Raw genomic sequence first — 57,671 nt, 5'->3', positions numbered from 1 at the left:
TTTCCGCCGCGGCGGCTTCACGCTCCCGCGTGTCGACGCCCACCGCGCTTTCTCGGCCGATGATCGCCAGTTCGGTTTCGAGCGCGACGATCCGCTTGCGCGAATCGTCGACCGCTGCGGGCGTCGCATGCTGGCTGACCGCCACGCGCGCGCAGGCGGTGTCGAGCAGGCTGACCGCCTTGTCGGGCAACTGCCGCGCCGGAATGTAGCGATGCGACAGCCGTACCGCGGCTTCGAGCGCTTCGTCGAGCACCTGCACCTTGTGGTGCTGCTCCATCGTCGAGGTGACGCCCCGCATCATCAGGATCGCGCGGGTCTCGTCCGGCTCGCTGACCTGCACGACCTGGAAGCGCCGCGTCAGTGCGGGGTCCTTCTCGATGTGCTTCTTGTATTCGGCCCACGTGGTCGCGGCCACCGTGCGCAGCGTGCCGCGCGCGAGCGCCGGCTTCAGCAGATTCGCCGCGTCGCCGGTGCCGGCCGCCCCGCCCGCGCCGACCAGCGTGTGAGCTTCGTCGATGAACAGGATGATCGGCTTTTCCGAGGCCTGCACTTCCTCGATCACCTGCCGCAAGCGGTTCTCGAACTCGCCCTTCATGCTCGCGCCCGCCTGCAACAGACCGACGTCGAGCGTGCGCAACTGCACGTCGTGCAGCGACGGCGGCACGTCGCCCGCCGCGATGCGTTGCGCGAAGCCTTCGACCACCGCGGTTTTGCCGACGCCCGCTTCGCCCGTCAGGATCGGATTGTTCTGGCGGCGGCGCATCAGGATGTCGATCAGCTGGCGAATTTCCTCGTCGCGCCCGACGATCGGGTCGAGCTTGCCATTGCGCGCCTGTTCAGTCAGATCGGTGGTAAAGCGCCGCAGCGCTTCCTGCTTGCCCAGCGCGGCGGCCGGCACCGGGCCGCCCGTGGTGTCCGCGTCGCCGCCTTCGCGCTGCGCGCCGCCCGCCCGAAAACCATCGCTCGCGCTCAGCGCCGCTTCCGGCGACTCGCGCAGCAGGCTGTGAAATTCGTCGACGAGCGAATCGAGCTTGATGCGCTCGAACTGACGCGAGATGCCGTAGAGCCCGTTGCGCAGCGACGGCGTCTTCAAGAGGCCGACCACCAGATGGCCGGTGCGCACCTGCGACTCGCCGAACATCAGCGAGCCGAACACCCAACCACGTTCGACCGCCTCCTCGACTTGCGACGAGATGTCGGTCACCGAAGCCGAACCGCGCGGCAGACGGTCGAGCGCTTCGGTCAGATCGCGCGCCAACGCGGAAGGCTCGAGCCCGTAGTGTTTGATGATGCGGTGCAGGTCGGAGTCCTGCAGTTGCAGGATCTGGTGGAACCAGTGCGACAGCTCGATATAAGGATTGCCGCGCAACTTGCAAAACACGTTCGCGCTCTCGATTGCGCGGAATCCGAGCTTGTTCAGCTTGCCGAACAACGCTGCCCGTTTGATCTCGGCCATTTTTCTATTCCCTCGATGATGTCGATGGCGGCGCCGCCGCGGCAATCCGTGGACGGCCGTCCGGACCAGTCGGCCGCAACACCAGCTGACGCTGATCGCCGCGCGCCGGGTGGCCGAGCGTCCAGGTGGTGTAACCGAGCCGCGTGTGGCGCCCGAGCTTCAGGCGTGGCACGTCCTCCTGTTTCAGCACCAGCCGGAGATCCCAATCGAGCCCGTCGCGCGCGTAATTGCGCACCCAGTCGACGAGGCGCTTCAGACTCTCGCCGCCCGGCAGGAAGCGCTCGTAATCAGCGCGGCTCAACGGTCCGATGACGATGCGGAATTTATGCTGGCAATCCCAGACGCGCGCGCCGAGCAGCGTCGACACGCCGAGCGCGGCCGAACCGTCCGCTGCGCCCAGGCGCAACAACGAATTCGCGGGCAGCGTCATCCAATGGCCGACCCACTGTTCGATGTCGACCGGCAGGTTGAAAAAACGCGCCAGCACGAGTTTCAAACCGGCGGCCGGACGGGTCGGCCCGCCCAGCAATCCGGCGAAGTGCAGTTTGGCGAAATCGGGCACCGCGTCGCGCTCGCGCAGCGTCGGCTCGCCCAGCCCGAACACGCTGCCGACATAAAAGGAAAAGCGATCGCGCCCCGGACGGTCGAGACTCACGGCCGGTTGCGCATTGGCCCACGCGCGATAGAACAGCGACACCATCCGGTGGTGAAAGACATCGAGAAAGCGCGCGAAGGTCGGATCGTTCGCGTTGCGGGCGCGGTCGCGAGCGTACTCGGTCAGATGGGTGGGCAACGGACCATGCGGCCCGAGCAGGCCGAAGAACTTGACCGCGAGGCGCGCGGCGTGATGCTCGCCGGCCGGCGTGAAGTCACCGAGCGTCGTCGGATGGAAAACCAGTTCGGGTTCCTGCACGAAACGGATCGCATCGTCGCGCGGCTGCATCGACTCGCCGACGCGCGGCTTGTCCGCATACGCGTTCTCCAGCAGCCGCACGACCTGGAAGAAGTCGAAGCGGCGCGCATCGTCTTCGAGCCGGCGCAACAGTGTCAGAGCGTCCGGCATTGTCCGACCCTCGCTGGCCAGCGCATGATCTCGCCGCGCGACAGCGTCTTCACGACGGTCTCGGTGAACGAATTGATCGATACGTATTGCGCGAAATATTGCGCGAGCACGGCACCGAGCAGAAACGCGCCGGCGCCTTCGAACGCGGCTTCGTCGAGCGTCAGCGTCACTTCGAGACCGCGGCCGAATACGATCGGCCCCGCGCCCGGCAAGCGTCGCGTCACCGAGCGCGAATCGATCGAGCGCACGCCCTCGATCAGCCGCTGACTCGCGATCTCGTCGGCGGGACAGTAGAGACTCAGCAGATCGCGCAGCGCGCGGGCGCCCTCCTGTGCATCGTTATCGAGCAGCGACGAGTAGTTCAACGACAGGTGACTCAACAGCCGCCACGCCACGGCCCCGTGCGCATACGACGGCAGCGGCCGGCTCGGGCCGCTCACGCAGCGCACGCTCTGCACCGGCGCTTCGACATCGAGCGTGAAATCGGCGGGGCCGACGCCGACCGGCATCGTCAGTGGCAGGTCGCGATTCGTGCACAGCACCTGCAAGCCGAGTTGCCGCAGGTCAGCGCGAAACGGCGCGTTGCTTGCGTCCACCAGCGCGATGAACATCTCGCTGCCGAGGTAGCTCGTGCGCGGGCCGCGCTCATGCTGACGCGCCGACGGCAGACGTTTTTCGCGGCGCACCTGGTAGTACGCGCCGGCGCGATACGTCGCGCCGAGATCGCGCGCGTGATAGAACGGCTCGAAGCGCTGCTCGCCGCCGGCGCCCGCGCTATAGCCGGTCGCACTCTCGATCTGATAGATCTCGAGGTCCATCGGCCGGGTTCGATCGGCCACCACGTGATATTCGAACTGTTCGTCCGACAGCGCGATGCGATCGGTACGCCGCGAAAAGAGATTGATCGCGGGCGTGCAATGCAGCGCGAAATTATTGGCATCGAGCGATTGTTCGAGCAGCGGATCACCGCGTTTGAGCAACACGACGACTTCGATTTCGGTGTCCGCGCAACGCCGCAACGCCGCGTGCAAACCGTCGATGGCGAGAAACATGAAGCGCTGCGGAAACGCGAAATACTCCTGCAACAGCCGGTAGCCCTGGAACGACTGCCGGCTGACCGGCAGCAATGCTTCATCGTCGGCAAACCCGAGCGGCCGCAGCGCGCTCGCCGGCAACTGCACATGCCAGGACGCCGGACGTTTGGCCGGCATCACGACGACGCCGCTCACCGAACCGAGCAGACGCTCGTGGATACGCGTGGCCATCCCGTCCGCGCCACGCAGATACAGCGTCAGCCGGTCGAGTTTCAACTGGTTGATTCTCAGACCAGCGGTGGCGCGTAGGCGCAGCCTGAGACCGGCCTTGATAGCGGCGCCCGCCGCCATGCTCGCCGGCAGCGCGCTGTCGATGCCACCGAGCGAGCCCGCGTGCGTAAAAAACCGCGCTTCCGTGATTTCGAGCGGCCAAAGCGTCAGTTCGTGCGCGCTGCGGTATTCGCAGCGCGTCGAGCCGTTCTTGTCGAGCACGCTGCGCAGCGTACTGCCGCGTGGAACCCGCACGCCGTCCGCGAGATTGGAGCTGGTCAGGTCCGGCTGGATCTGCACCACGGCCATCGACGGCGTGGGCGCGAGGTAATGCGGGTACACCAGCTCGGCGAGATGCTGGGTGAAGCGCGGAAACTCGTCGTCGATCTTCAGTTGCACGCGCGCCGCGAGGAAACTGAAGCCTTCGAGCAGACGCTCCACGTAGGGGTCCGCGCATTCGAGGTTTTCCAGTCCGAGGCGCCCGGCGATCTTCGGAAATTCGCGCGCGAACTCGCCGCCCATCTCCCGGAGATGCTGCAGTTCCTGGCTGTAGTATTTGATCAGGTCTGGATTCATGGCTTCAGCGCGGCCCGCCCTGGTCGATCACGCGGATTTCGCCGACTTCCAGGTCGAGTTCGGTCCTGAAGTAGAGCCGCTCCGGATACGGCTGCGCCCACAGATCGCCCTCCACCAGAAACGACACGGTGTTGTGGCGCCCGGTCGTCTCTTCGAGTTGCATCGAACTGACCCGCACGGTGTCGCGCAGAATACGCGGCTCGAACGCCCAGATCGCATCGCGCACGAGCCGCTCGAGCCGCGACGGATCGATGCCTGAGGCGGTCTTGCCGGCAATGTCCGGCAGGCCGAAATTGATCACGGATGTCGCGACATACGGATAGCCGCTCAGATCCTGCACCGACGCGAGGCCATTCGCGTTCAGCAGCCAACCGAGGTCGCGCTGCACACTTTCGCGCAGCGCGCGCATCGACAGAACGCGCCGCTCGCGCGCTTCCTGCTTCGCCTCCGGTTCGAGATCGGTCAGCCGGTCGAGCAGCGACGGTTGCAGGCGATCACGCGCGGTCAGTTCAGCCATGATCCGGAGCGGCCGCGCCGTCCTGTTCGGCAGGCGCGTCGCCGCTCGTCAGTTCGATGGTGCGCACGTCGAAGAGCGCGTAGTCGTTCGCATCGGAGGCGAACATACGCTGTCCCACCGGCCGCGCGAGCACGGGATCGTCACCGATCCATTCGGTCAGGCGCGCGAGCCACAACGCTCGATTCGGCTCGGCGAGCGTGCCCGGATAGCGGGCGGGAATCAGACCGGCGGCCTGGCCGTCGTTGGCCCACGTGAAAACGGCCGGCATCCAGACGCGGTCGCGCAGGTCGGACGGCGGCTCGATTTCGATCCGTTTGATGCGCGAAAAAGGAATCCAGTAATAGCGGCCGTTCAGCACGGCTTCGAGTGTCGGGCCGAGCCGGTTGTCGGCGTCGGCGAGCCACCTGAACGGTTCGCCGTTCAATGCGCCGGCGGTGGCGGGCGCCTCGTCGAGCGCCCGCGCGCGCGCGGCGGCCGCCGCGCCGCTATCGCCCGCGGTGTCGAGCCGCAATGCCTCGAGGAGCAACGCAAGCCAGCCGGTCGGCTCGCCGAAGATCAGCGGCGCGCGCTCACCTTTGAAAACCGCTTCGCGCAGCGCCTCGCATTGCAACGCTTCACGATAGGTTTGCACCATCGGCAACGCGGCCGCGTCGAGTTCGCCGACGACGTTCAGTTGCGTCAATGCGCGATCCCAGGCGCCCGTCACCGCGAGCAACTGGAAGAGAAAGACGCGATTGGCGGCTTTCGACGGATCCTTGCGAACCTGCTTTTGCAATTCGCGCAGACATCCGTCGAGATCGCCTTCGCGCAAGCATTCTTCTGCGTTCATGCCGGTTCGCTCCGGTCTGGCTCGAGTCGTCCCACCCGCCGCCGCACTGCGACGGCAGGACCGCCGCAGTGCAGTCGCCCTTTGCGGTCAGCCGATCAGGTAGTCGCGTTGGCGGGGATGTTCCATTTCACTTCGACCACCCCGCCTTCCTTCTCGCCCTTCGCGTTTTGCGGCTGGTACTCGACATGGAATTTTTCGAAGTTGAGCGTGACGTTCTCGGTGAAGCGTTCTTCGCCGCCCGAGCCGCCGGTCGAATACGAGCTGACCAGCACGCCGTTCAACGTGATCTTGTAGTACTCGAGCGGATTGTCGCCACCTGCCTTGCGCACCGTCAGCAACGCCGTGTCGATGTGCGTGCCTTTGGTGCAGGCTGCCATGATCGGCGGACTCGCCTTGTCGCTGTATTTGGTAAATGACAGGTCCTGCACCGACACCTTGCCGGCGCCGCCGCCCGTGCCCATGTGCATCGTGCCGCTCTGGCTCAAGCCCCAGCTCCACGCGAGCACTTCGATTTCTTCCTTGTGGGTCTTGTCCTGCGACTCGCCCTTGATATCGCCCAGCTTCATGAACATGTCGATGGCCATCTTCTTCTCCGCTCAAAGCAATTCGTCACTCAATGGGGATTTCCGTCATGCCGCCTTGGCGGACGGAAGCTTCGAAACCAACCGTAGCGATACGGTCAGGCCTTCCAACTGGTAGTGCGGACGCAGGAAAAACTTCGACGTGTAATAACCGGGATTGCCTTCGACTTCCTCGACGACCACCTCGGCGGCCGCGAGCGGGCGTCGTGCCTTGGATTCTTCCGTCGAGTGCGCCGGATCGCCGTCGACGTACTGAAGGATCCAGTTCTGCAGCCAGCGCTGCATGTCGTCCCTCTCCTTGAAACTGCCGACCTTGTCGCGCACGATGCACTTCAGGTAGTGAGCGAAGCGGCTGCAGGCGAACAGGTAAGGCAGACGCGCGGCCAGGTTCGCGTTCGCGGTGGCATCGGGGTCTTCGAACTCGGCGGGCTTGTGCAGCGACTGCGCGCCGATGAAGGCGGCGAAATCGGAGTTCTTCTTGTGCACGAGCGGCATGAAGCCGTTCTTCGCGAGTTCGGCTTCGCGGCGATCGCTAATGGCGATTTCGGTGGGGCACTTCATGTCGATGCCGCCGTCGTCGGTGGGGAACGCGTGCACCGGCAGGTTCTCGACGGCGCCCCCCGACTCGATGCCGCGAATCCGCGAACACCAGCCGTACATCTTGAACGAGCGGTTGATATTGCTCGCCATCGCATAGGCGGCATTGGCCCATGCGTATTTGCCGCTGTCCGCGCCGGCCGTGTCTTCCTCGAAATCGAATTCCTCGACCGGATTGGTCTTGGCGCCATACGGCGCGCGCGCGAGAAAACGCGGCATCGCGAGACCGACGTAACGCGCATCCTCGGATTCGCGCAGCGAGCGCCACGCGGCATGCTCAGGCGTCTGAAAGATTTTCGTCAGGTCGCGCGGATTGGCCAGCTCCTGCCATGAATCCATCAGCATGACAGCGGGATCGGCGCCGGCGATAAACGGCGCATGCGCGGCGGCCGAGATCCTGGATATCTGCGTCAGCAGATCGACGTCGGGCCCGCCGTTGTCGAAGTAATAATCGGCCACCAACGCGCCATACGGCTCGCCGCCGAACTGGCCGTATTCCTCTTCGTAGAGCTTCTTGAAGATCGGGCTTTGATCCCACGCGGTGCCCTTGTACTTCTTGAGCGTCTTGTACAGATCGCCCTTCGATACGTTCATCACGCGGATCTTCAACGTCTCGTCCGTCTCGGTGTTGTTGACCAGATAGTGCAAGCCGCGCCACGCGCTCTCGACTTTCTGGAACTCTTCCGAGTGGATGATCTGATTGATCTGGGCGGTCAGCTTCTCGTCGATCTGCGCGATCAGCGATTCGATCGTCGCGAGCACATCGCCCGAAATCACGTTCGTATCGCGCAGCGCCTGTTCGGCGAGCGTGCGCACCGCCGTCTCGACGGCTTCCTTCGCCTTCTCGCTCTTCGGCTTGAATTCCTTTTGCAGCAGATTCGCGAAATCGCTCGTTTCAAGCGACGCCTCGCCGGGTTGCGCTTGCCCTTGGGTGCTAGGTTCAGCCATGGTCAGACTCCCCTGTAGATCACGCTCATTGCTGCGGCTTCGGTGCGGACGCCAACGACTGCAGCAACGCAGGATCGTTGAGCAGTTTCGCGATCAGCTCCTCGGCGCCGGTCTTGCCGTCCATATAGGTCAGCAGGTTTTGCAACTGGCCGCGCGCCTCCAGCAGCTTCGACAACGCGTCCACCTTGCGCGCGACCGCCGCGGGCGAAAAGTCGTCCATGCTCTCGAAGGTCATGTCGACCGCGAGGTTGCCCTGACCGGTCAGCACGTTCGGCACCTGCACGGCGACGCGCGGTTTCATCGACTTCAGACGCTCGTCGAAGTTGTCGACGTCGATCTCGAGAAACTTTCGATCCGCCACCGGCGCGAGCGGATCCGCCGGCTGACCGGAGAGATCGGCCAGCACGCCCATGACGAAGGGCAGATTGACCTTTTTCTCCGACCCGTAGACTTCGACGTCGTACTCGATCTGAACTCGCGGCGCTCGATTGCGCGCGATGAATTTCTGGCTGCTTTCCTTGGCCACGACCATTCCCCTGGTTGACGCCTCACGGCCGCGAGCAGCGCGGCGCATGACTGGCGTTGCTAGAAGCGAAAAAGCCTATCCCCGCCTGACTGCTTACTCGTTTTCGATACCGCCGGCCTGCCTGGCCTGGCGCACGCCTTCGGGCGCGAGGTCCTGCAGAATTTCCATGAAGTTCCTGTCGACCAGCCGGCGCGCGCGCAGCAGCAGCAGCGGCACCGGGCTGGAGGGTTCGTGACGCTCGTAGTACGCGCAGATCTTGTCGATCATGCGAATCACGTCCTGACGGTCGGTGATGTCGCCGGACAGCGGCACGGGTGCCGGCGCCGCGCCGGCGCTTTCGCCCGGGGTCACGTCGCCGTTCGGCGATGCCTGCGGCGCTCCGTCCGGGACATCGAGACGCTCGCCGAGAAAGTCGGCCGCACGCCGCAGCAGCCTCGATAGCGGCGACAGATCGATGGAGCGCGCCGCGCCGACACGCTCGGTCAATACCGTCTCGATGCGCATCGCGCTATGCGTGGCCGCGAGCAAGGCCGTGTGCGCTTCGGCGGCGTCTTCGTGGGCGTCGGCGATCACCGCGTCGATCGAGCTCAGCGACGCCGCCTCGACGCCCTTGGGCAGCGGCACTTCGCCGGTCGCATATTCGATGTCGCGCAAGCTGACGTCACCATGCGCGCGCGACGACGCGAGCGGTGCGTCGCGCACGTCCACCAGCATGCCGGACGGTTCAACGAGGGCGGCGAGCGCGTTGACGCGGGCGGTCGGATCGTTGTCGTCGTCGGGATCGAGCTGTGGATAGACATGGTCCCAGCGCTGTTCGAGCAGGCCTTCGACGAGCGCGAGGCCCTCGGCGAAGCCGGAGAAACCTCGGCGATTGAGCAGCGCGCGCGTCAGGTGTACCGCGACGCGCAAGTCGCGGCCTTTTGCGAGCAGATCGAGCGATAGCGCTTCGGCCACTTTCCAGTCAGGCGGCGTGGCGGCGACCATGGTCTCGCCGAACTGCACCTCCGGCTTGCCGTGGACGACCTGCTCGAGCGCAAGGAAGTCAGGGTCGTACTCGAGGTCGTCCCCGCATGGACTGGCAGCTGATATGTCGGCAAGCATTTCGCCCGCGAGAAGCGTGGCCATGTCTGGTATCGGTCTCGGATGAGTAGTCTCGACGCACCGTAAGTGACCGGTACGGGTTGCCCTTGCCCGCCGGGAATCAACGTTCCCGGAAATACGTGTTAACTCTAATTAGATTGCCTTCGCCAGCTATTGCGATGTTTTTAGCGAGCGTTGTCCTTTCTCGGCGGCAATCCGATATGAGAATAGCACGCAGCCCGGAAAATCAAAGCCGGATAGCAATAGAAACGATTTTGTTTAATTAAGCGAAGTAGTATATGTAATACCATTCAACTCCATAAACACTTAAGACGTTTTAACATTTCGTTCCGGCACCATTACCCGTCACAAGCTCGGCCGGTCGTCTTACGACCTCAGCAGCGCGCCCTTTCAGGACGGTCGATTGGCGAGATATCCCGACGTCTAGGTAAACGAATCAGCTGCTCGGATTTTTTAAAAATTTTGACCTCCCCGGATTGCCGGTAGGCGCTTACATGGCGTTTAGGGTTAGTCCTGATAGCGATAGAACCCGTCGTCAAGGCGGTGAATAACATATTAAGTTTTAACTTGTAATAAATAAAACGTGCCAATAGACTAAGTCTGTTTTCCAATCACGCGCCGCTTGCAGGGCGGAATTGCCGGTATTGCAAGCGTTTGGCATACGCATCTGCCCGATATGGCGGCAAAGCGAGTGCCGGATTCATTGGGGACAGGAAGCCGGCGCACCACAAACGCGGCGAAATGGGTAGTGTCAGCAGCCGGGCTCCGCCCTGAAGAAGCGGGGCTCACCACCTCGGGGTGAAAAGTGGCAGATATCCAAAGCGCTGCAATTGCCGACCACGCTGGAGAAAGCGCACTGCCCGACCTGTGGCAACGCCGCACCTGCCTCAGCCACGACGAAATGGCGTCGATCTATACGATCGTGCGCCGCGCGCTGACCGGCTACCATCCGTCGGAATTGCAGGCGCTGGGCGAGGACAAGGAGGAACTGATCTCGCAGTTCCTCTATCTCAAGGTGTTCCGCCTCGATACCGCGCCGACGGCATTGCCCACCTTCCCGCTGCACAGCGCGCCTTCGACCAGCCATGCCGTGTGCGCCTATTTCCGCCGCTATCTGATCGACTGTCTGCGCAGCGCGAGCCATCAGCGCAACGTGTCGCTCGACGAAGGCGACGTGATGCTCGAAATCGACCGGCAAACGGCTTTTCATCCCGATCCGATCGGCTCGGTCCTGTTGCAATACGGTATGCACGAAGCCGAGGTACGCGAATCCGCGTCGCATTTCATCGCTTCGCTCGACGACGCCGACCGCATGCTGCTCGCCGGCAGTCTCGGCTGGCTGTCGAACGAGAAAGGCGGTCTGTCGCAGGTGGCCGCGCGTTACGGCATCGCGTCGTATCACTACCGGGCGCGCAAGCTTGGCGTCACGCTGAAAAAAGGCTCGATACCCGCCGACTTCGCCCGCACGCAAATCGGCCGATGGATCGAGCACAACCTCGGCATCGACATCTCGCCGGGCAATCGCATCGTCATCCTGCTGGTTCTGGGCATTCTGTCCGCGCAGTCGCACGCACAGGAATGAGCTCGACAGACCACGAGCATATGAGAGGTCAACGGTGCAACTTGCCACCGCGAGCCTGACCGACCGGGGCGACCGCCCGCGCAACGAAGATTCGTTCGGCGACTGGTCGAGCGAACGGCTCTACTATTGCGTCGTCGCCGACGGCGCCGGCGGACACGGCGGCGGCGACACCGCCTCGCACCTCGTGGTCGCTTCGGTGCTGGCGGATTTGCGCTACCTGACCGTTGCCGAGTTGCCGCCGACGGGCGACCGGCTGATCAGCGCGCTCACGCATGCCAATGAGAACATCGTCGAAGAACAGTTGCGCGGCACAGGCAATGAAAAAGACATGCGCTCGACGGCCGTGGTGCTCGCCATCGACCGCGAATGCGCGACGGCCGCGTGGGCCCATTGCGGCGACACCCGCCTCTACTGTTTCCGCCACGGCGAGCTCTGCGCGCGCACGCGCGACCACAGCATGGTTCAGCAGATGGTCGACGCGCGGCTGCTCGCCGAGGAGGAGATGCGTCATCATCCGCGCCGCAACGTGCTGTATGCGGCGCTGGGCACGCGCGACGCACTATCCATCGTGGGCGTCGACGGTACCTTCGCGCTGCATGACGGCGACGCTTTCCTGATCTGCACGGACGGCCTGTGGGAGTATGCCGACGACGCCGGCATCGCCGACGCGCTGGCCCATGCGGCGACACCCGGCGCCTGGCTCGACGCGCTCGCGCAACAGGTGCGCGCGAGCGCCAGCACGAACCACGACAACTTCACGGCGTTCGCGGTGTGGGTCGGCGACGACGCTGAGGCGACGCAATTGATGCCCGGCCCGGCACAGGCGTAACGCAGCGGATCAGCATCGGAACGGGGCTCGCATCATGCCAATCTCGGTCATCATTCCCTGCCTGCAGATGGCGGCAACGCTTGGCCGCGCACTGGAAAGCTGCCTGATCCAGCCGGAGGCGGCACAAATCATCGTCGTCGACGATGGCTCGACCGATGCTTCGATCGAAGTCGCGCAACATTACGGCCGCCTCGACGCGCGCGTGCAGGTGCTGCGCATGCACGTGAATGGCGGCGTCGCCGCCGCGCGCAACTGGGCCGCGATGCACGCGACCGAGGATCTGCTCGGATTCATCGATGCCGACGACGAATATCTGCCCGGCGCGCTGGCCGCGGCGAGTGGCTATCTGCAGCGTTGTCCGGGCGAGGCATCGGTGCGGCTCGATGTCGACTATGCGGGCTTTCCGCGCGCGATCGTCGAGCATGCCGATTTCGAAAAATACGCGGCGATCCTCAGCAACACCGTGCCGAGCAGTCTCGTGATCCGGCGGCCGGTGTATCGCGCGCTGGGCGGGTTTCCGCTCGACGCGTTCTTTCGTCGCGTCGGCGGAGAAGACGGCGCGTTTTCGTGGGCATTGAGCAGGCTGTTCGGCAACCGGCGGCTGATCGACGCGAAACGGGTGCGCCAGCATTACCACCCGGCCATCCACGCTGAACGATTCTTCCGGATTCACCTCGGCATGGAGCAGCCCGTCCATCAGGAGGTCGTCGAAGTATGGCGGCTCTCGCAACGGTTCGTCGCGAGCGCCGAGGCCGCCATCGCGCAACTGCGCGCGCTGCATTCGCCTGAAGGCGCCGCGCCACCCGTCCCGCCCGCGTCGCCCGGCTCCCGCTAGAAGTCACCGCAGCCGTGCTGGGTGTTCGTTAGCAGGCAGCTGTTCAGGTTCGGCTGCGAACGCACCCGCTTCCATTCGACCGCGAGGATGTCCTGATTCTCGCCAGGCGGCGTCGTGCTGAAGAGCGGCTGGTTCGAGCCGATGCAGATGTTGGTGCCCTGCAGATTGTTTTCGTAGACGAACGTCTGCTCCTGGCTGCTGAAAAACGTCTGCAGACCGCTTTGCGCGACCGGATTGGGGATCGGGCCCTGCGGGTTCGAGATTGTGCTCGGAAACGGAGTCACCGTCAGCGTGCCCGGTACTTCATTGACGATATAGCCCACGCTGGACGTGAAGTTGGGGTCGATCGGATAGCCGCCCGCCGGTGAAGTCAGAGTGGCCGTGGTCGTCTCCGAGCCGCTCAACGTGCCCGCGGCGGTATCGCCGTTGATCAGGCCGCTCGTCGTGTAGGTGAACGCCGGGTTCGGTGCGCCGACGTAGCGCGTCGCGCCGTCCGCGGTGACCGTGACCGTCGGCCGTGCGACATAGACGAAATGATTGCCGGTGGTGGGCACCGTGCCGCCCCAACTACAGCCCGAGCCAAACAGGCAGCCGTAGAAATTGGGCTGCGCGGTGTTCGGCTGCACGCTGCCGCGTGTCTCGCCGTTCCAGGTGCTGGCCCAGACTCGCCATGCGTTGCCGGCGCCAGGTGTGCCGGAGTTCGCATCGACGAACACGCCGTTCTCCATCACCAGATCGATCGAGCCGCCCGCGTTCAGATTCGTATTCGGAGCCGTCGCGGACGGCGTGCTCGCGCCCAGCCCGATATTGCCGGTCGTAGCGGTCGCGACGAGGCTGCCGGTCAGCGTGGAGTTCGTCACGCTGATCGGGCTCAACTGGCTCGCGGCGGAGTCGAACGTCTGGCTCGTCAGCGGGCCGATCACGAAGCCATGCGAGTTCGAGAAGTCGACGCTCCCGGCGTTGGACATCGCCAGTACGCCGACGTCGTTTTGCGGATCGGTCAGTGTGAAGGTACCGGGGCCGGCGAGAATCAGCCCGGCGGCCTGGATGCCGCCAGGGTCCGTGACGGGACCGGCCGACAGCAGCATCAAGGTGTGGCCTGGCGTCGAGATGCCGTAGGTCAGCGCGATCCCTTGACTGCCCGCGCCCGGGTTGGACAGCGTGAAATTGTTCGCGAAGCCCGGACGTGTCGGCACGCAAGTCGAGCCGCCCGATACGCACTGCCCGCCGACGGTGATGCGCCCGGTTTGCGTGCTGGACCCGAGCACGATGCTGGGAATCGACGCGAAGGTCGAGAAAGTCGGGGCGTCGATGCTGAGACCGCCGCCCGTGCCGAGCAGCGTGATCGGTGTCGCGTTCTGAGCGGTGATCGTGAAGCTCGACGGGTCCACCGACGCCGGCATGATCGACAGCACGCCGCCCGGCGACGACAGCGTCGCCTGCGTGATGGCGAGGCTGCTCGCCGTGCCGTCGTTGAATGCGCGCAACACGATCGAAGCGGGATTCGTCGTCGAGATCGTCACGTTGTCGGCGGTGGCATTGGCGACCGCGCTCGTCACGCCGCCGGTGACGATGGAAGTCGGATTGGTCAGCCCAAACTCGCTCTGCTCGGTCGCGGGCACCGCAAGGCCGACCGCGACGCCCGGATCTGACGTCGTGGTCGAACCGGCGATGCCGATCGTAGTGGCACGCGTCCCGGTCGCGCTGATCGCGCCATTGGCGATCAGCACGCCGTAGTCGTTCTGCAGGTTCGGACTGCTGCCTGCCGGGCCGCTCACCGCGCCGCGGATATCGATCGCCCCGCCGTTGTTCGACGTGATCGTCGTGCCGTCGGTGATCAGCACACCCTGCACGAACGGGCCGGTGCCGCTGCCGAACAGGCTCACCGTGCCCGTGCCGGTCGTCACCGATACGGGGGCTGTCTGGATGCAGTCCACGCATAGCGTGTTCTCGAACATCAGCCCGATCACCGAGTCGCCGTTGACCGCGGCTCCCACGCTTTGTCCGGTGAACTTGAGGTTGCCGCTCGTCGACTGGACCGACGACCCATGCATGTCGAGGCCGATGCTGACGTTCATGTTCGACGACACGCTGCCGGTGGCGGAAATGTCGCCGCTGCCGGTGCTCAACGTGGTGCCATAAAAATAGACGCCGTCCGCGAAAGTGCCGCCGGCGGCTGTACCGGTGACATTCCCCGTCACGTCGATCGCGCCGGTCGTGTTGGAGATCGTGGTGTTCTGAATCTCGACGCCGAAGCCGCCTTGCGCGCTTTGCGTCACGCTACCGTTGACCGAGATCGCGCCGCCCGCACTGCTGACCCCGGGCTGCAGCGCGGGACTCTCGCCCACCGTGGCGCCGCCTGTCAGGAACACGCCCATCGCGCTGCTGCCTGAGGAACTGCCGTTCACGCTCAATGCCCCGCTCGTCGTGCTGGCGGAACTGCCTGAGAGAAACACGCCGATGCCCTGATCCTCGATATTCGAACTGCCGGCGCCGCTGATGGTGAGCGCGCCGCTGCCGGTTTGAATCGTATTGTCACCTTGCGCGATCACGCCGTCGTTGCCTCCGCCGCCGGCAGTAGCCGTGCCGGTGATGCGAAGCGCGCCGCTCGTCGTCGAGAGCGAGCTGGTGCCGTTGATCGCCACGCCGTTGGCGTTCGGGCCCAGCGCGACACCCGACAGCGAGAACACGCCGCCCTCCGTGGAAATGGTCGACGAGTCGATGAAAATGCCCGACGACGACGTGATCAGATAGCCAATCGCCACGCCATTGATCGGGAACGTGCCGGTGACCGTCAGATCGCCGCCCGCGGTGTCGATGTTCGAGTTCTGGATCAGGACCGGGCTCGCGCCACCGCTTCCCACCGTCACGCTGCCGCCGTTGGTCTTCACCGTGACGCCCTGGAACGAGACCAGGCTGAGCGGACTCGTGCCGCCCACGTTCGCATCGAATACGAGGCTGAGCGGCCCCGCGCCCGACGTGATGGTGTTGTTGACCAGCACCGATCCCGTCGCGCTCAGCTTCAGCGTGGCGGGAAGCGTGCCGGTCGTGAGGTTGAGCGGCGCGTCGACGGCGATGTCGCCCGCGCCGAAGTTGGGATCGGTCCCTGTCAGTACCGTCACCGACGTGCCGAGGCTCAGCGGACCGGTGAGCGCCGTGTTCAGGATGAACGTGCTGCCCGTGATCGGCCCGAACGTCATGGTGTTGGAATCGGTTGCGGTTTGCGTTGGGACCGGCGCAGCGGAGACATCCGGCACCTGCGTCACGATGTCGACCTCGAACGGATCGAGCAGCCACCTGCCGCCCTGCCCCTTCGCCGCCGATGCGTCGACGCTCATGCCGGTCGTGTCGAGCGTGTGGCCGGACGTTTCGATCAAGCCGCCGTTACCGCCCTGGGGCCCGCCCTTCGCGGTCAACGTGCCGTAAATGCGGCTGGCCGTTTCGCTGTAAGCCACGACGTTGCCGCCATTGCCGTCGACGAGCGCATCCGCATGGAGGCTGGCGCTCGGCGACATCCAGATCGCATTGGCATTGCGAACGGAGGAGTCCGCACCCGCCGGGCCGCCGCCGAAGTGCACGGTTCCGCCGCCCGCGGCGCCGCTCGCATCGACGTACGCTCCGGCCAGCAGCGCCACGTCGTAGCCGGTCACGTCGATCCTGCCGCCGGTTTGCCCCGCGCCGCCACTGGCGTCGAGCGTCCCGCTCACCTGTGTCACGCCGTTCGTGCCGCCGTCGAGCAGAATGCGGCCGTCGTGTTCGCTCAGGCTCTGCGCGCGCACGATGCCTTGCTGGTTGATGACGGTGCCCGCCAGCGCGTCGGCCGTCTGTGCGCTCATCACCACGGTGCCGCCGTCGGCGGCCAGCGTGCCGGTATTGCCGATCAGCGCGTGCGCCGCGCCCTGGTTGATCTTCAGGGTGGTCAAACCGTCGCCGGCAAAGTCGACGGTGATGTCGTTGCCCGCGCCCAGCGCGACGCGGCCCAGTTTTGCGCTGACCGTGCCGCTATTGCTGACCGTGCCGCCAAGCAACGCGATGGTGCCGCCCGCGGCCGCCGTCAGCGACCCCGCATTGCTGAGCGCCGCCGCGGACGCGCCGACGAAATGGAAGTTGCCGGCGAGGAAATCGGCATTGGAGATATTGAGTGTCGAGGCGATCATCGACCCCACGTTCACCGACGATCCCGGCGCAAAGATCACCCCCGCCGGATTGACGAGAAACACCTTGCCGTTCGCCTGCAGGCGTCCGGCGATCACGCTGGGGTCGTTGCCCGTCACGCGGTTGAGCAGCGCGGCGGAAGCCGACGGCTGCGAGATCCTGACCGCTTCGCCGCTACCGATCGAAAACGCGTTCCAGTTGACGATCGCATTGGACGAGCCCTGCGTGATGTGCATCTGTCCCGCGCCCGGCGAGTTGATGCTGACCGTGCCGGCCACCACCTGGGCGCCGGTCGGATTCGCGAGCGCGAGCGGCATATACGACGCCGCGAACAACGCGGCGACCGCGCCGGCGATCGTGCTCACATGCCCCGGTCGCACATTGCATCGCTTGTTCATCGCACACCTCGGCACAGATTGCTGCTGCTTGTCGTTGCGTTTCGTCTCGTTTCGTTGCGTTTGGCTGCCTGCTAGAACGTCTTGGTCAGTTGCACATAAAAGCGCGGCAGCCTGTCGTTGCCGGTCGTATCGGGCCCGGTCGTGCGCCATGCGACCGTGCCCTGTAGCGAAAAGCCGCCCGGCGCGGCCCAGAACGCGCCGAGACCTGCGCCACTGCGGGTGATCACGTTCGACCCTTGGCCCGGACGCGGCGTGGCGTTGTACCAACCGGTGCCGAAGTCGAAGAACGTGAACACGGTCGCCCGCGCATCGATCGCGAAACGCCCTTCGAGGGTGGCGACGAACCCCTCGTCGACCAGTGCCTCGGACGGCGAATAAGCGCGCACCGCGTGCGGGCCGCCGAGCAGGAAGCGCGACGAACTGTCGAGCGTGGTGCCGGCCCACTGGCCGGACACGCCGGCGAATACGCTGAGCCGCTCGGTGATCGCGTTCAGGCGGTTGGCGAAGAAAGTGGCGCGCACTTCGGTGCCTTGCGTGTCGCGCCCGAGCGGCGAGGCATCGAGCGCCTCGGCTTGCGCGTTGCGGAAATGCAGACTGCCGATCAACAGTTCGACATCCGCGCTATTGAAGCCGCCGCCGAACAGCGCGTCGCGGCTTTCATAGCTCAGGCCGATACTGCCTTCCACCAGCGATCTGGGATTGTGTTGATCGACGATGCCGACGTTGTCGATCAGGTCGCGATACTCGAAATTGACGCGCCCCAACAGGCTCTGATTGCGTGTGCGCACGAGCGGATGCGTGAGCGTGAAGTCCACCACGGTCGCCTCGCCCTGCGCGTCGAGCGACGCGAATTCCTGGCCGAGCGCATAGTTGAGCCGCGACACCGCGACCCCGACGCGCGTACCTTGCGCATTGATCGGCGCTTCGTAGCCGACGCGCCCGTAAAGGGTGTCGCTGCGTTCGCTGGCGAGCAGCCGCAGGTCCAAGTTGTCGCCGATCATGAACGGCGAGTTCAGGCGCGCGAGCGCGCCGAGCCGCCAGGTACCGCTGGACTCGGCGCCGAAGTTGTCGACATCGAGCGCAAAGGTCCAGCGTTTGGCCGGCGCGACGTTGACGGTCAGATCGACCGTGCCGGGCTCCTCGCCCGCTTCGATTGCCGAGGAGACCTGAATACCCGGCAGATCGGACAGCAGCAGCATGGTCCGTTCGAGTTCGTGCTGCTGCAGCGGCTTGCCCAACGGAATCTGCGCGACCCGCGCGCGCAACAGATCTTCGCGGATCGGCGTGCCGGCCGCGATGTCGAGCCGCACATGGCCGACGCGCCCTTCGAGCACGCTCATTTCGACGTTGCCGGACGTGACGTCCTGCGGCGGGATCACTACCTGGGCGAGCAGATAGCCGTGATCGCGATAAACCCGCGTGATGCGCGCGGCAATCTCTTCGAGCCCGGCGAAGCTGGTTTGCTTGCCGAGCTTGTCCTGAACGGGCGCAAGCAGCGCGTCGCTGGCGATCGTGTCGTTGCCCTTCAACGTGATGCTCTTCAGCAGGAAGGTCGGGCCGGGCGCCGTCACGGGCGCCGCCGGCGGCGGCACGGCGGGTAACGCCTGAGCGCCGCCCGGCGGCGCCGGCCGGGTCTCGCGCGGCGCCGTCTGGTTCAGGATGCTGCCCGCGTTCGGCAGCGTCTGGCCCCACGCGAGCGCACTACTGCAGGACACCGCCGCGGCGATCAGTCGGAGTCTGTTCATCGGTCTAGGGTCTGTTTGGTTCATCCCTGCTGCTGACGCGCGATGGTCAAACGCCAGCCACCCATCAGGTCGAATGGCGCCCAGAAGAACGGATGCGCGAAGCGCGGCGTGTGCAGAACCGCCAGTTGCGCGGTGCGCATCGCGTCGATCGCGTCATGGCCTTGCGCGAGTTGCGCGTAGAAGGTGCGCATCGTCAGCGCGCTCGATTCGTCCGCGACCGGCCACATCGACACGATCAGGCTGGTGGCGCCGGCATAGAAGAACGCGCGCGTGAAGCCGAGAATTTCGTCGCCGCGCGCGATCCGGCCAAGCCCCGTCTCACAGGCCGACAGCGTGACGAGCGAGACGTTGTTGAGCTTCAGGTTGTAGATGTCTTTCGCCAGCAGCGAGTCCGGGCCGTCGGCCGGCTGCGTCGCGGGCGCGAGCAGGATGCTCGAGTGCAACGGATCGATCGTGTCGGCTTGGGCGTGCGTCGCCACGTGCAACACGCGTCCGGCGGGCGCGTTGTCGCGAAAGCTCAGGCGCGTGGCATCGCCATGCAGAAACACCTCGTTGCGCGCGAACAGCGGCGCGATGCCCTGCACTTCCGCCTCGGCCCCTGGCAGCGCATAGGCAGGTGTGATGGTCGGATTGCCGAACGCGACCAGATCGCTCGCGATCTTCTGCTGGCGTTGCGCGAGTTGTACCGCGACGCTCGCCGATGGTTCGAGTGCGATCGCATGGCGTTCGATCAGAAAGCCGTCGGCATCGTGCAGCGCCTGAAACGGCAGATAGTGCAGCGCGCCGTGCGGCACGATGATGAGCCGCTCGTTCGCGCGCAAGCCGAGCGGCGCGATCAGCAACGCATCGAGCTTGTCGCCATAGGTCAGCGCGGCCGGTCGCCGGCGCACGATCGCATTGCGCAGGTCGGTCACGGCGGCATCCATGTCCGCGCGCGCAACCGGCAACGTGTGGCCGGTCAGGCCATCGTTGCGCACCACCCAGACGATCAGCTCGTTGGGCAGGCTGTGAAATTCGACGATCGCCTCGTTGGGCCGGAGCGCGCCGCGCGTCGCGGCAAGACTCGGCACCTGCCCGTTCAATTGACGGTCGTCGACGCCGGCGTCGACGCGGTTGCGCACGACGTCGAGCAGCGCACGCGCCCGGCTGCGTTCGGACAGACTCCATGCGCTCTCGTAGTCGCCGGCTTCGACCGTCAGCGCGATGGCCTCTTCGAATACCGTTTGCGTGTCGCCGAACAGCGCCGTCTTGAACTCGTCGCTGCGAAACCGCGTGCGGATTTTCTCGGAGTCGTCGACGGCCAGCAGGTAGGCTTCGCGCGCATGCGGCTTGTCGCCGAGCGCGAGGTCGGCGCGGCCGATTCCTTCGTGGGCCCACAGGCGGTCGTAGTTGGCGTCGCTGGAATTGCCGCTTTGGCTCAACAGCGCTTCGAACGCGTGTTTCGCATCCTCGGGCTTGCCTTCGGCCAGCAGCAGATTGCCTTCGATGCGCCGGTAGGCGGGCGCGAGTTCCGCGGTGGCCGGTGCGCCGACAGCATCGAAGGTTTGGCGCGCGCCAGGCGTATCGCCCTCGGCGAGCTGCGCGTTGATGATCGACATCAGCACCAGCGGTTTGTAACGCGGCGAGGCGGTCGTGAGCGCGTCTTCGTAGGCGGCCAGCGCCTGCTGCGGCTTGCCCCGGCGCAACGCGACATCGCCGAGCACCTTGTTGGCCGGAGCAAAGACCTGCTCGGGCGCCTTCGGCGTCGAAGCGAGCGCATCGCGGGCATAGCGTTCGGCGTTGTCGAGGTCGCCGGCATAGCTGTAGGCGATCGCGAGATCGCGTTTGGACAGGGCCGCCAGGTCCGCATTGTTGGTCTGCCCGGCCACCACCAGGGCGCGCGCCGCGGCATCGACGCTGTCGCGGAAGTCGCCGCGCTCGGCGGCCGCGACGGACATGCTGCAATAGTCGTAGGCAGGGAGTTTGACGCGATCTCGCGACAGCAGCAGACGTCCCTCGGCCGTCAACGTGTTGATCGTTTCGGCGTCGCGTTCGCGTTCATCGGCCTGACGAAAGCCGAACGACTCGGGCGCAAGGGCCACGGCGCTCGCGGGCCGCGCCGCGGCGGCGGACGTGCCAGCGGCCAGCGTATTGCCCGCCGCGCCCAGCAGCATCGAGCCCATGACGAGCGCGCCCGTGATCCACGCGGCATCGATCCGGTGTGCCATCCCGCTCGATAAGCCTTGGCGCTCGTTCACTTTAACTTCCTGCAAGAAGGCAAAAGGAAGCGGCTGGGATGGAATGCGCGTACAACCCGCAAGCTGCACGCAGCGGTTGACTCACACCGTATAGACGAATCCGGCCGGCCGATTTTGAAACCGGCGGACGCACGCGGACCACCGCTCAGGCACGCGCGCCCGCCTGATTTCAAAAAATGACCCGCTCGTTCGTCTTAAAGACGGACACGCCTGCGCGTGAGGGTGGCGCTCGCGTGTGCCGGGCTCTGCCGTCGTACCCTCCAGGGAGCCACAGCCGATGAGCAGCCCCGACGACAAAACCGTGATCGTGCAACGGGCGTCCGGACCGGACCGCCAGCAGAACCCCGCCGAAGCGGCGGACGCCGATCGTACAGTCGTCACCCGCCCCGCCGCGCAGGGTTCGAACGCGCAACATGCGCTGCCCGCCGGCACACGGCTCGGCGAGTTCGAGATCGTCGATCTGATTGGCGAAGGCGGCTTCGGTATCGTCTATCTCGCCTACGACACCCAGCTAGGACGTCACGTCGCGCTGAAGGAATACATTCCCGCTGCGCTGGCCTCGCGCGTCGGCGCGGCCGAAGTGTCGGTCCGCTCGGAACGTCATGAAGACACCTTTCGCGCCGGCCTGAAAAGCTTCATCAACGAGGCGCGGCTGCTCGCCCGCTTCGATCATCATTCGCTCGTCAAGGTGTACCGGTTCTGGGAGGCCAACGGCACCGCGTACATGGTGATGCCGTACTACGAGGGCGTGACGCTGCGCGACGGCTTGCGCCGCATGAGTGCCCCACCCGATGAAGCATGGCTGCGCGCCCTGCTCGCGCCGCTGCTCGAAGCGCTGGCGGTATTGCATGCGGCGCAGTGCTATCACCGCGACATCGCGCCGGACAACATCATGCTGCTCAAGGGCAGCGGCCGCCCCGTGCTGCTGGACTTCGGCGCGGCGCGGCGCGTGATCGGCGACATGACCCAGACCTTGACGGTGATCCTGAAGCCCGGCTATGCGCCCGTCGAGCAATATGCCGAAGTGGCGGCCTTGAAACAGGGGCCGTGGACCGATGTGTACGCACTCGCCGCGGTCATCTATTTCGCGATTCAGGGCAAGACACCGCCGCCGTCGGTCGGCAGACTGATGAGCGACACGTATGTGCCGCTCGCCACGGCGGCGGCCGGCCGCTATAGCGAACGGTTCCTGCGCGCGATCGACCATGCGCTCGCGGTCCGCCCCGAACAGCGCCCGCAAAGCGTTCAGGCGCTGGCGAACGAACTGGGCATTGCCATCGATACGCGTGATGACGCCGATGCGGCGATCGAACCCACGACTCGCGCTGCCGTCGAGACAGCGGGTACCAATGCGCCGCGAACAACGACGGCCGCGACAGCCGAGGCGAAGCGCAATGAGCCAGGCACAGCGGCCGTTCCTGCGCCAGGCGGTAGTCAAAAGAAACGCACGCGCTTGATCGCAGCAGGTGCCGTTTGCGTCGTGGCGCTCGCGGCGGTCGGTACGTGGTTTGCCATGCGTTCGCCACCGGCCGCGAGCCCGGCTGTCACGGCAAGCACGGATGCGCGCGACACGGCTGCGCCGAGGCCGGCCGACACGGCTGCGCCGACGCCTGGCAATGCCGCTCAAAGCCCGGCAGCCGTTGCTGCTGTTGCCCCTGTTGCCCCTGTTGCCCCGGTTGCTCCTGCCTCGCCCGCCACGGTTGCCGCGCCCGCCACACCACCCGCGCAGGCCGACAACCTCGCGCCCTTCACCCCCGCGAGCGAACTCGAGCGAATCGTGACGCTGGCCGATCCATCGATTCAGATCACCGCCACACCGCGCAGCACGTCCGCCACGATCGGCAAGGATTATCTGCAGTTCAAACTCGACAGCAACCGCGCGGGCTACGTGTATGTGTTCATGGTCGATCCGGACGGTCAGTACCTGATGCTGTTTCCGAACGGACTCGATCGCAACAACCGGATCGCCGCCGGTCAGACGCTGTCGTTGCCGCGCGCCAGCTGGCCAATGCTGGCGGGCAACCCGCCCGGTCCCAACCTCTTTCTGACGCTGGTATCGACGACGCCGCGCGATTTTTCCGACGGTGGATTGAAGTCCGCGGCGCCGTTCCAGTCATTCCCCGCTGATGCCCAGCAGCAAGCGGCCGCGCGTCGCGGCCCGCGCTATTCGCCGTTCGCGGGCAAGCCGCGTTGCCCGGCAGGCACGGCCGATTGCGCCGGCGCGTTCGGCGCCGCCACGTTCACCATCGATGCCGTCAAGCCGCCCGGCTAGCGCGCGCGACGTTCGCGATGGTCCGCAAGGAGGCCGCATGCAAAGAGCTCAGCTTCTCCTGCTTGCGCTGACAGCCACGCTCGCGGCTTGCGCGAGCAACACGCCCGCTACCAGCGTCATCCTGGGGGACGCGAGCCACACGGCGACGTCGCCGGTCGAGCAGGCGGCGCCGACGGCGCAAGCAACGCCACCCGCGCGACCGCCGACGATGCCTGGGCCGACACCGGCTCCCGTAACGACACACGCGACGGTCTCGGGGACGTCCACCGGCTCGAATAACCCGCGTCGCAAGGCTGCGTTGAGCGGCGGCTTCGCCACGCGCCACGCTTACTACGAGCCGATCGCTTTCGTCGACCTGCCCGGATGGGACACGGACGACGTCACCGCGTCATGGGAAGCGTTTCGCCGCAGTTGCACCGTGCTCGGCGCGCGCAGCGGCTGGTCGGACCCGTGCAATGCCGCGCGAGCGGTGGACGTTGGCGACGTCGCGGCGATCCGGCGTTTCTTCGAAACCAACTTCAACGCGTACCAGATCCGCAATCCCGACCGCTCGCTCGACGGTACGATGACCGGCTACTACGAGCCCCTGCTCAATGGTAGCCAGCAGTCCGGCGGCGCCTACCTCTATCCGGTCTATGGCACGCCGGCCGACATGCTCTACCTCGACGCGCGGCGCCTGCCGGACCGCGCGCGAGGTGACGTGAGCGCGGCTCGCATCGATGGACGTAACGTGATCCCGCTCAGCGATACGACGAGTGGCGACCTCAAAGGCGTCTACGCGCTGGACCTGCGCGATAGCGTGCCGGATATCCGCGACAAGAAGATTCGCCTGCGGCTCGATGGCGGGCGCATCGTGCCGTACTACACCCGCGCCGAGATCGAGCGCGGCGCACTGAAGGCGCCGATCCTCGCCTATGTCGACGACCCCGTGATGTTGTACTCGATGCAGTTGCAAGGCGCGGGCAAGGTCCGCATGAGCGACGGCTCGATTCGCCGCTTCGCCTATGCGGAACAGAACGGCCGGCCGTTTCTGCCTCCGCTCGCGCACAGCGGCAACGCGACGGCCGGCGCGCGCAAGCTCGTCGTGCGCGGCATGGAGATGGAGGTCGACATCAGCGGCGACGGCGCGACCGCTGCGAGCAACGAAGGCAATGCGGCGCCCGCCGACGGTGACGACGACGAACCCACGTCGCCGTTGCTGCGCGGTTTCACACTGGCGACGACCACGCCGAAACCTCATCCCGTGTATGCGGTTTCAGATCCGAGCTATGTGTTTTTTCGTGTGATCCCCGATTCACCGAACGGTCCGCTGGGCGCGTTGGGCGTGCCGCTGTCGGCGGGCCGCTCGGTGGCCGTCGATCCGCGCACCACGCCGCTCGGCGCGCCGGTATTCGTGTCCACGCGTGACGACCCTCAGGCACCCGGTGCGATCAACCGCCTGATGCTCGCGCAGGATTCGGGCGGTGCGATTCAGGGCGCAGTCAGAGCCGACTACTTCTACGGCTTCGGTCAAACCGCGCAGACCCAGGCGAGCCACACCAAAGAGCGGCTGCGCATGTGGGTGCTGCTGCCCAAGGGATTGCGCATCGCCGCGCAGCAGACGTCGTTGAAAACGCGCGGCGGCGGACCTGCCGCCTCCGATGCGGATTGTCTGGTCAGCGATCCGGTGCTGTGTGTGGACGATGCGCCGTAGACGTCTGGCGGAAAGTGGGCGACGGCTCGCCCGGGGCATGAAATTTGCGGAGCCGCGTCATCGCATCCAGCCAAGGAGACCGACATGGACACGCGACAAATCGAAGAGCTCCGTCCCACACAAATGACCCACGGCGCGCGGGAAGTCCGCGAAAAAGCCCGCCAATACCGGTCCCTGAGCAGCCATGACCTGGAGATGGCCATCGCCGAAAAGCCGATACCGGTCGTCTGCGGACCCAACGGCATACCGTTCGCCATCGATCATCACCATGTGGCGGCGGCGCTGTGGCAGGTGGGCGTGCGCGCGGTTCCGGTCGTGCTGGTGCGGGATCTTTCGTCGTACACGTGGGCATCGTTCTGGCTCAGCATGGAAAACCAACGATGGACTTTTCCGTATGACGCGCAAGGCATGCGCCGGCCGTTTGCCGAATTGGCGGAGCACGTGTGGGAAATGAAGGACGATGAATACCGAAGCCTCGCGGCAGCGGTCCGCGATGCCGGCGGCTATGAAAAAACCAGTGTCCCGCTGGAAGAATTTCGCTGGGCCGACTTCTTTCGCGCGACGTTGCCGCGGCCCGATAGCGACGAAAAGTTCACAGCTTTGCTCAAGGAAGCCTTGAAGCTTGCCAGGAGCGACTCTGCATTGGGGCTACCGGGCTATCTCGGTCGCACGGATTGAGTCGGCGGCCCACTTAATCGTGGGCCGCACTGCCCGCCGGCACTAGAAACTGATCCATCAACGAGATCTTCAACGGCTTGTCCGCATCGAGCTTCTTCTTCTCGATCACATACTTCCAACCATCCCCGCTACCCGGATTGCGATAGAACGCGACGACCGCTACATAGTTCGTGTCGGCCCGCATCGGCTGCGACAGGCTTGCCGACGCACCGGGATTCAGCACCGATGCCATGCTCACCTGCAAGTCCTGCGCGAGCACCGTGCGGTCGTTCTTCAGCAGATCCTCGTACGACGCCCCATCGAACGTCTTGCGGTCCTTCAGCTGATACACGCGCACCGCGACCGATGTCGCACGAGCAGCATCGTCGGGGTTCAGCGCTTCGCGCGCGGACAGATCGATGTCGAGCAACTTGATCTGCTTGAAAAACACCGCGTGATACGCGCTCGACGACGCGTCCGATACGGATTGCCAGGCGCCGCATGCCGACAGCAGCGCGAAGGACGCAACGGTGGAAACGGTAAAACGAAGGTTCATCAATGGTCCTTTCGGCGCGTCGTTCATGACGCGGCATGAGTCAGGTACGGATTGGCCACGGGCTTCGGGAGCGAGCATCCGCGAATCGGACAAGCCGGCGCGTTGCGGCTTGTCACCCCAGCCATAGCCGGCGAGGCACAACAGATTGCGCGAATGCGCATCGCTGCCGCCCGCGCGAAAGCTTTCCGGATAGCGGTACTTCTTCCACGCCCGATACAGCAGCGCGACGAAACGATGATTGAACTGATCGAGAAAGGCCTCGACCGCTTCGTGCCCTTCCTCGCGCATCACGATCTCGTCGATCATGTGCGACGGCATCGCCGCGTCGACGCCGTAAAGACCCATGAACGTCGTGCGCACGGTCGGCGCCGCGGCACTGACCAGGGAATCCGGATCAGCATCGAATTCGACTGCGGCGATCTCGCCCGCCGGAAAGCCTGTGCGCGCTGCTAATCGAATCCGACGCTACGATTCAGATTTATTCGCGAATTCGCCGGTCGATTCGACCGCGACATTTGTTCACAGTTGCTCGGCGGATAACTGGCTATAGTGGGCAAGGTCGATCACGGGTCCGATCGACCTTCCCAGACAGGCATTGAGTCTGTCCTTCGGCAGCCTCGATCACGCCCCGTGTTCGAGGCTTTTTTCCTTGCTGCCCCGTTAGCAAGCGATCACGTGGCCAGTGTGCCGTCCGCCGCATTCATGCGCGCGGGCCGTTCATGAGGATCGGGACTATCGGTCTGAGTCGTCCCCGCAAGGGATACAATAACGGCAAACAGAAAAGTTTTTCGAATAATCATTATTTGTTCCGCTTGCTTTTTCACCCGCATTTGACACAGCCGACATAAGTCGCGAGCTAAACACGCACTTTTAATTGTGTCGCTTGCTTGCGCATAAAAAATAAAAAGTGATCCCCGAATCACATTTTCGCGATTCCCGTTCGACTATAACGATTAAGCAAGAAACGCAATGCAAACAAAGGTTAAAATTGTTATTTTTCCCTGCCGTGCGGATGTAGCAGTGCGTTACCGAGCGCCCGCATTGTCCACTGACAAAAAAAATCCCGCACAGGGAGGCGGGATTAAAACAACAGGACGCTGAGGAGACGATCACGCCCTGCCTGGGACCCACACGCACCGCAGGGATACGCGTGGTTATTTCGACGCTCGCCACGACCGACAACCGTAGTCGACGGTCAATGATCGCGAGTGCTTTGAAATGCCGGGACCGCTTGGGCACCCCTGTGCGCGCTCATGCCTGCCGCGTGGCACCACGGCGCCGAGCGCCCCGTGTGGAACTCAGGCCGCCTTGCGCGCGAACCCGTCGCCCATCACGCTCACCACGTCGTCGACGACCCGAGTGGCGGCCGCGAATCCAGCCGCCAGCACTTCCCGCAGATCGGCCGACGAACGACCGGGCACCGAAGCTACCCGGAAAGCGGTCGACCACTCGCCGCCGATCAGCCGCGTCTTCAACGTGACGCTCGCCATGTACGCGTGCCGCGCCGTGGCACTGCCGACATGGGTGGACATATCGGTCGCGCGCAACGCGTTGACCACGATGTCGAATCCCCGATAACGATAGGTTTGCTTCATGCTCTTCTCCGTCTTCACCCATTGCTACACAACAGCATTTCGCCATGCATCGATGCTGCATCATTCTCGACTCGAGTTTGTCAAAAATTGACACATCCTGAGCGATTCCCGGTTAGGGCTTTCCCTGCTCTCGACCTGCCAATTCCGGCGTCAACCATGCTCAATGACGAGCAAAACGGTTTTACTGTGAGATTAGATATATGCTTTACAGATTTTGGAACAATGAATCACAAGGCTCCATGCAATGTGAAGTCATTGGACCGGCAAATTCGGATTACAGATTCATACCGTTTATTCAGATTCGATCGAATAGCCTCGACGAATCAAGCCTCGCGAACCATCTCGAAATAAAAAGCTATATCCCAAAATAAAGATCGGAACTCGTCCGGCGCTTCAGTAGTCCGAACACTGCTATTGCCCATCGTGGCGCCCCCTGGCGAGCCTGGCTCCGCCCGGTTCGCCGTCATCCGCTCGTGGTCCAATAAAAAGTACGCTGCGTCTGGCCGCATCGTCCGCTGCGTTTGAATGAAGCGTCCGTCCCGGTACGTCGCTCGATCGCCAGCGGCAAAGATCGTGTCATTACAGACCGCAGATCGCTTATCGGATTGAATGAGCCTGAATAAGGAATTGCTGGTGAAACATCTCGCTGGTTCAATATCGCAATTGTGTCGGCATTCTCTGCCTGCCTCTTTTATGCTTTGTCGCGCGAGTTACCTCGGTGCCACCGTGATCACGCGTTTGCGCCACGGCGAAGCGGGAGAGCGTGCACGATGAGCGTCTTCCAGATTGCCGGTGCACTGTTCGCCATCGTCGCGCTGTTCGGCGTCCTCAATTATCGATTCATCAGGTTGCCCGACACGCTCGGCATCACCGCGGTCGGGCTCGTCGTCTGCGTCGGCATTTCCGCGCTCGGGTTCTACTATCCGGCGATGGCGACCGCCGCTCGCAAGATCGTCGTGCAGATCGATTTTGCCGACATCGTGTTTCACGGCCTGCTAAGTCTGCTGCTGTTCGCCGGCGCGCTGCACGTCGATCTGTCGAAGATGCGCACGCAGCGGCGCGCGGTGCTGATGCTCGCGACGATCGGCGTATTGATTTCGATCGCGGTGGTCGGCTTCGGCTTTTACTACGCGGCACAATGGCTCGGCCAGCCGGTGAGCCTGCTGTGGTGTCTCGTGTTCGGCGCGCTGATCTCGCCGACCGATCCGATCGCGGTACTCAGCGTGCTCAAGCGCGCCGCGGCGCCGGAAAGCCTCGAAACCAAGATTACCGGCGAATCGCTGTTCAACGACGGCACGGCCGTCGTCGCATTCGTCACGCTAGTCGGACTCGCGACCGGCGCGAACGAGTTTTCCGCGGGCGCGATCGCATTCGATCTGCTGCGCGAAGTCGCCGGAGCGCTCGTGCTCGGCGCGGCGCTCGGCTTCGGCGCGTCGCTGCTGCTGCGAGGCATCGACAGCTATCCAGTCGAAATCCTGATCACACTCGCGCTCGCGACCGGCGGCTATAGTCTCGCCGAAGCGCTGCACGTGTCAGCGCCTCTCGCGGTCGTGATCATGGGGCTCGTGATCGGCAATCACGGCGCGTCGACGTCGATGTCGGAGAAGACGCGCGAGCATCTGTTCAACTTCTGGGACCTGCTCGACGAGTTGCTCAATCTCGTGCTGTTCGGGCTGATCGGACTCGAAATCATTGCGCTGTCGCTGCGCGTCGAAATCGTTTGGCTCGGGCTCGCGGCGATTCCGGTCGTGCTGTTCGCGCGCGGCGTCAGCGTCGCGATTCCGCTGCTCGCGCTGCAGAACTTCCGGCGGCTCAGTCCGCATTCGGCTGTTGTGCTGACGTGGGGCGGACTGCGCGGCGGCATCTCGATTGCGCTTGCTCTGTCGCTGCCGGAGTTTCATGGACGCGAAATGTTCATCGGCGTCACGTATCTCGTCGTGGTATTCAGCCTGCTGATTCAGGCGACGACATTGGGCCCGCTGATCCGTCGGCTCAATATCTCGGGCGCTCACGCAACCCGGCCAGCCCCGCCCGACTCATCGCCTGCACAAAACGCGCGCTAATCGTAAAGTGGATACCTACGCCGATCTGCACCGCGAGGTTGGTGAGAAAATCCAAACACAGTCCGAGACCGGCGCGAGCGGCTCTCGCGTCGATTTCGACATTGGATTGCAGCGCCCGATTTAAGCGTTTCCTGAGCAGTGCCCGCCGCGATTCTGACCCGGGGCGGCCCACCAGCAGGCGAGACCGCTGGCGAGTCGAACCGCCGCCGTCTTCCCTCCGGCCACGGTTCGCGCCGCGGCCCTGGCACGGACTTGAACGAGTCCGCCGCCAGTTTCTGGCTTACTTTCCGCCAGTTTCCGGACCGTCGCGAGTGCCGCGGCGCCGGGCATTTGGCCGTCAATGCCGGTTCTCCCACATACCTGGCAGGCGCGGTTTGTCATCCTGTCGATTCAGGCGTCCGAAGGAGTTCGCCATGTCGGTCTATGTCGATGAAGGGTTCCGGCCCTGTGTGACGGAATGCGCGACGGTCGCGTTCCGCGTGTGCTGCGACGATCGTGCACAGATTTTTGAAGTCAGCGCCGACGCGCTGGTCGAGTTCTGTGGCGCCGTGAGCCGTCGCAAGCAGGACCTGCTGGTCGCGTTCGAGGATGCGCAGGACGAGATCCTGTCCGTAGCCGCGCAGCGATGGCAGTTCACGCCGAGCGAGCCGGTGCGGCTCGGTCTCGACGAATTCAAATTGGTCAGACATTAGGCGCGAGAAACGCCTTCATGAGCTGGATCGCCGCCCTGCCGATGTACAACGTGACACCCGCGCTCGACCTCGAATGGCGCGAGTGGCTCGACGACGTGCTGCGCCGGGTCAAGCCCGCGTGCCGCATCGTCGAACCGGACGAGGAACTGCACGGCTTCTGGCGGCGCCCGAATCTGCTGATTTCCCAGACCTGCGGTTATCCGCTGATGCAGGGGCTGCACGCGCAGGTGCAATTGGTCGCGACACCCTGCTTCGATGCGCCCGGCTGCGACGGCGCGCATTACTCAAGCGTACTGGTCACGCGCGCCGACGCGCGCTTCGACTCACTCGCCTCGTGCCGCGGCGCACGCGCCGCCTACAACCAGGACGATTCGAACAGCGGCATGAACGCATTTCGTCACGCGGTCGCGCCGCTCGCGCGCGCCGGCATGTTCTTCGGCGCGGTGCTGCGCACGGGTTCGCATCTCGGCTCGCTGCGCGCGGTCGCGGACAATCGTGCGGACGTCGCCGCGATCGACTGCGTGACCTTCGCCTTCGTTTGCGACGTGCTGCCGGAACTCGCGGGGCGCATGCGCGCGATCGGCATGACCGCCGCCTCGCCGGGCTTGCCGCTGATCGCCGCGGCCAATGTGCCGCCGGCCACGGTCGCCGCGTTGCGCGACGCGTTGGACGAGGCGCTGAGCGTCCGCCCCGAGCGTGCAAAACGCCTGCGTTTAAGGGGTTTTTCGACGTTGCCGCTGACCGACTACGCACGCATCGGCGAGCTGGAAAGTGAAGCGCGCGCCGCGGGCTACGCGCGGCTCGCTTGATTCACCTACTCGCTCGTCTGCCACTCGACGTGCTTATTCACCCGCCTGCTGCACCTCCAGCACCAGCAGTTGCGCGCCGTCGGTGACCTGATCACCGACCGCATACAGCACCTCGGCGACCGTGCCCGCCGCCGGGGCGCCGATCGTATGCTCCATCTTCATCGCTTCCATCACGATCAGCGGCGCGCCCTTCTCGACCACCGTGCCTGGTTCGACCAGCACCGCGATCACTTTGCCCGGCATCGGCGCCGTCAGACGGCCTTCGCCGTGCTCGGCATCCGCGGCATGCGCGAGCAGGTTCTGCCATTCGAATGCGAGCGTCTCGCCTTGGCAGAACACGTGGAACCTGTCGCCGTCGACGAATACACGCCCCGTCACGCGCGCATCGCCGATCGTCGCGCGGAATTCATGGCCGCCCGCGCCGACCGACCATGTGAAGTCCTCGCGCACGCCGTCGTGTTCGAGTGTTTGCACGAGCGCTTGCGTTCCCCCACTGCGCGCGAAGATGACCGTGAACGCGTCGTCGCTGTCGTCGTTGGCGCCGTCGTCGATCACGCGCCAGCCGAGCGTTTGTGTGTAACCGCCATTGAGCCGCCAGTGCGACAGCGCGTCCCACGGCGACGCGCCGTGCGCGGTGCCGCCCTCGCGCGTCAACAATGCGGCGCAAGCGAGCGCGAGCGCTTCCTTGAACGGCTTCTGTGCCGGCGCGAACAGCACGTCGTGATGACGCTCGATCAAACCGGTGTCGAGCTCGCCGCTCGCGAACGGTTCGCTCGCGACGATGCGCCGCAGAAACTCGACGTTCGTGTGCGGCCCGACCACCTCGCAGGCATGCAGCGCACGCGCGAGTCGCGCCAACGCCTCCTCGCGCGTCGCGCCGTGCACGATCAGCTTGGCGATCATCGGATCGTAGAACGGCGTGATCGTGTCACCCTCGCGCACGCCGCTGTCGATACGCACCGGCGCCTTGCGGCCCGCCTCGCCGAGTCCGGCCGCGTCGATCGCGAACTCGACGCCTTCCGACATGCGCAGATGCTTGAGCGTGCCGGTGGACGGCAGGAAGCCGCGCGCCGGATGCTCTGCGTAGATGCGCGCCTCGATCGCGTGGCCGTCGAGCTTCAACTGCTGCTGGGTGAGCGGCAAACTCTCGCCCGCTGCAACGCGCAACTGCCATTCGACGAGGTCCTGCCCCGTCACCATCTCGGTGACGGGATGCTCGACCTGCAGCCGCGTGTTCATCTCCATGAAGTAGAACTCGCCGGTCGGCGTCATGATGAACTCGACCGTACCCGCGCCAACGTAGCTGACCGCTCGCGCGGCGGCCACGGCCGCTTCGCCCATCGCGCGCTTGACCTCGGCCGAGAGCCCCGGCGCGGGCGCTTCCTCGAGCACTTTCTGATGACGCCGCTGCACCGAACAGTCGCGGTCGAACAGATAAACGGCGCCGCCGTGCCGATCGGCGAACACCTGGACTTCGACGTGACGCGGCCGGGTCAGATACTTCTCGATCAGCACGCGATCGTTGCCGAAGCTGCTCGCCGCCTCTCGCTTGCACGACAGCAGCGCGGCCGCGAAGTCCGCACCGCGCTCGACCACGCGCATGCCCTTGCCGCCGCCGCCCGCGCTCGCTTTCAGCAGCACCGGATAGCCGATCGTGTCCGCCTCGCGCTGCAACAGCTGCGGATCCTGGTCGTCGCCGTGGTAGCCGGGCACGAGCGGCACCGCGGCCGCGTGCATCAGCGCTTTCGCGGCGGCCTTCGAGCCCATCGCAGCGATCGCTTCGACCGGCGGTCCGATAAAGACGATGCCGGCCGCCTCGCAAGCATGCGCGAAGTCTTCGTTTTCCGAAAGAAAGCCGTAGCCCGGATGCACGGCCTGCGCGCCAGTCGCGCGCGCGGCTTCGATGATCCGCTCGATGCGCAGATAGCTTTGCGCCGCCGTCGAACCGCCGATATGCACCGCTTCGTCGCAGGCGGCGACGTGTTTCGCGTTGGCGTCGGCGTCCGAATAGACGGCCACGCTCGCGATGCCGAGCCGCTTGCAGGTCGCCGCGACGCGGCACGCAATTTCACCCCGGTTGGCGATCAGGATCTTGTTGAACATGAGTGTCTCGATGAAATGGGCGGTACGGGGCGATGGTTGTTAGCGAAGCATGTCAGTTGCGCCAGCCCGGCGTGCGCTTTTCGAGGAACGACGCCACGCCTTCGCGGCCCTCTGCGCCGGCCCGCGTTTTCGCAATCCGCGCGGCGGTGTCCTCGATCAGCGCGTCGCTCAACTCGCGGCCCGCGATCTCCTGCACGAGCCGCTTGCAGGCGCGCACCGCTTGCGGGCCGTTCGCGCACAGCGTCTGCGCGAGTTGCGCGACCATCGCATCGAGCTGCTCGGCGCTCACCGCTTCGCTGACCAAACCCAGCCGCAACGCGGTCGCGCAGTCGAACGCCTCGGCGGTGAGGAAGTAGCGCCGCGACGCCTGCTCGCCGAGCGCACGAATCACGTATGGCGCGATCGTCGCGGGAATCAGCCCGAGCCGCGCCTCGGACAGGCAGAAGTGTGCGCTTTCGACCGCGACGACGATATCGCACGCGGCAATCAGGCCCATGCCGCCCGCGTATGCGTCGCCGCTCACGCGCGCGATCACCGGCTTGTTGCAGCGATACACCGCCGACAGCATGCCGGCGAGCCGCATCGCATCGGCGCGGTTCTCGTCGTCCGAGTAGCCGGCCATTTTCTTCATCCAGTTCAGGTCGGCGCCCGCGCAGAACGCCTTGCCGTTCGCGGCGAGTACCACCGCGCGCACGTCGTCGCGCGTGTCGAGCGCGGTGAATGCGGCAGTCAGCTCGGCGATCATCGTTTCATTGAACGCGTTGCGCACGTCCGGACGATTGAGCGTGACCGTCGCGATCTGGCCGGCAACCTCGACCTTCAGCGTTTCGTATTGCATGCGTAACACTCCTTTGCCTTACGCGGTCGCATCGCGGTGACGCGGGCCATCACATTCTGAACACGCCGAAACGCGTGTCTTCGATCGGCGCGTTCATCGCCGCCGACAAACCCAGCCCAAGCACGTCGCGAGTTTGCGCGGGGTCGATCACGCCGTCGTCCCACAACCGCGCGCTCGCGTAGTACGGATGGCCCTGATGCTCGTATTGCTCGCGGATCGGCTGCTTGAACGCCTCTTCTTCCTCCGCGCTCCAGTTGCCGCCCTTCGCTTCGATGCCGTCGCGCTTGACGGTGGCGAGCACCGACGCGGCCTGCTCGCCGCCCATCACCGAGATGCGCGCGTTCGGCCACATCCACAGGAAGCGCGGCGAATACGCGCGGCCGCACATGCCATAGTTGCCCGCGCCGAACGAGCCGCCGATGATCACCGTGAACTTCGGCACCTTCGCTGTCGCGACCGCGGTGACCATCTTCGCGCCGTTCCTCGCGATGCCTTCGTTTTCGTACTTGCGGCCGACCATAAAGCCGGTGATGTTCTGCAGAAACACGAGCGGAATCTTGCGCTGGCAGCACAGCTCGATGAAGTGCGTACCCTTCAGCGCCGACTCCGAAAACAGAATGCCGTTGTTCGCGACGATGCCGACCGGATGCCCCCAGATATGCGCGAAGCCGCAGACGAGCGTGGTGCCGTAGCGCGCCTTGAATTCGTCGAACGCGGAATCGTCGACGATACGCGCGATCACCTCGCGGATATCGAACGGCTTGCGCGTGTCGACCGGAATCACGCCGTAGATGCTCTGGGTGTCGTAGCGCGGCGGCTTCGGCTCCTGCAATACGAGCGGCGCCGGCTTCACGCGGTTCAGATGGCCGACGATGCTGCGCGCGATGCCGAGCGCATGCGCATCGTTCTGCGCAAGATGATCGACGACGCCCGACAGACGCGTATGCACGTCGCCGCCGCCGAGATCTTCGGCGCTGACCACTTCGCCGGTCGCGGCCTTGACGAGCGGTGGGCCGCCGAGAAAAATCGTCCCCTGGTTCTTGACGATGATCGACTCGTCGCTCATCGCCGGCACATATGCGCCGCCCGCGGTGCACGAGCCCATCACGACCGCGATCTGCGGAATACCCGCGGCCGACAGATTCGCCTGGTTGTAGAAGATGCGGCCGAAGTGATCGCGATCGGGAAATACGTCGTCCTGATTCGGAAGATTCGCGCCACCCGAGTCGACGAGGTACACGCACGGCAAGCGGTTTTCGCTGGCGATTTCCTGCGCGCGCACGTGCTTCTTCACGGTGACCGGATAGTAGGTGCCGCCCTTCACGGTCGCGTCGTTGCAGACGATCACGCACTCCTGTCCCGCGATCCGGCCGATGCCGGTGATCACGCCGGCGCCCGGCGCATCGTCGTTGTACATGCCGTACGCGGCGAGTTGCGACAGTTCGAGAAACGGCGTGCCCGGATCGAGCAGTTGCGCGATCCGCTCGCGCGGCAGCAGCTTGCCGCGGCTCGTGTGCTTGTCGCGCGCGGCCTGGCCGCCGCCCTGCGCGAGTTGCTCGATCTTCGCGCGCAGATCGGCGACGAGCGCTTCGAGCGCCGCTGCGTTCGCGCGAAAGTCGTCCGAGCGCGGGTTCAGTTTCGATTCGATGATCGGCATGACGTCGCTTCTCCAAAGTGCGGCGTATTGAGGGGGCTCACGCGCGCTTGCATCACAGCGTTTCCGCAAACAGCTCCCGGCCGATCAGCATGCGACGAATCTCGCTCGTGCCCGCGCCAATTTCATAGAGTTTCGCATCGCGCCACAGACGACCGACCGGATACTCGTTGATATAGCCATTGCCGCCGAGAATCTGGATCGCCTCGCCAGCCATCCAGGTCGCCTTTTCGGCCGTGTACAGAATCACGCCCGCGCAGTCCTTGCGGACCTGGCGCACATGGTCGTTGCCGAGCGTGTCGAGTTGGCGGCCCACCGCGTACAGATACGCGCGGCATGCCTGCAGCGTCGTGTACAGATCGGCGACCTTGCCCTGGATCAGCTGGAATTCGCCGATCGACTGGCCGAACTGCTTGCGGTCGTGGATATACGGCACGACCGCGTCCATCACCGCGACCATGATGCCGGTCGGGCCGCCCGCGAGCACCGCGCGTTCGTAGTCGAGACCGCTCATCAGCACATTGACGCCGCCGTTCAATGCCCCAAGGATATTTTCCTCCGGCACTTCGACGTCCTGGAACACCAGCTCGCCGGTGTGCGAGCCGCGCATGCCGAGCTTGTCGAGCTTCTGCGCGACCGAGAAACCCTTCATGCCCTTCTCGACGATGAACGCGGTAATGCCGCGCGAATTCGCTTCGGGATCGGTCTTTGCATAGACGACCAGGGTGTCGCAGTCGGGGCCGTTGGTGATCCACATCTTGGTGCCGTTCAGCACGTAACGATCGCCCTTCTTCTGGGCGCGCAGCTTCATGCTGACCACGTCCGAGCCCGCGTTCGGCTCGCTCATCGCGAGCGCGCCGACGTGCTCGCCCGACACGAGCTTCGGCAGATACTTGCGCTTCTGCGCGTCGGTGCCGTTGCGATGAATCTGGTTCACGCACAGGTTCGAATGCGCGCCGTACGACAGGCCAACCGATGCCGACGCACGCGAAATTTCCTCCATCGCGACCATGTGCGCGGTATAGCCCATGTTCGCGCCGCCGTACTCTTCGGAAACCGTCATGCCGAGCACGCCGAGGTCGCCGAACTTGCGCCACAGGTCCATCGGGAACTGATCGGTGCGGTCGATTTCCCCGGCGCGCGGCGCGATTTCTTTGGCGGCGAACGACGCAATGCTGTCGCGCAGCATTTCGATCTCTTCGCCGAGCGGGAACTGCAAACCGGGCAGATTGGGCATTGCGGTGTCTCCTGAGTTCGTGAGCGGCCGCTGGTGGAACGCGAAGCGGCACGCGAAAGCATGTCAACGCGCATTTCACGCCTGATTGACGTAAGCGTCAATAGGTATTTTTGAGTGTTACTCAGAAATTTATAAACGCGCATCAGCCGGTCGATTCGGTGCTACGATCGCGTTCATCTGGCACAGAAGCAGCGTTCAGACGCCAGCTCGATCCCCAATCCGCATCACAAATCTGAATTTTACTCATATGACGGTTGCCGAGAAGGCCGGATTACCTGTCTCCCGTCGCCAGCCGGCCGGGCGCAAGTCGCAGCAGCGCGTGAAGGAGATTCTTCAGGCGGGGCGCGACGTGTTCTCCGAAAAGGGCTACGAACGCGCGACGACCGCGGAAATCGCGCAGCGCCTGGGCGTTTCCGAGGCGACGGTGTTCAGCTACTTTCGCGGCAAGCGCGAGTTGTGCGCTCGTGTCATCGGCGATTGGTACGACGAGATCATCGACGCAATCGAAGCGGGTCTGCCGCGCGACGGCAACGTGCGCCAGCAGTTCGCGTTCATCGTGCGCATGCATCTGCGGCTGATGCTCGTGAATGGCACCGATCTGTGCGCGCTCGTGCTGTCCGAAGGCCGCGCGCGGCATCACGAACTGAGCGAAGCGCTGACCGAACTGCAGCGCCGCTACACCGCGCCGTTGATGCGCGTGCTCGCGCAAGGCCAGCAAAGCGGCGAGATTCGCTCCGACATGCCGCTGCGCCTGTTGCGCTCGATGGTGTTCGGCCCGATGGAGCATGTGCTGTGGGACGCCACGCTGACGAACCGGCAGATCGATATCGACGCCACCGCCGATCAGCTGATCGACGTGCTGTGGGTCGCGCTGACGCCGCCCGACCTCGCGCTCGGCGCGTTGCAGCGCTTTCGCGTGGAAGTGGCCGCAGCGAGCCGTCGTTTCGACGAAGCCAGCGCCGCGGCCAGCGAGGGCAAGGCCGAGGCCACCGGCCCGGCAAGCGCCGCGCGCCGCGAGAAAAGCGGCTAATCTACGAGCTTTCCCGCCGCAGCCCGAAGGAGAGCCCAAGTGCCCGCAGCGACAAGCGCGAAGGAAAGCAACAAGCGAAGCGAGAAGTCTGGCGAAGAACGCGGCGACAAACCGAAAGCCGCAAAGAAAGCGCCAACGAAAAAATCAATCGAAACGTCGTCCAGATCCACGTCCGCCCCACGCATTCGCATCGGCATCGGCGGCTGGACCTATGCGCCGTGGCGCGGGCCGTTTTATCCGGAAGACCTGACGCAAAGCCGCGAACTCGAATATGCGAGCCGGCATCTGACGTCGATCGAAATCAACGGCACTGATGTAGAATGGTGTTCAATAACGTAAAGAGCAGTCTGACTCTTTTGAATTTACCAAATAAAATCAGCAACTTGATGTCTACATAGGTTCAGACATGACCGGTAGCATTAAGTGTGATCCGGGTAGCTAATCGGGTAGCCTGAAGCACGGGTGGGTAGCTACAATGGGCATGTCTCTCCACAGGAGCTATCCTATGCCCAAACAGGTTCACGTTCTGGACGACATTCAGCTTCGCGCTTGGGTCGCGAAAGGCGAGCCGGTTGCAAGGTCGGACGGTGACGGCCTGACCTTTACGCTTTCCAAGGCCGGCACCGCGAGCTGGATTCTCCGCTACCGTCTCGGCGGCACGACCCGGCGCGAGATGACGCTTGGCAACTACCCGGACATGTCCCTCGCCGCGGCGCGCAAGCTCGCCCGGCAGCACCGGGTCGGAATCGATGGTGGCGGCGACCCTGCGCGCGAGAAACGCATCAAGAAGGCGCGGGCCGCGGCGGACTGGACCGTCGCCCTCCTGATCGACGACTACAACGAAAAGATCATGCCCTCACTGGCCAAGGGGAGCGCTGGCGCTCGCAAGCGGCACTTCAAGAACGTGATCCGACCCACGCTTGGCCCTCTGTCCGTGTCCACCGTCACTGCTGCGGATATCGTGCTCATGGTCGAACGAGTCAGGAGCTGGTCGATGGCAGAACAGATCCTGTGCTCCGCGTCGCGCCTGTTTTATCACGCGGTCGGCCGACGTCTCATCAATGCGAACCCCTGTGCTGGCATCTCGCTTGACGCGATCAAGGGGGCCAAGCCTGCCCCGAGAAAACGGGTCATGCTTGCGCCCGGGGAGTTGCACGAGATCCTGTCGAAAGTGGACGATACCGCCGGTCGGAAATACGGTCTGATCCTGCGCTGCTTGTTCGGGACTTGCGTCCGGACCGCCGAGTTCGTCAAGTCACGAAAGGAGCACTTCGATCTCGATAACGGGACATGGTGGGTCGCGCCTGAGAACGTCAAGACACGCCACGGAATGCTCGTCCCCCTCAGTCCGGCCGTAACGGAATGGATTCAGGAGCTGATGGACATGTCTGGGGATTCGGAGTACCTGCTGCCGGGGATGTACACGCGCGACGGGAGTCATATGGGCGTGACCACCCTGTGGGATGTTTTGTCGGGGCTTCAAGAGGTCAAGGCGTTCAACACTCGCTACTTCACGCCGCACGACACTCGCAGCACAGCGAAAGGCCATATGCGCAACCTCGGGGTGTCGAACGAGATTAGCGAACTGGCCTTGAACCATAAACGCAGGGGCATTGAAGGGATCTACGATGTGCGGGAAGAGGTTCCTGAATTGCGCGTCGCGCTCGAATTGTGGTCCGACTTTCTCATACGTTGCGAGCGAGGGATTACGAATATTGTGCCGATCGCTGCCGCGAGAGCGTGAAACGAAGGTGCGATGCTTAACGTAATGGCCTCCTGCGTGACTTTTCGCACTCACGTCGCTTTAAGGTATTCAACGTCGAAGTAATGGAGCCGCCTTGCCTGACGGGGCTTCGCACACAGACCTACGCCAAAACCTACGCCGGATCATCTCGCGACACTTTGATATTTTGATGTCGCATTTTGGCAACAGAGGCGATCACTTGGTAGAACGCGTTCGGCGCAGACCCAATACCCACTCGATTCTCGAACCAAGTAAACGTGATGGCGTAAGCTGTCCCTTCTGTCTCTGGCGGCTTACATTACGGAAAGTGACGACGTCGAGAAGTCCCGGTGCTGTAGAGCTATCTGAGGCGGTCCATTAACGTCCAGACGTCCATCAAGGAACCCATACTTCGCGCGCAACCACCGTCACGAACCGCTGCCCCGCCCACGAATGACGATATCGCGAAAGCCGAACCGTCGCCAATCCCAACGGGCGCCCAAACTCCGGGTATGGCAGGCTCAGACTCCTCCACCTGGGAACCCTCCGCCTAGTCTCATAGACAGCCGCCAGCATGGCTCCGGTCGGCCACACCTGAGTCATGCCTGAAGCTCATCGGCCCCGCTCCCCTCTCCTGACGTGTCCTCACGGCAGCCGTCGCCAGACGTTGCCGTGGCGCCACCAGTCACAGAGCCGTCACGTCGACTCTTCATCATCGGACGCCGAAGCGCGCCGAAAGATGGTGACCGTCCGCTTGATCGATGTTCCTGCGACCGTGCCGACCGCCCTTTGGCCGGAATCTTCCTCGAACAATTCACCCCAAGCCTCCGTTATATTGCGTACGACCTCCTCAGCCAGGTTCGACTCTCGCGACCTCGTCTGATCGGTAATCGATCTCGGCCATGATTGCCTGCCCACCTTGAGGATAGACCCGTCATGCCTGGGGACCGTTACGATGTCTTCACCCACCTCGAATTCGTTCTTGAATTCCCGTGGATGAACGTCATCCTCCTCCTCGTCATAAGAAAATTCTCCATCGAAACAGATGATCAATTCATCTGTCTCGGCGAGCCGACTGCGGAATTCGTCGGCTGTCAACCATGCATCGTACCCCCAACAGACGATCGGCAGTCCTGCCAGTGTGCCACCGCACTCCAGAACAATCTCCGCGCAATTTGCCTTGACCGCCTCGTCCGCCTTGGATGCCGCAATAATGCGAGCCTGTTCGCTCGCCCAGTCCGCGAGACGGTTCGCAGGTACGACGGGGAACGCCGAATCGCGCGCCGCGGTCAACGTCTCTCCCACAAGCAGCCCCTGGACATTCGCAAGCCTCGCAGCGCGAAGACCTCCAACCGTGACCCATCCGCCGTCGTACCGAAAGATGCTGCCGGGCTTGATGTACGCACGGCCTAGAGGATTGCCGTCGTCTGCCAAGATTGTCCGGACCCCGGCGTGCTGCGCGGCCCGGCTGTGCTCCCTGTCGCCGACCCGCGTATCGGTTAGCGGATCCAGCCGCGATAAAAGCGCGTCGTCGGCCAATGCGAGCCAATCTCCCGATCCGATCGCTGGCGTGAATGCTCCGTTCTCCTCCACGTCGATCGACACCGCGACACTCGGGGCGATCGACGCAACCAGCTGCTTTAGCGTCAGGACGCTGTCAACGTAATTGCTAACATGGAGCATCCCGCCCTTGGCGCGTGGATCGGCCTTCAGGCGAACTTCGATGCGCGTGCCTCCGTCCAGTGGGGCGCAGCCTCGCTCAGCCGGAGACAGAATCGGTCGGGAGGCCGTGCCATCCCGAAACTCCAGCACACGTGCGGCCTCTTCCCCTTGATCAAATCGTCGGGACGTAACCCGCACAACCGATCCAATCATGAAAATGGAGAAAAAGCCTATTCCGTATCGTCCTATCGCGTTCATTCCCTTTGCGATCAGGCCAGGAAACTCCTGGGTGGCCAGGCCTGAGCGCCAGAACGAAGTGCCGAAGTCGATCAACGGCCCGGTCAAAACCCGCTCGGACATGCCGATACCGTTGTCCTCAACCGCTAGCCAATGGCCGTCCGGTTTTTGTGACAGCGATACGACAATATTGCCCCAGTCCTCACGGCGCCCCTGATAGCGACGACGCGCCTGAACCGCATCGGCGCTGTTCTGGATCAGCTCACGAAGTACGATCGTTGGGTCGTCGCCGTAGAGCTTGGCGCCGCCCAGTGTCTCAACAATCTTGGGTATATCGGAGACTCGTAGCCTGGTATCGACCGGGCGCCAGCCGCGAGTGTGAATCATACGTGCCAGTGCCTCCGGGCTGCCGGCACCCTTGACTCGCCTTGCCCGGAAAAACAGTCCCCGCGCCCTGTTTTGCATCAACAGGTCAACGTCCTGGAGCTCCTTGTCAACTGCCGAAATCGTATCGTAGGCCAGCCACCAGGCGTCTGCGTCAGCGACAGTGAATGGAGCTCCGGCCGTGAAAACGACCGCCTCATGTTCAATGTGCGGCACGGCGAGACGCTCCTGAAACGTCCAGTGCAGGGCAGACACCCCTTTGGGTTGGGTCAGCGCACGTAAAAATCTCGGTGCACGGCGCTGATCTAGATGCAGGGCGTCAGCAATTCGCAACAGGCACGCAATCTTCACCCGATCGATCAGGCTCTTCGTGCGGCTCGGAAAGGCACCCAGATCTTCCGCGAATTCCTTTTCCACCCGCGTGATCGGCCGCCAATGGCTGTGAGCGATCAGCCCGATCGTTTCACCATAGAAAAACCGAAGCTCGGTGTCATCAATCAGATAGACAGTGTCGCCGTTTGCCGATATCCAGCCCTGCTTCGCTAGGACCTCGGCCTGCTGTGCGTGCAGCTGCCGTAGCACCTCGGGTACTGCACGCTGAACAATCTCCGGCGGCGGCTCCTCTACTGCCTCCGGCCCATGTTCACTGTCACCCAGCAACGCCGTAACCGCATCTTTCCAGGCTACTGTCTGTTTTAACTGGTTCAGCCCCTCTGGATAGGCTGCGAGACTCATCGCGGAATCGTGGAGAAGGACACTGGCGCCAAACACGAATGCTTCTGCCGGACTGACTGCTATCGCCCCCTCAGACACCAGCGAGGCCGTTTCCCACAAGGCATCCAGGTGGCTCACATCATGAACCGTCAAACCCGGCATGGCCCCGGCAATCTGGGAGACCAGAACGGCTGCCTTCTCGCGCATCGCCAAATACCGGTCGCGAAAGTATTCCTGCTCCACGGAAGTGACATCCGGCAAAGGATTGATGAATGCATGGCGCCACAACCAGGTAAGCCGAAAATCTGTTGGAGATGACATGTTGTTTTCCTTTTTTTCCATCGAACTCGTGTTCGCAGGCTCCCGTTACCCCGCGATTTCTGGCGCTTTGCCCTACGCAAGCCCGCTGTCGCGCAACCACGCGTCAAAGACCGATGGTGTGAGGATCAGAGCCTTGACAACAATATCCTTTCCGGTGATATAGCTTTGCGAATCGCGCCCATCCCACGCCTCCTTGCTGCCCGGACTACCCTCGAACACGATCCCCACGGCAAGCACATCGCCTGCACTGTCCTGTGCGTACACAGGACCGCCACTTAAGCCGCTAAAAAAGAATCCGTGCTCTTCCTCAAGCTGGGAATGCAGCGTAAGCGTGCCCGGATGCACTGCGCCATTTTGCTGATAGTGCGCATAGACTTCCAGCATCGGAACTGCAACCTTGTCACCGATAAGCGTTTTGTGTTCGTTCGGGTAACCGGCAGCGAGGCACAGTGCTATTTCATCCCACCGGGGCTCCCGGATCGCGTCGAGATCGATCGGATGCTTTTCCTTCGTTTGTTGCAGATGATCCCAGTAACGCTCACGCATTGGAGCGATGGCGATATCCGGGCCGACACGATCCGGCCAGCTCGGGCGAGGTCTGCGAAACGCGGATCTGATTCGGGCATCGTTGCCTGGATCAACCTCGCCCATTGGCATGAACTTCTCTGAAATCAGCGTCGGGATCGGATCCGGCAACGATTGCCTAGCCTGTTCGATACCATCCTCGACGACATGCGCGGCTGTGACGACATAGATATTGCCGTTTCGCTTCACAAATGTTGCGGTTTCGTTCGGCGAAGTTTCGTTATGGCCACCGAAAAAGGTAAAGGCTGAATCCAGAATGTACAGAGGATCCGTGTTCGAGCGGGCACGCTTTACGGTTGCCTGCCACTGGCTGTTGGGGCTTGCCGACATCGGCGTTTTCTCCGGTCTTCCATGACAATCATTGTGCAGACGCTTCGCGGAAGCAGCTCGTGGAAGTTTAAAGGCTGGACACTGCAAATTGAACCGACGGCGGTATGCATAAAAGCCCGGCATGTGGGTCGGTGGCCTCGTTCAACTGGCTGCAAGAGCAGCAACGCGGGAATCAAGCGAGCCGCAACTCTCTCGCGAGCGTTGAGAAGTCTCCTGCGCCGCCCTCTGCGTTATGCGACAACTGAATAGTGATTTGGCAACGCACGAAACATGACCCGGCGCAACAACTCTTCCTTGGTGGACGTACCGTAGGCCGCATCTATCGGCGATATCCCTCGGCGATCGACAAAGATATCGCATTCGCCGACGGGCACCTCGCGTTCCATGCGGTCTATCGTCACCGAGCCCGCGGCAACAGCAGACAAGCTTTTGAGCAAGCGGAAGAGGAAGCGATTGAGGGCATACACGCGACCGGAAGGCTTCGGATCATAGAGCGTGATCTGCACGCGTTGTTGCCTCGTCACGTGGTCGCGCCACTCGATCACCGCCTTTTGCCTGCGCGCATCAGTCGGGTCGAGTAGCTTCGCGATGACGCGCTCGTGTACGCGCTCCAGTTCCCGGAAAACCAGTTCGGGCCTGTACCCCCACATGAATGCGCGCGCAGCGTTGTCCTCGGCAAACATGATGTCACGCAGCCCTTCACTCCAGACCCTGTCATCCGGCCCGACAGCTGACTCCAGGGCTTTTACGGCTATCGAAAGATCATGGTAATCCGGAAGAAAGGCAAAACGCAGCACTTCCTGCAATCCGCCATCTCCACCACCCGCGATGAACACCTTCGCATTGGTGCAAGCGAAGCGCGCGAGATCCGTCTCGATCGTCTGGTATCCCCAGAACGAAGCATCGACGGCATACCCGTCCGTGATGACCTTCTCCGAGCCAAATCCAATGGCATATACAACTGCCCTCGTATGGAAATCCTTGCGCGAACTCCCAAACAGCTTGATCGCGCGAGGCACGCGTACGAGAAGGCTTCCCCTTCCAGCCCACGTGATACCGTCGTCCAACGGTATCTCCATGCCGCGCTCGATATGTAGCGTGCTGGTGTGGCTTCGCTCATAGGCCATTACCTGTCCATTCAGGCTGTCAGCAAGTTCACGTGCCGAGCATGCCTTATCCGGGAAGTGCAGGATCGACGACAAGCTCGATACGTCGGGAGACGTGTCCGGAAGCACCGGGAACGCATGAACATTAAAATGGTTCGCCGGCCAGTCGTACACGGTCGTGCTAAGCAACCTGTCTGTTCCATTTTGCAGCAGGGAAAAGCACTCCTTGCTCTTTTCAACAACCAGCGTGGTTATCCCGGCCTCTGCGGCCGCGAGGGCCACAGATATTCCGCCAACGCCCCCACCAATCACCGTCAGATCGACGTCAACGCGTCGATCGGCATAACCCGTTGCGGTGGCAGGTCTTTGCTCGAACAGCCTTGCGCCGACAGCTGCATGCACGAGCGTTCTGGCACGAAGGACCTGGTCCCGCATGCTGATATACGCAAGACCACGGTTCAGGCCGAACTGGTTTGGACCAATCTTGAAGGCAAGCAGCGCCAATCCGTTGTCAGCCAGAATGGGCGGGAGAACATCGGTCACAGCGCTACCCCCTGCAACCCAAGGAGACGGGAAAGCACGACGGGCTCCACGCACAGAAGCTTGTCATCCGCCATCCAGTCTCGCATCGAATCCGGCAATGTCGCGCCAGCAACAAAGTCCTGCAACTGCGCTCGCAGACCCTGCGAGTCGTCGAAGGGAATGGGCGGTGGCCCACTCAGGGGCACGGGGAAGGGAACGAGCTCCCGCGCGCTGCGGGCGACTCGCAGATCGTCCGTGGCGCGGGCCGCTTCCGCCTGCCGGGCACCAAAGACGTATGTCGCAGGCGCAATTCGACTGGCGACTCCAAACTTCACAAGGAGCCGAATCTGACGGTCTACTTCGCGGACCAATCCGATTGCAGAAGCCACCTGCCCGTTATCCTTCACCACTTCGAGATAGGCAGCATCAACGAGTTCATCGCGATGATATGCCCGCTCGCTGTCAGCCTGAACAATCTGCTCCAAGAATTTCCGAATACTTTCTTCCATGCTTTTCCCCGTAAATCATGGCTCGGCTCGCTTCTGCCTTTCTAGCTCACCGGCCAACCAGCACGTACCAGCGGTGTTTGTCCCGCTCAGCTCGCATACCTCATTGCGAGACCGTCGTCCGGTTTTCCGCTCGGCAGCAATTATCGCCGATATCAGGCAGTGAGTCTGTGCTCCGCTCTTGGGACTGCTTCAGAAAGGCGACCGCTGCATCAATGAAGTGGCCAGCGCCCGACGACACGCTAAAACATACGACAAACGAAAAATATCAAAATAGAGCAGCACCACAGCAAGACGGTCACGATGGCGAATATGGCGGCCGCGGACATAAAAGGCTTCCCATCGATATTTGACAACGACACCAGCCAATTTTTCAACGCGTCCACATTGATCGCGGCTTTTAGCAAAAGTGCTCCCCCCAGGTGAAGCCAGACCCATACCGTCGTCAAAATGCTGGACAGAAAAAACAGCCCTTCCGGGAACGCATACACCACCTCTGTTTCACCGTTCTCGATCCTGAACTGGCCGGGTCCATCTGGAACAAGCGTCGCATCGTGAACGAGCCGGTTTAGCAGATCCAGCCCGGAAAAATTGAATATCCAGTTTCTGACCGAATCGACAATGTTCTCGAATCCGGAACCAACGAAAATCCATTTCGCCACACTAAACATCAGGTAGAAATTCGCCGTGACGAGAAGCACGTTTCCCGCTACGACAAGCCACTTCGTGAGTGCGCCGGCGGAGACCGATACAAGCAGCAATTTCCTCGTGACTACCGTCGAAAGAAAGTCCGCCAGTACTCCCAAAACTGCGAAACCCCAGAATCGTTTGACCACAAACGGGGGAAACGTCCCATCGAAGAGCCACAGGCGGTGTCCATACATCAGCCAACTGATCACCAGAAACGTCACCATCCACCCAATACTGATCGCAACAGACACAGACACAGCGCGCAATGACAGCATACGGGAGCCGAACACTGCTTCTGACGACAGCGACGCAAGCACGTAGGCTTTGGAAAAAGACGGAGTCGCAGCCAATTTCCTCAACTCTGCTGCAAATCGCTTTCCGATACCAGGTTGTACAGCGTCTTCCGCCACTTTCGCCATCGCAAACAGAAATCCGATGGTCGCGGCTATCAAACCGAAGGTCACCCGAATGAAGTCAATTGTTGTCATTTCTTTTTCTCATACGCCCCGAACGCGCTTCCTAAACGGTACGCATACGATCAAACAAAAAAAGCCGAATTGCTCTGGGAAACTGCGAATACGGATTGCACGAGCATCACGTCTTCACAAATCACCGGCCCCTCCTTCGAAGCGCCTTGAACTACACAGTTTCGGCAACGGTCTTGTTGAAACCTAATGCAAATTTCCGTCCTGTGGTACGGCGGGAGCGGCATCCAGACAGGCGCCTTTAGCGAGCAATCGAAGCATCTCGCGAAGCTCTGGAGCCATACGCACCGAGACAGCCCCTTCTGCCGCAAGCAGTATCTCCGCAACAGTCGCAAGCTCAAGGCGTTCGACAGCCAAAGCCTGCTGGATCGAGGGTATCGTAAACCTTGGATTCCGAATGGCAAAGCGATTTTCGATAGCCCTCTGCCATGCAGTGCGCGCCCAAGGCACTAACTCTCGCAAGACGAGAAATGAGAAGGATGACTGCCGTACAGCTTGAACAAATCGCAGCGTGACGATAAATAGCTCATCGGGTGTCAGCGAGTCGCGCGTGATGACGGTGTGAACCGCGCGGCACACAAATACGCGAACGTGTTCGATCGTCCCGCCATCGTTCAGCATAACGGCAATGAGTTCTCTGGCCGCGTCAGCACCAGACTTCCCGACCAATAACTTGCTCAGCTCCGCCAGCGGATCACACTGCCGATTCATTGCAGAAAACATTCCGAACGTGAGGATTGCGTCCTCGATTTGGCGCTGGATTTGCGGTGCGTCCAGCTGTATCGCGCTCGCCGACGGGACTGAGCCATATGTGGGTTGAATGAGGTTGCCTTTGCGCAACTCCTCGGAATGCATTGCCAGATAGGCCAGAGAATCGGTCCATGGGTGAAACTGCCCTATGAAGCCGTCGACGTCCATACGAGCCAACGCGCTCGCGACGAGTTCGTGTCGCGTCGTTATTTCCAGCGCCGGCACAACTTTTCTGTTTAAGCGTTTGATGAGATTCGCGTCGGCCACCGCCACGCCCAGATGTCGTCCCTCTATAACAGCCTGCAGGTGCCATGCTACATCCATGCTTGCACACGGAAGGCTGCGTATCGACTCCGGAGGTTCAGGGTTGCTACACATTCCCGGGACCATCACGGGCGGCGTACCGTCGACTTCCAGTGTATGTCCGGTAGTCTGACCAAACATCCACAATAAGCCATGGCGCACTACTCGCTTGCAATATTCCGCCTTTGTCGAAGTTTCCCAATCCAGAATTCCGAGCAGTTCGAGGACTTCCCCATACATCGAAACAGCGCGCGCAGTTTCCCCTCCACGATATGCTGCGAGCGCCTCATCAGCACGAAGGCCGATTTCCATTGGGCGCATCGTTTTGCTCAGCGCCTTGGAAGCGGCTTCGCGTGAGCGGCCGAACCACATCGTTGCGGCGGTCCAGTTTCCAGTCTCTGCGGCGCTAATCCCCATCTCACGACAGAGATATGCACGTTCGACGGGATCACCTTGTGCGAATCCGACTGCCTCCTCAGCAAAAGACGCAAGAGCATCTTCGTGACGTCGGTGCCGGAAATGAATCTTGGCTCGCGCCCTCGATATCACAGGATCCGTACCAGTTTCCTGCTCAGCCCGGGCTAGCACGTCGAGTGCGGCCTGTTCCTGTGCCCCATAATCGTCTAGCATGATTGCCTGAGCCACGTAGCAACGCAACGCCAACTGGGGGTAGCCCCACCGACCGGCTTGAGAGGCCATCACGGCGTATGATGCCGCTGCGCTAGACCAGTCAAGCGACTCGTTCTTTACTTCGGAAAGCCACGACGAGTTAACCAGCAGCGCGTAGTCGCTCGGCATTTGAGACGCTTCTCCGAGATATCGCTCCCGAGTTGGTCGTTCAAGGAGATCAAGCGTATTGAACAGTTGGACCTGGTCATTGACTGTCTGTACATTCGTCGCATGCAAGATGAACAGGCTTCCAGTCAGGGACACCTTCCGGCCGTTCTGTCGCGGCGCCGATGACTCTGCGTGATCGACAATCGACCTTAACTCGCGAGAGGAATCTGCGAGCTCATCAAGACGTCTGAGCGCGCCAAACCAGTTAGGCAAGACACCCGCGAGCGACGTGGAAATGAGTACCTTGAACAGCGCGATGTACTCGAGCCTCGTGTCGAATGGACGCTGTCTGGTTTGCTGAAGCAGCCGCTCAAGCGCTTGCCAAACATTTCGCGCGCCGCGTGCATCGTTTGATTGGGCGACGAGAAGCAGTTGCGCTAACCTGAGCGCCACGGACAATATGGGACTGTCGGGAAACACCTCGAAGTCCGTCGACATTCCTCTCAAGCCCGGCAGCCAGGCAGCAAGTCGTCTGCATTCCCTCTCTCTAATGGCGATCACCGCCATTGAAAACTTCAGCAGCTCCGACTGCAGCCCGCCTTCGAGCGCATACACGAACACCGCGTCCGCTTGCCTGACATCGAGACCGTTACCGGATGTCAGCTGTTGAACGGCTACGCGAAGTACGGACACTTGCTCGTCGGGGGCCAATGTGTCACGTCCGACGTTGGCGACGAGAGGCGAGTTACGGAGTTGCCCATTGCTCAAAGCGTCAATCCACGGGCCAACGAGGATGTCCAATCGCTCTCCGGGCAGATCAAGCTGGGGGGCTATCGTGGCCAGATGCACTGCGAGCGAGCGCGAAAAGCGCCCAATGAGCAGGCTTACGCGGTAAAGCAATCTTCTAGGTTCGTCCTGGAGTACCTCGGTCAAGCGTCGTCGCACAGCGCTTCGGGCGGCGTCAACATCCGGATTCGAACCCGCCGCTGATGAAAGGGTAGCGAGCTCGGTTCTCGGCCAACCGCGTGTGCGAAGTCCGGCAAGCAACGCCCGAACAAGTTGTGGGTGTCCCATCCCGCCGTACATATAGACAGGCCTCTTCCAGACGTCCCGATCGCCGCCCGCAGCTTCCACAAGGTTACCCACCTCGCTCTCATCCAGGTGCGGTATCGGAATGACCACTTCCGGGTCTGCGCCCAACTGGTCAAGCAGCTCCGCTGGAGGCGTCCGGTATGTTGTGACCAGGCAAAGGACGCCCTGCCGACGCAGGCTGCGAATCAACCTCAACAGTGCCTGGGCGGTTGCGCGATTCTCCGCATCGTTCAGGTCGTCGAGTATCAGGCCGCCTGGGAGCGTATCCGATATCTGGCCGAGCGCGCTTTGCAGGCGACGGGCACATTCATTCCCGGTGGTGTCACGAACGTCAAGGACATACCATGGTTTGCCCGTTGACCGGGCGACGAGCCTTGCTACGATGGTCTTCCCTACCCCTGTAGCGCCGGTGAAGAACAGGATGCGCTCGTTCAGGAGTTTGCCGCTCGCGAAGTTAACGAGATCTTCGCGCAAGGCCAGGCCACCTGGAAGCGACAGATCGGCCTCAGCTTCCAGTAGATTCTGCTTCGGCATGCCAGAAAAGAAAGTGCCTGCCGGCTGTTCCGACAACCGTTGAACCACGTTGTTGAATGCCACTTTGGAGACAGACATCCTTGTGTGTTGCTCGCACAATTTCAGCAGGTCCGCTCCAATCAGCCGGCGCGGCACCGGACCGACTACCGTATCGAAGATCTTTGTCAGAACCGCCGATGGAAGTGCGAAACATTCACTCGGTGCAAGTTGGAACCGCTCTGAGCCGAACTCAACAAGCAACGCGTCAAGGTCAGCCTTGATCGCCCCAAGTTCCGGGCGTCCACAGTCCCACTGAATCCGCTTCAGAAGATGTTCGCGCAGTTCTTCGTCGCTGCGCGCTTCAATGAAGGTCCTCACACGGGAGGAAAGATCGGCTTTCAGTAAAGCCGCACGCAAGGGAGCAACGTCTGCGCTCACTGCCGCTCTGCCCCAGTACGCAAGCACGCTTTCGCCAGCAATCCGGTCGTCAAGACGTCGTTCCGTGCCGATCTCGGACGTGGTCAGATACCTGAGCGTCACAGCGACATTGGGGTTTCTTTCGCAAAGGTCAACAAAAGCGTCAATTGCCTGTCGAACGTCTTCTGTATTGATGGTGATCGCGCCGCTCGGCGCAGTGTCCTTAACCTGGACGCCCCGGAGCACCTGATTGGCGAGCGTCGCATAGTCCTCCGCCACCTCGAGGTACAACTGTTGCCCTTGCCGAAGATCAACCCAGGCCAGCGAGCTGGAATATAGCTGATACGCATAGCCACGAAGCGAGGCAATCGCCTGCCGCTTTGGGTCACCTGTCGGGTCATCAGTTAGACGCGGCCCCGCGGAGAAATCGTTACTCATGTCACTCCGCATTAGCAGCCAGAAACACCGGGCAGTGGAGCCGGCAGATTTCGCGCCCGCATAGACTTGCGGGGACGCACGAGGACGAAAAGCCGCTGCTCCAACGTAAGATTCGAGAATCCAACAACACCAATGACCTCCACATAGTCTGCCGATTAGCCGCGAGACTAATCGAGTCGGGCTTCGCGCTTGCTTATCGACTCATCGCTGCCAGCAGTCGGCATCCTCAACATATCAAGTTGTATGGCGCTTTGCTGATCGGCTTCCTGCCCATCCAGCATGCCATCCGGCGTCGCTGCATCACTCGTCGACAGAGCCTGGGGCGGACGCACCACGAGCTTGCTTTCGGGAGTCTCACGCCAGATGAGGTATTGCGCGATCAACACTGCGCTCTCTTCAGTCGCCGCAGCACCAATGACGCGATTGCAGAACTCAAGAAGATGCGCGTTATGCAGGGTGAGGCGTCCCGTCGCCAAGGCAACCAGGAACTCCATAAGCGACTCGGACCGCTCACTAATCTGCTCCCCTGGGACCGAATGCAGAAGCACGTTGAGCATCCGCTCGCTCAATGCCGCGTCGCATGCCCCGTAGCTCAATTCCTTCGGGCGAGCCGCGCGTAGCAGGCAAGCTTGCAGCACACCGTCATTGAACCGGTCAAAGTTGTCCGGCGAAATAATCGAGCGTTCGTAAGCGTTATAGGACAAACGACGCCCCGGATTGGAACTCATCCGCAATTGCGAGAGCAGAAGACTCACGACGACGTACAGGTCTGCCTGCGTGGCGGCTGGAGGATGACGAGCATCAGTCAGAAGCGAAAAGTCGGACCGCAACGCAAGGTACTCGCCGCTGGCAGCAGGCCAGAAGAGATCGTCAATCAATCCTGTGCCCGGCGCCGCCTGCAACCGCGAGATTCGCGTCTCAATGTTTGCAGGGAACATCAATTCATTCCTGTCGGCAAACGACTGGATCCGGAGCAGTTCCTGAAGCTCCTTCGCCCAGCTCGCTTCCTCCTCATAGCAGTTGACAGGCAGGCTGATCAAACAGTGCATCGAAAACGTGGCTGGTCCATGTTGCCCGAATGTCAAGTTGGATCGTAGCCGGTCAGCTTCGGCCTTCGGACACATCATGTGCAAAGCAGCCAGGTATGTCGTCGAGCCGTTTTCCTGAACGTCTCTAAGCGTGCGCGAGACCGCCAGCAATTCCTTTCCCTCGTCGATGCACGCCGACACCACAACCGTCGACGTACCCGCCTCGGGTACCGCTGAGCGCAACTCATCCACCGACAATACCCTTGGTCGGCCGTCGTCCCTGAGCAAGGGACGCATCGTTTGTGCAATAGCTTCGGCAATCTCCGTGGACTGGGGATAAGAACAAGCCACGATGTGTCTTGAAGACACCGAGGATGACCGTCGCACCAGCGAGGCCCACTCCTCCCGCTTCTGGGTGAGAAAGCCCCGATTTTTTTCGGTGAGAGGCCCACTTAGGATAGGCGCAACGTTTGCGGCTATCGAAGCTATACGATCGCCCTCGTGCCGGCGGAAAGCGCAAAACACCCGCAGTCCGAGTAGAGCCGACAGCATCGGCTTCAGTTCTCCGGGCAGGTCCGTCGCCTTGATTTCCACCGAAGAGACGTTCGGTGGAGCGATAGCGAACTGGTCCCCCTGTATCTGTATACGGTGATAGTGCTTTTGGCAGAATGGGCAATCCACTTCCCCGTGGTTCTTGATAGCCTCAAGCCCCTGCCCATTTGTGCCACGGAGGTTGCAGAGCACACGCCCTGCTTCGGAATTCGAGTCGGAAAGAAAGAACAGGGTTACGAGACGATCTGGCAACGCGCCCTGCATGATGAGACGCTGTGCTAGCCCGCCCGACGTTGATGCCGAAATCAGAAACAGGGCCTCCCGCGCATGATGTTCCGCAATTTCATCAACACCATCATGAGATCGATGCGACCAGACCAATGGTTGCGCAGTTAGCCCGCCGCGAACAGCCACTTCGTAAACGAGCTTTTGCGCGACAGAATAAATGCCGGATGTGTCGACCACGACATATCGTATGGGAGCGTTCCAAAGGTACCCCGCGAGCCAGAACGCCAGCAGACAAACGTTCGCTCCGTCCTCGAGCACGTTTGACACCCGCAGGAAACGATCTGCATGACTATCAGAGGTCTTTACATAATGGGTACCTGTGGGCGCGCGCTGCTCGCCACCGCCCGCCTTGAACGCCGCGAGCAAGACCGCCTGCTGCTCCATGTGGAGAATTTCACTCGAGTCACGCCGACGTTCATCGACATCTTCATCAACGTGCCGTCCCTGCGTCTCGTCGAACAGGATGAACCGCACACCGGTTTCGATCAGGCCGACGAGGTTTTCAAAACGCCCGCGCAGAACACCCCCATCTTCGCGCACCCATTGACGAACGCGATGTACGTCCTCCTGGTACCCAACAATGTGAACTGTATCGACCGTAACGGTGGCGGCTGTTATTGCATTAACGACGGCCTCATCGAACTCCTGTAGTGTCACGTTATGATTCGCGACGAAGATGCTTAGTACCTGTTCCTGCCGGCCGGCGACGTCCTTGCTATAGCTATGGATTGTCAGTGCGTTCATGCGCCCCCCATCGGGATCAGGAACGACACCACGGTGCCCTTCACCTCAGGATAGCTGCTCGGAACAGTCGACAATCCTCTCTTCCAGTCCAGTAACTGCTCCTTGGGCACGCGCGCCCCATCGGTCGTTTCAGTTGACGCAAGGTCAAAAGCAAAACCGAATTGTCGGTAGGCGTGTATCGCGTTCGTACGCACGCTGATGAACCCCCGAAGTTGTTCGAGGCTCATCAAGACCTTCCACAGACCAAAGCCACGGCCGTTCGACCCTGTAGTCGTACGGCCCTTCTGAAAACAGCTCAGTACGGCGTCAAGCTGCGACTTTCCGTCAGCAAGAACCTTCCGCTTTCCGATCCATCTTGCAGCCATCCCCGGACCTGAATCGATTACGCTGATCTCCAGAAATCCCCCAATGGCTGGGCGCGGAGAAATGCGAACACCCGGCTTTGGCTCGCGCTGGACAAAGGACGCAAGATACCGCTCCGCCGGTGTTGCGGTCGGGAGCCGCAGAGTGGCCAAGGCAGACTCAACTTCGTCGATCGGATAAAATCGCGAGTAAAGGCCTCTTACCGATGTCTGAACGTCAGTGCCGGCCACCTCGGATCGCGCGTGATCGTGCGTGTTCTTGAAAGTCTCAAACACGATTGTCGTCAGCGCCTCCCGCAGCATTGAACCAGCTGCTTCCCACGTCGGAGCCTCGTCGGGACTAACCGCCGAGATGAACTGATCAAGCAGCGGCCCGAAGCTCTCCCAGGATAGCAGCGAGTCTGGCGTCTGACGGCTATATAACTGCCTGGGTAAGCCATACTCGTGAGGCTTGTGATCCGCGCAAAGAATAAACGCCGTACTGCCTACCGATGCCAGATCTGGCCAGCGTGATTGCTCAAGTAGAAGCAGTTCCTGGTACTTTCGTCGCCCACGTCGCCTTTTCGGATCCGATATGGAGTCAGGTAACGCCTGTAGAGCCGCGACAGCGGTAGAAAAGTGCGCTCCCCACTTCGCCAGAGACGATTCGTCTTCGCTCTCGCTGAGCACGATTCCCTTCTGCCCAACGGTGGCGACCCGTTGAGCAACCAGCGGCTCAGCTAACGCTGGCGCCCCGGCTGCCAACAGTTTCGCGAGTGCCACCTCTGCAGGCGCTACTGAATGCACCGTCTCGGAGAACGGATCAAGCCAGGCGGGTTCCAACGCATCCGTCGTCACAATACTCACCGTTTTATCCACGTCCTCTTGCGATCAGGACGGCAATTGCACATACCATCTCCACGGACGAACTTTGTGCTGTCACGTGGTGGCCGGGGGCGCGCCTTTGAATCCGAATCAGCACGCGCACCTTCGCGTATGCTGGGACAAAGAATATTGTAACCGTGAGTAACAACAGCGGTCACGCTTGACCGGGGTTTTGCCGCATGCCCTCACGCTTCCTCACGGCATCTCATTGTGTTCCTGACCGGGATCCATTGAAGGCTGGAACGGCACGGGGATAATCAAAGCCAATCAGGAAGCAGGAGGATATGCGTCATGGATCAGGTAATGCGCATGAAGGATGTCGTGAAAAAGATTGGCCTGTGTCGTGCCACCATCTACGCGATGATCAGCCGCGGAGAATTCCCGCGGCCCATCCGCATCGGCGAACGTGCAACCGGCTGGTGCGAATCGGAACTGGAAGCGTGGCTCGCGAATCGCACCGCGGCGCGAGAGCGGTCGTCGCCGGCGCTACGCTCGGGCCGCTGACTCTCCGTCGGGCACATCACGACGCGGCCACACCCAGCATCGTTCCCCGGCATCCCGACGCGCCGCACCGGCAGACATAGCTGAGCCTCGCTTCTTCATCCGCTGGATCCTCAACGGCCAGCTGGTAGTCGAGAAAGAGTTCCTCGCCGGGCACGATCGCGCTTGACGCGTGAATAAACACGCGGTTTCCGATCTCGATCGCCTCACAATTGGCGTTGCATGAATGATTCAGCCAGCGTGCGCTGTTTCCCCGACGCCCGCCGTTGATCACGCGTCCGTCCGACAGGCCGAAGAAATACGTGTGCCCAGCGGTGCCAGTACTTTCATGCTGAATGATGGCCGCCGTCCACGCGATCGTCTCACCCTTGTACTCGAAAATCCGTTCGCCGGCTTCGAGTGCCCGTAATGCGAACACGCCACGTCCATGCACGGGCGAGCGTCGAACCACTACACGCCGCTGAATGACCTGTCTATTCTCTTCTTTCATGGCCGAAGTATAGGGCGACAAATTTGCAACCTAGGTGTACTTCTTGAAGTACTTCGCCATGTTCCATACCGCAATCACGATCATGACCGACACTGGCCAGAAAAGCAGCCAGACCGGTAGCCGTACTGGCGCGACGAGCCAGACGACCGCAGTCAACGGGATTAAGCCAAACGTCAGGAAGCGCTTCGCGTGATGGTAACGGGTCGCCGACTCGTGCCCGCCCTGCGCGCGCCTCACGTGTCGCGCGACCAGACCGTCGGCCACGGCAACTGCAATCGCGAGCACGAACTGCGGAACCGTCATCACGAGCATCGCGATGCGAACGCCGAAGAGCTTGACACCGTACATCGCCACCACGAGCGCCTCGCGCGTCGCCCCCGAAAACGCCGGCCGCAGGTAGGAGCCCAGACCATGTGACGGCAGGACGCCCGCCGCCCATGCCTGCGCCGACGCATCAATGCCGGTCCAGCCAAACCAGCCCCAGTATGCGGCGTCGGCCGCGCGCGCCGCCAGCCCGGGATCGGTTGTCTCACTCAGGTAATAACGCAGGAGTTGCTGCATCCCGCCCACCGGGTCATCGCGCCACAACGTGTGCGCGGCTGCGAGATCGGCCAGCACCGCGAGAACGCTGGCGAGCAGCAGCCAGAGCGCCCCGTGGATCGCCAGATCGACCACCCAGAAAAACGACTTCACGCCGTCTGCATTGCCGTCGCGCGTTTTCGTCGCCATGGTCGCTCTTCTACCGTCAGAACCCGGTGCCCTTGCCTTCCACGGCCCAAGGACCGGAGGTCGATGTCCGCGGCCCTGCG

General features: G+C 62.6%; 40 protein-coding genes and 3 pseudogenes (2 of these 43 cut by a window edge). 13 read left to right on the top strand and 30 right to left on the bottom strand.

Annotation, left to right across the window (positions count from 1 at the left end):
- The 9 genes from tssH to tssA all read right to left on the bottom strand — a co-directional run.
- Positions 1-1,456, bottom strand: the 5' portion of a protein-coding gene (tssH, locus tag OKW44_RS17965; protein WP_018422990.1) for a type VI secretion system ATPase TssH. Its footprint begins 1,331 nt before the window's first position; the window shows 1,456 of its 2,787 coding nt (coding positions 1-1,456); the start codon lies at positions 1,454-1,456; the stop codon falls past the left edge of the window.
- Positions 1,457-1,460: 4 nt separating this feature from the next.
- On the bottom strand, positions 1,461-2,519 hold the full coding sequence (gene tssG / locus OKW44_RS17960) for a type VI secretion system baseplate subunit TssG (RefSeq protein ID WP_018422991.1): 1,059 nt from the start codon (positions 2,517-2,519) through the stop codon (positions 1,461-1,463).
- Positions 2,504-4,399, bottom strand: coding sequence for a type VI secretion system baseplate subunit TssF (gene tssF / locus OKW44_RS17955; RefSeq protein ID WP_018422992.1), 1,896 nt, complete (start codon positions 4,397-4,399; stop codon positions 2,504-2,506). The genes tssG and tssF overlap by 16 nt, the downstream gene beginning before the upstream one ends.
- A gap of 4 nt (positions 4,400-4,403) precedes the next feature.
- Positions 4,404-4,916: a type VI secretion system baseplate subunit TssE gene (tssE, locus tag OKW44_RS17950; protein ID WP_018422993.1), complete on the bottom strand. Its 513-nt coding sequence runs from the start codon at positions 4,914-4,916 to the stop codon at positions 4,404-4,406.
- Entirely contained in the window at positions 4,909-5,745 is an 837-nt protein-coding gene (locus OKW44_RS17945) for a type VI secretion system accessory protein TagJ (protein ID WP_018422994.1), read from the bottom strand. Before OKW44_RS17945 ends, tssE begins: the two co-directional genes overlap by 8 nt.
- A 95-nt stretch (positions 5,746-5,840) precedes the next feature.
- Positions 5,841-6,329 carry an Hcp family type VI secretion system effector gene (locus OKW44_RS17940; protein WP_018422995.1) on the bottom strand — a complete coding sequence of 163 codons (489 nt, stop codon included), beginning with the start codon at positions 6,327-6,329 and terminating at the stop codon, positions 5,841-5,843.
- Between the two features lie 45 nt (positions 6,330-6,374).
- Positions 6,375-7,871 (bottom strand): type VI secretion system contractile sheath large subunit, encoded by a 1,497-nt coding sequence (tssC, locus tag OKW44_RS17935; RefSeq protein WP_018422996.1) that lies wholly within the window; start codon positions 7,869-7,871, stop codon positions 6,375-6,377.
- 25 nt (positions 7,872-7,896) lie between these two features.
- Entirely contained in the window at positions 7,897-8,403 is a 507-nt protein-coding gene (gene tssB, locus OKW44_RS17930; RefSeq protein WP_018422997.1) for a type VI secretion system contractile sheath small subunit, read from the bottom strand.
- Between the two features lie 87 nt (positions 8,404-8,490).
- Positions 8,491-9,522, bottom strand: a complete 1,032-nt coding sequence (gene tssA / locus OKW44_RS17925; RefSeq protein ID WP_018422998.1) for a type VI secretion system protein TssA — start codon at positions 9,520-9,522, stop codon at positions 8,491-8,493.
- 781 nt (positions 9,523-10,303) lie between these two features.
- On the opposite strand from tssA, the gene OKW44_RS17920 reads away from it, so the two are divergent.
- The 3 genes from OKW44_RS17920 to OKW44_RS17910 are packed head-to-tail and all read left to right on the top strand — an operon-like array spanning position 10,304 to position 12,744.
- Entirely contained in the window at positions 10,304-11,080 is a 777-nt protein-coding gene (locus tag OKW44_RS17920; RefSeq protein ID WP_051103832.1) for a hypothetical protein, read from the top strand.
- Between the two features lie 34 nt (positions 11,081-11,114).
- Complete coding sequence (locus OKW44_RS17915) at positions 11,115-11,909, top strand: PP2C family protein-serine/threonine phosphatase (RefSeq protein ID WP_018423000.1); 795 nt, start codon at positions 11,115-11,117, stop codon at positions 11,907-11,909.
- Between the two features lie 34 nt (positions 11,910-11,943).
- Positions 11,944-12,744, top strand: a complete 801-nt coding sequence (locus OKW44_RS17910; RefSeq protein WP_018423001.1) for a glycosyltransferase family 2 protein — start codon at positions 11,944-11,946, stop codon at positions 12,742-12,744.
- Here OKW44_RS17910 and OKW44_RS17905 read toward each other — a convergent pair.
- From OKW44_RS17905 to OKW44_RS17895, 3 genes are all read right to left on the bottom strand, one after another.
- Positions 12,741-17,297 (bottom strand): beta strand repeat-containing protein, encoded by a 4,557-nt coding sequence (locus OKW44_RS17905; protein ID WP_018423002.1) that lies wholly within the window; start codon positions 17,295-17,297, stop codon positions 12,741-12,743. The genes OKW44_RS17910 and OKW44_RS17905 overlap by 4 nt on opposite strands.
- Before the next feature lie 71 nt (positions 17,298-17,368).
- Complete coding sequence (locus OKW44_RS17900; protein WP_018423003.1) at positions 17,369-19,042, bottom strand: ShlB/FhaC/HecB family hemolysin secretion/activation protein; 1,674 nt, start codon at positions 19,040-19,042, stop codon at positions 17,369-17,371.
- 20 nt (positions 19,043-19,062) lie between these two features.
- The gene (locus OKW44_RS17895) at positions 19,063-21,279 is read right to left on the bottom strand and encodes a CHAT domain-containing protein (protein ID WP_035471658.1); all 2,217 of its coding nucleotides are present in this window, start codon (positions 21,277-21,279) and stop codon (positions 19,063-19,065) included.
- A gap of 277 nt (positions 21,280-21,556) precedes the next feature.
- Here OKW44_RS17895 and OKW44_RS17890 point away from each other — a divergent pair, with 277 nt between their 5' ends.
- From OKW44_RS17890 to OKW44_RS17880, 3 genes are all read left to right on the top strand, one after another.
- Positions 21,557-23,551 carry a serine/threonine-protein kinase gene (locus OKW44_RS17890; RefSeq protein ID WP_018423005.1) on the top strand — a complete coding sequence of 665 codons (1,995 nt, stop codon included), beginning with the start codon at positions 21,557-21,559 and terminating at the stop codon, positions 23,549-23,551.
- Positions 23,552-23,588: 37 nt separating this feature from the next.
- Positions 23,589-25,244 carry a murein transglycosylase A gene (gene mltA / locus OKW44_RS17885; protein ID WP_018423006.1) on the top strand — a complete coding sequence of 552 codons (1,656 nt, stop codon included), beginning with the start codon at positions 23,589-23,591 and terminating at the stop codon, positions 25,242-25,244.
- An 84-nt stretch (positions 25,245-25,328) separates the two neighbouring features.
- Positions 25,329-25,922, top strand: coding sequence for a ParB-like protein (locus OKW44_RS17880; RefSeq protein ID WP_018423007.1), 594 nt, complete (start codon positions 25,329-25,331; stop codon positions 25,920-25,922).
- Between the two features lie 13 nt (positions 25,923-25,935).
- Here the strand turns inward: OKW44_RS17880 and tssJ are convergent, their stop codons facing one another.
- From tssJ to OKW44_RS17865, 3 genes and pseudogenes are all read right to left on the bottom strand, one after another.
- Positions 25,936-26,457 carry a type VI secretion system lipoprotein TssJ gene (gene tssJ / locus OKW44_RS17875; RefSeq protein WP_280785289.1) on the bottom strand — a complete coding sequence of 174 codons (522 nt, stop codon included), beginning with the start codon at positions 26,455-26,457 and terminating at the stop codon, positions 25,936-25,938.
- 69 nt (positions 26,458-26,526) lie between these two features.
- Positions 26,527-26,919, bottom strand: a pseudogene (locus OKW44_RS17870) (type VI secretion system baseplate subunit TssG); the annotation flags it as partial.
- Positions 26,920-27,755: 836 nt separating this feature from the next.
- The gene (locus OKW44_RS17865; protein WP_018423009.1) at positions 27,756-28,052 is read right to left on the bottom strand and encodes a hypothetical protein; all 297 of its coding nucleotides are present in this window, start codon (positions 28,050-28,052) and stop codon (positions 27,756-27,758) included.
- Positions 28,053-28,822: 770 nt separating this feature from the next.
- On the opposite strand from OKW44_RS17865, the gene OKW44_RS17860 reads away from it, so the two are divergent.
- The 3 genes from OKW44_RS17860 (at position 28,823) to OKW44_RS17850 (ending at position 31,616) form a co-directional block, all read left to right on the top strand.
- Positions 28,823-30,115 carry a cation:proton antiporter gene (locus OKW44_RS17860; protein ID WP_018423011.1) on the top strand — a complete coding sequence of 431 codons (1,293 nt, stop codon included), beginning with the start codon at positions 28,823-28,825 and terminating at the stop codon, positions 30,113-30,115.
- A 413-nt stretch (positions 30,116-30,528) separates the two neighbouring features.
- Positions 30,529-30,807, top strand: coding sequence for a DUF1488 family protein (locus tag OKW44_RS17855; RefSeq protein ID WP_018423012.1), 279 nt, complete (start codon positions 30,529-30,531; stop codon positions 30,805-30,807).
- Positions 30,808-30,824: 17 nt separating this feature from the next.
- Complete coding sequence (locus tag OKW44_RS17850) at positions 30,825-31,616, top strand: phosphate/phosphite/phosphonate ABC transporter substrate-binding protein (RefSeq protein ID WP_018423013.1); 792 nt, start codon at positions 30,825-30,827, stop codon at positions 31,614-31,616.
- Positions 31,617-31,649: 33 nt separating this feature from the next.
- On the opposite strand, the gene OKW44_RS17845 is transcribed toward OKW44_RS17850, so the two are convergent.
- From OKW44_RS17845 to OKW44_RS17830, 4 genes are read right to left on the bottom strand one after another with little or no spacing between them, the layout of a single operon-like run.
- Positions 31,650-33,719 carry an acetyl/propionyl/methylcrotonyl-CoA carboxylase subunit alpha gene (locus tag OKW44_RS17845; RefSeq protein WP_018423014.1) on the bottom strand — a complete coding sequence of 690 codons (2,070 nt, stop codon included), beginning with the start codon at positions 33,717-33,719 and terminating at the stop codon, positions 31,650-31,652.
- A 52-nt stretch (positions 33,720-33,771) separates the two neighbouring features.
- Positions 33,772-34,557 carry an enoyl-CoA hydratase/isomerase family protein gene (locus tag OKW44_RS17840; RefSeq protein ID WP_018423015.1) on the bottom strand — a complete coding sequence of 262 codons (786 nt, stop codon included), beginning with the start codon at positions 34,555-34,557 and terminating at the stop codon, positions 33,772-33,774.
- 49 nt (positions 34,558-34,606) lie between these two features.
- On the bottom strand, positions 34,607-36,214 hold the full coding sequence (locus OKW44_RS17835) for a carboxyl transferase domain-containing protein (protein ID WP_018423016.1): 1,608 nt from the start codon (positions 36,212-36,214) through the stop codon (positions 34,607-34,609).
- Positions 36,215-36,266: 52 nt separating this feature from the next.
- On the bottom strand, positions 36,267-37,448 hold the full coding sequence (locus OKW44_RS17830; protein ID WP_018423017.1) for an isovaleryl-CoA dehydrogenase: 1,182 nt from the start codon (positions 37,446-37,448) through the stop codon (positions 36,267-36,269).
- Positions 37,449-37,695: 247 nt separating this feature from the next.
- Between OKW44_RS17830 and OKW44_RS17825 the strand changes: the two genes are divergently transcribed.
- From OKW44_RS17825 to OKW44_RS17815, 3 genes and pseudogenes are all read left to right on the top strand, one after another.
- Complete coding sequence (locus tag OKW44_RS17825) at positions 37,696-38,478, top strand: TetR/AcrR family transcriptional regulator (RefSeq protein ID WP_018423018.1); 783 nt, start codon at positions 37,696-37,698, stop codon at positions 38,476-38,478.
- Between the two features lie 39 nt (positions 38,479-38,517).
- Positions 38,518-38,790, top strand: a pseudogene (locus OKW44_RS17820) (DUF72 domain-containing protein); the annotation flags it as partial.
- A gap of 193 nt (positions 38,791-38,983) precedes the next feature.
- Positions 38,984-40,222 (top strand): tyrosine-type recombinase/integrase, encoded by a 1,239-nt coding sequence (locus OKW44_RS17815; RefSeq protein WP_018423020.1) that lies wholly within the window; start codon positions 38,984-38,986, stop codon positions 40,220-40,222.
- Positions 40,223-40,897: 675 nt separating this feature from the next.
- On the opposite strand, the gene OKW44_RS17810 is transcribed toward OKW44_RS17815, so the two are convergent.
- The 8 genes from OKW44_RS17810 to OKW44_RS17775 all read right to left on the bottom strand — a co-directional run bounded on the left by OKW44_RS17810 (position 40,898) and on the right by OKW44_RS17775 (position 55,865).
- A complete protein-coding gene (locus OKW44_RS17810; RefSeq protein WP_018423021.1) occupies positions 40,898-43,540 on the bottom strand; it encodes an HD domain-containing protein in 2,643 nt (880 codons plus the stop codon).
- 51 nt (positions 43,541-43,591) lie between these two features.
- A complete protein-coding gene (locus tag OKW44_RS17805) occupies positions 43,592-44,434 on the bottom strand; it encodes a hypothetical protein (protein WP_018423022.1) in 843 nt (280 codons plus the stop codon).
- 230 nt (positions 44,435-44,664) lie between these two features.
- Positions 44,665-46,083 (bottom strand): FAD-binding protein, encoded by a 1,419-nt coding sequence (locus OKW44_RS17800; protein WP_026226260.1) that lies wholly within the window; start codon positions 46,081-46,083, stop codon positions 44,665-44,667.
- Entirely contained in the window at positions 46,080-46,571 is a 492-nt protein-coding gene (locus OKW44_RS17795; RefSeq protein ID WP_018423024.1) for a hypothetical protein, read from the bottom strand. The genes OKW44_RS17800 and OKW44_RS17795 overlap by 4 nt, the downstream gene beginning before the upstream one ends.
- Before the next feature lie 239 nt (positions 46,572-46,810).
- Positions 46,811-47,746, bottom strand: coding sequence for a hypothetical protein (locus OKW44_RS17790; protein ID WP_018423025.1), 936 nt, complete (start codon positions 47,744-47,746; stop codon positions 46,811-46,813).
- Between the two features lie 183 nt (positions 47,747-47,929).
- Positions 47,930-52,033: an AAA family ATPase gene (locus tag OKW44_RS17785; protein ID WP_018423026.1), complete on the bottom strand. Its 4,104-nt coding sequence runs from the start codon at positions 52,031-52,033 to the stop codon at positions 47,930-47,932.
- 167 nt (positions 52,034-52,200) lie between these two features.
- On the bottom strand, positions 52,201-54,645 hold the full coding sequence (locus OKW44_RS17780; RefSeq protein ID WP_162634058.1) for a hypothetical protein: 2,445 nt from the start codon (positions 54,643-54,645) through the stop codon (positions 52,201-52,203).
- Positions 54,642-55,865, bottom strand: a complete 1,224-nt coding sequence (locus tag OKW44_RS17775; protein ID WP_018423029.1) for an ATP-binding protein — start codon at positions 55,863-55,865, stop codon at positions 54,642-54,644. Before OKW44_RS17775 ends, OKW44_RS17780 begins: the two co-directional genes overlap by 4 nt.
- 297 nt (positions 55,866-56,162) lie before the next feature.
- Here OKW44_RS17775 and OKW44_RS17770 point away from each other — a divergent pair, with 297 nt between their 5' ends.
- On the top strand, positions 56,163-56,375 hold the full coding sequence (locus OKW44_RS17770; RefSeq protein WP_018423030.1) for a helix-turn-helix transcriptional regulator: 213 nt from the start codon (positions 56,163-56,165) through the stop codon (positions 56,373-56,375).
- Positions 56,376-56,391: 16 nt separating this feature from the next.
- Here OKW44_RS17770 and OKW44_RS17765 read toward each other — a convergent pair whose 3' ends face one another.
- From OKW44_RS17765 to traD, 3 genes and pseudogenes are all read right to left on the bottom strand, one after another.
- Entirely contained in the window at positions 56,392-56,862 is a 471-nt protein-coding gene (locus OKW44_RS17765) for an SET domain-containing protein (protein WP_035471953.1), read from the bottom strand.
- Positions 56,863-56,892: 30 nt separating this feature from the next.
- Entirely contained in the window at positions 56,893-57,591 is a 699-nt protein-coding gene (locus tag OKW44_RS17760; RefSeq protein WP_018423032.1) for an IncC plasmid conjugative DNA transfer DtrJ family protein, read from the bottom strand.
- 16 nt (positions 57,592-57,607) lie between these two features.
- A pseudogene (traD, locus tag OKW44_RS17755) lies at positions 57,608-57,671 on the bottom strand (type IV conjugative transfer system coupling protein TraD) (it continues 2,086 nt past the right edge of the window).

Source organism: Paraburkholderia lebeckiae, assembly GCF_050436325.1.
GTDB lineage: Bacteria > Pseudomonadota > Gammaproteobacteria > Burkholderiales > Burkholderiaceae > Paraburkholderia > Paraburkholderia tuberum.
The sequence above is the reverse complement of the archived record's forward strand: the minus strand, read 5'-3'. Positions and strand labels throughout refer to the sequence as shown.

Excerpts from the sequence above, each read along its gene's own strand:
- OKW44_RS17830 (WP_018423017.1), bottom strand. The coding sequence starts at position 37,448 with ATGCCCAATCTGCCCGGTTTGCAGTTCCCGCTCGGCGAAGAGATCGAA.
- tssE (WP_018422993.1), bottom strand. The coding sequence starts at position 4,916 with ATGGCTGAACTGACCGCGCGTGATCGCCTGCAACCGTCGCTGCTCGAC.
- OKW44_RS17790 (WP_018423025.1), bottom strand. The coding sequence starts at position 47,746 with ATGACAACAATTGACTTCATTCGGGTGACCTTCGGTTTGATAGCCGCG.
- tssC (WP_018422996.1), bottom strand. The coding sequence starts at position 7,871 with ATGGCTGAACCTAGCACCCAAGGGCAAGCGCAACCCGGCGAGGCGTCG.
- OKW44_RS17825 (WP_018423018.1), top strand. The coding sequence starts at position 37,696 with ATGACGGTTGCCGAGAAGGCCGGATTACCTGTCTCCCGTCGCCAGCCG.
- OKW44_RS17805 (WP_018423022.1), bottom strand. The coding sequence starts at position 44,434 with ATGTCGGCAAGCCCCAACAGCCAGTGGCAGGCAACCGTAAAGCGTGCC.
- OKW44_RS17845 (WP_018423014.1), bottom strand. The coding sequence starts at position 33,719 with ATGTTCAACAAGATCCTGATCGCCAACCGGGGTGAAATTGCGTGCCGC.
- OKW44_RS17785 (WP_018423026.1), bottom strand. The coding sequence starts at position 52,033 with ATGAGTAACGATTTCTCCGCGGGGCCGCGTCTAACTGATGACCCGACA.
- OKW44_RS17880 (WP_018423007.1), top strand. The coding sequence starts at position 25,329 with ATGGACACGCGACAAATCGAAGAGCTCCGTCCCACACAAATGACCCAC.
- tssG (WP_018422991.1), bottom strand. The coding sequence starts at position 2,519 with ATGCCGGACGCTCTGACACTGTTGCGCCGGCTCGAAGACGATGCGCGC.
- tssJ (WP_280785289.1), bottom strand. The coding sequence starts at position 26,457 with ATGAACCTTCGTTTTACCGTTTCCACCGTTGCGTCCTTCGCGCTGCTG.
- OKW44_RS17850 (WP_018423013.1), top strand. The coding sequence starts at position 30,825 with ATGAGCTGGATCGCCGCCCTGCCGATGTACAACGTGACACCCGCGCTC.
- OKW44_RS17855 (WP_018423012.1), top strand. The coding sequence starts at position 30,529 with ATGTCGGTCTATGTCGATGAAGGGTTCCGGCCCTGTGTGACGGAATGC.
- OKW44_RS17760 (WP_018423032.1), bottom strand. The coding sequence starts at position 57,591 with ATGGCGACGAAAACGCGCGACGGCAATGCAGACGGCGTGAAGTCGTTT.
- OKW44_RS17940 (WP_018422995.1), bottom strand. The coding sequence starts at position 6,329 with ATGGCCATCGACATGTTCATGAAGCTGGGCGATATCAAGGGCGAGTCG.
- OKW44_RS17890 (WP_018423005.1), top strand. The coding sequence starts at position 21,557 with ATGAGCAGCCCCGACGACAAAACCGTGATCGTGCAACGGGCGTCCGGA.
- OKW44_RS17815 (WP_018423020.1), top strand. The coding sequence starts at position 38,984 with ATGCCCAAACAGGTTCACGTTCTGGACGACATTCAGCTTCGCGCTTGG.
- OKW44_RS17840 (WP_018423015.1), bottom strand. The coding sequence starts at position 34,557 with ATGCAATACGAAACGCTGAAGGTCGAGGTTGCCGGCCAGATCGCGACG.
- OKW44_RS17770 (WP_018423030.1), top strand. The coding sequence starts at position 56,163 with ATGGATCAGGTAATGCGCATGAAGGATGTCGTGAAAAAGATTGGCCTG.
- OKW44_RS17780 (WP_162634058.1), bottom strand. The coding sequence starts at position 54,645 with ATGAACGCACTGACAATCCATAGCTATAGCAAGGACGTCGCCGGCCGG.
- OKW44_RS17835 (WP_018423016.1), bottom strand. The coding sequence starts at position 36,214 with ATGCCGATCATCGAATCGAAACTGAACCCGCGCTCGGACGACTTTCGC.
- OKW44_RS17765 (WP_035471953.1), bottom strand. The coding sequence starts at position 56,862 with ATGAAAGAAGAGAATAGACAGGTCATTCAGCGGCGTGTAGTGGTTCGA.
- tssB (WP_018422997.1), bottom strand. The coding sequence starts at position 8,403 with ATGGTCGTGGCCAAGGAAAGCAGCCAGAAATTCATCGCGCGCAATCGA.
- tssA (WP_018422998.1), bottom strand. The coding sequence starts at position 9,522 with ATGGCCACGCTTCTCGCGGGCGAAATGCTTGCCGACATATCAGCTGCC.
- OKW44_RS17910 (WP_018423001.1), top strand. The coding sequence starts at position 11,944 with ATGCCAATCTCGGTCATCATTCCCTGCCTGCAGATGGCGGCAACGCTT.
- OKW44_RS17860 (WP_018423011.1), top strand. The coding sequence starts at position 28,823 with ATGAGCGTCTTCCAGATTGCCGGTGCACTGTTCGCCATCGTCGCGCTG.
- OKW44_RS17810 (WP_018423021.1), bottom strand. The coding sequence starts at position 43,540 with ATGGAAAAAAAGGAAAACAACATGTCATCTCCAACAGATTTTCGGCTT.
- tssF (WP_018422992.1), bottom strand. The coding sequence starts at position 4,399 with ATGAATCCAGACCTGATCAAATACTACAGCCAGGAACTGCAGCATCTC.
- OKW44_RS17795 (WP_018423024.1), bottom strand. The coding sequence starts at position 46,571 with ATGGAAGAAAGTATTCGGAAATTCTTGGAGCAGATTGTTCAGGCTGAC.
- OKW44_RS17865 (WP_018423009.1), bottom strand. The coding sequence starts at position 28,052 with ATGAAGCAAACCTATCGTTATCGGGGATTCGACATCGTGGTCAACGCG.
- mltA (WP_018423006.1), top strand. The coding sequence starts at position 23,589 with ATGCAAAGAGCTCAGCTTCTCCTGCTTGCGCTGACAGCCACGCTCGCG.
- OKW44_RS17900 (WP_018423003.1), bottom strand. The coding sequence starts at position 19,042 with ATGAACAGACTCCGACTGATCGCCGCGGCGGTGTCCTGCAGTAGTGCG.
- OKW44_RS17905 (WP_018423002.1), bottom strand. The coding sequence starts at position 17,297 with ATGAACAAGCGATGCAATGTGCGACCGGGGCATGTGAGCACGATCGCC.
- OKW44_RS17945 (WP_018422994.1), bottom strand. The coding sequence starts at position 5,745 with ATGAACGCAGAAGAATGCTTGCGCGAAGGCGATCTCGACGGATGTCTG.